The sequence below is a fragment of the bacterium genome, from assembly GCA_026708015.1.
GTDB lineage: Bacteria > Actinomycetota > Acidimicrobiia > Acidimicrobiales > Bin134 > Poriferisocius.
On record JAPOVT010000053.1, the window covers coordinates 1 to 57,671 of the forward strand.

46 protein-coding genes and 3 tRNA genes (1 of these 49 running past the window's edge) are annotated in these 57,671 nt (G+C 64.3%); 34 read left to right on the plus strand and 15 right to left on the minus strand.

The features are described 5' to 3' along the window. Positions 1-174 precede the first annotated feature (174 nt). Positions 175-1,728 carry a putative DNA binding domain-containing protein gene (locus tag OXG30_12320; GenBank protein MCY4135678.1) on the minus strand — a complete coding sequence of 518 codons (1,554 nt, stop codon included), beginning with the start codon at positions 1,726-1,728 and terminating at the stop codon, positions 175-177. 124 nt (positions 1,729-1,852) lie between these two features. Continuing rightward, on the minus strand, positions 1,853-3,823 hold the full coding sequence (locus OXG30_12325) for a 5'-nucleotidase C-terminal domain-containing protein (protein MCY4135679.1): 1,971 nt from the start codon (positions 3,821-3,823) through the stop codon (positions 1,853-1,855). A gap of 509 nt (positions 3,824-4,332) precedes the next feature. Here OXG30_12325 and OXG30_12330 point away from each other — a divergent pair. Next, a complete protein-coding gene (locus tag OXG30_12330) occupies positions 4,333-4,734 on the plus strand; it encodes a type II toxin-antitoxin system VapC family toxin (protein MCY4135680.1) in 402 nt (133 codons plus the stop codon). Positions 4,735-4,774: 40 nt separating this feature from the next. Further along, the gene (locus tag OXG30_12335) at positions 4,775-6,022 is read left to right on the plus strand and encodes an MFS transporter (GenBank protein MCY4135681.1); all 1,248 of its coding nucleotides are present in this window, start codon (positions 4,775-4,777) and stop codon (positions 6,020-6,022) included. Here OXG30_12335 and OXG30_12340 read toward each other — a convergent pair. Continuing rightward, positions 6,019-6,861 carry a class I SAM-dependent methyltransferase gene (locus OXG30_12340; GenBank protein MCY4135682.1) on the minus strand — a complete coding sequence of 281 codons (843 nt, stop codon included), beginning with the start codon at positions 6,859-6,861 and terminating at the stop codon, positions 6,019-6,021. The genes OXG30_12335 and OXG30_12340 overlap by 4 nt on opposite strands. A 130-nt stretch (positions 6,862-6,991) precedes the next feature. Between OXG30_12340 and OXG30_12345 the strand changes: the two genes are divergently transcribed. From OXG30_12345 to OXG30_12370, 6 genes are all read left to right on the plus strand, one after another. Next, positions 6,992-7,876 carry a xanthine dehydrogenase family protein subunit M gene (locus tag OXG30_12345; GenBank protein ID MCY4135683.1) on the plus strand — a complete coding sequence of 295 codons (885 nt, stop codon included), beginning with the start codon at positions 6,992-6,994 and terminating at the stop codon, positions 7,874-7,876. Beyond that, on the plus strand, positions 7,863-8,354 hold the full coding sequence (locus OXG30_12350) for a (2Fe-2S)-binding protein (GenBank protein MCY4135684.1): 492 nt from the start codon (positions 7,863-7,865) through the stop codon (positions 8,352-8,354). The genes OXG30_12345 and OXG30_12350 overlap by 14 nt, the downstream gene beginning before the upstream one ends. Further along, entirely contained in the window at positions 8,354-10,672 is a 2,319-nt protein-coding gene (locus OXG30_12355; GenBank protein ID MCY4135685.1) for a xanthine dehydrogenase family protein molybdopterin-binding subunit, read from the plus strand. Before OXG30_12350 ends, OXG30_12355 begins: the two co-directional genes overlap by 1 nt. A 58-nt stretch (positions 10,673-10,730) precedes the next feature. Continuing rightward, positions 10,731-11,573, plus strand: a complete 843-nt coding sequence (locus OXG30_12360) for a DMT family transporter (protein MCY4135686.1) — start codon at positions 10,731-10,733, stop codon at positions 11,571-11,573. Between the two features lie 76 nt (positions 11,574-11,649). Next, positions 11,650-11,725, plus strand: a tRNA-Asn gene (locus tag OXG30_12365). 43 nt (positions 11,726-11,768) lie between these two features. Beyond that, positions 11,769-11,841, plus strand: a tRNA-Ile gene (locus tag OXG30_12370). Between the two features lie 48 nt (positions 11,842-11,889). Here OXG30_12370 and OXG30_12375 read toward each other — a convergent pair. After that, a complete protein-coding gene (locus tag OXG30_12375) occupies positions 11,890-12,681 on the minus strand; it encodes a phosphatase PAP2 family protein (GenBank protein ID MCY4135687.1) in 792 nt (263 codons plus the stop codon). Positions 12,682-12,779: 98 nt separating this feature from the next. Next, the gene (locus OXG30_12380) at positions 12,780-13,343 is read right to left on the minus strand and encodes a hypothetical protein (GenBank protein MCY4135688.1); all 564 of its coding nucleotides are present in this window, start codon (positions 13,341-13,343) and stop codon (positions 12,780-12,782) included. A gap of 61 nt (positions 13,344-13,404) precedes the next feature. Between OXG30_12380 and OXG30_12385 the strand changes: the two genes are divergently transcribed. The 7 genes from OXG30_12385 to OXG30_12415 all read left to right on the plus strand — a co-directional run bounded on the left by OXG30_12385 (position 13,405) and on the right by OXG30_12415 (position 20,094). Further along, positions 13,405-14,235 carry a hypothetical protein gene (locus OXG30_12385; GenBank protein ID MCY4135689.1) on the plus strand — a complete coding sequence of 277 codons (831 nt, stop codon included), beginning with the start codon at positions 13,405-13,407 and terminating at the stop codon, positions 14,233-14,235. Positions 14,236-14,250: 15 nt separating this feature from the next. Beyond that, positions 14,251-14,324, plus strand: a tRNA-Val gene (locus OXG30_12390). 124 nt (positions 14,325-14,448) lie between these two features. Continuing rightward, entirely contained in the window at positions 14,449-16,026 is a 1,578-nt protein-coding gene (locus OXG30_12395; protein MCY4135690.1) for an ABC transporter substrate-binding protein, read from the plus strand. Between the two features lie 42 nt (positions 16,027-16,068). Then, complete coding sequence (locus tag OXG30_12400) at positions 16,069-18,267, plus strand: ABC transporter permease (protein MCY4135691.1); 2,199 nt, start codon at positions 16,069-16,071, stop codon at positions 18,265-18,267. Further along, the gene (locus OXG30_12405; protein ID MCY4135692.1) at positions 18,248-19,012 is read left to right on the plus strand and encodes an ABC transporter ATP-binding protein; all 765 of its coding nucleotides are present in this window, start codon (positions 18,248-18,250) and stop codon (positions 19,010-19,012) included. Before OXG30_12400 ends, OXG30_12405 begins: the two co-directional genes overlap by 20 nt. Continuing rightward, entirely contained in the window at positions 19,009-19,725 is a 717-nt protein-coding gene (locus OXG30_12410) for an ABC transporter ATP-binding protein (protein MCY4135693.1), read from the plus strand. The genes OXG30_12405 and OXG30_12410 overlap by 4 nt, the downstream gene beginning before the upstream one ends. Before the next feature lie 9 nt (positions 19,726-19,734). Then, a complete protein-coding gene (locus OXG30_12415) occupies positions 19,735-20,094 on the plus strand; it encodes a hypothetical protein (protein MCY4135694.1) in 360 nt (119 codons plus the stop codon). Here OXG30_12415 and OXG30_12420 read toward each other — a convergent pair. Next, positions 20,091-21,284, minus strand: coding sequence for an LLM class flavin-dependent oxidoreductase (locus tag OXG30_12420; GenBank protein ID MCY4135695.1), 1,194 nt, complete (start codon positions 21,282-21,284; stop codon positions 20,091-20,093). The genes OXG30_12415 and OXG30_12420 overlap by 4 nt on opposite strands. Before the next feature lie 56 nt (positions 21,285-21,340). Continuing rightward, a complete protein-coding gene (locus OXG30_12425; protein MCY4135696.1) occupies positions 21,341-22,330 on the minus strand; it encodes an NADPH:quinone oxidoreductase family protein in 990 nt (329 codons plus the stop codon). A gap of 66 nt (positions 22,331-22,396) precedes the next feature. Between OXG30_12425 and OXG30_12430 the strand changes: the two genes are divergently transcribed. Together OXG30_12430 and OXG30_12435 are read left to right on the plus strand one after the other, a co-directional pair. Continuing rightward, entirely contained in the window at positions 22,397-23,209 is an 813-nt protein-coding gene (locus OXG30_12430) for an enoyl-CoA hydratase-related protein (protein ID MCY4135697.1), read from the plus strand. Between the two features lie 2 nt (positions 23,210-23,211). Continuing rightward, positions 23,212-23,952: an NIPSNAP family containing protein gene (locus tag OXG30_12435; protein ID MCY4135698.1), complete on the plus strand. Its 741-nt coding sequence runs from the start codon at positions 23,212-23,214 to the stop codon at positions 23,950-23,952. 44 nt (positions 23,953-23,996) lie between these two features. Here OXG30_12435 and OXG30_12440 read toward each other — a convergent pair whose 3' ends face one another. Beyond that, positions 23,997-25,163 carry an amidohydrolase family protein gene (locus OXG30_12440; protein MCY4135699.1) on the minus strand — a complete coding sequence of 389 codons (1,167 nt, stop codon included), beginning with the start codon at positions 25,161-25,163 and terminating at the stop codon, positions 23,997-23,999. A 104-nt stretch (positions 25,164-25,267) separates the two neighbouring features. On the opposite strand from OXG30_12440, the gene OXG30_12445 reads away from it, so the two are divergent. The 10 genes from OXG30_12445 (at position 25,268) to OXG30_12490 (ending at position 36,371) form a co-directional block, all read left to right on the plus strand. After that, positions 25,268-28,294, plus strand: a complete 3,027-nt coding sequence (locus tag OXG30_12445) for an ATP-binding cassette domain-containing protein (GenBank protein ID MCY4135700.1) — start codon at positions 25,268-25,270, stop codon at positions 28,292-28,294. A gap of 68 nt (positions 28,295-28,362) precedes the next feature. Further along, positions 28,363-29,889, plus strand: a complete 1,527-nt coding sequence (locus tag OXG30_12450) for an ABC transporter substrate-binding protein (protein ID MCY4135701.1) — start codon at positions 28,363-28,365, stop codon at positions 29,887-29,889. Between the two features lie 148 nt (positions 29,890-30,037). Further along, a complete protein-coding gene (locus OXG30_12455; protein ID MCY4135702.1) occupies positions 30,038-31,615 on the plus strand; it encodes a FadD3 family acyl-CoA ligase in 1,578 nt (525 codons plus the stop codon). A 40-nt stretch (positions 31,616-31,655) separates the two neighbouring features. Further along, positions 31,656-32,453, plus strand: coding sequence for a sulfite exporter TauE/SafE family protein (locus OXG30_12460; protein MCY4135703.1), 798 nt, complete (start codon positions 31,656-31,658; stop codon positions 32,451-32,453). An 82-nt stretch (positions 32,454-32,535) separates the two neighbouring features. After that, complete coding sequence (locus OXG30_12465; protein MCY4135704.1) at positions 32,536-32,808, plus strand: helix-turn-helix domain-containing protein; 273 nt, start codon at positions 32,536-32,538, stop codon at positions 32,806-32,808. After that, positions 32,809-33,756, plus strand: a complete 948-nt coding sequence (locus OXG30_12470; protein MCY4135705.1) for a PhoH family protein — start codon at positions 32,809-32,811, stop codon at positions 33,754-33,756. It begins immediately after the preceding gene. Between the two features lie 53 nt (positions 33,757-33,809). Then, entirely contained in the window at positions 33,810-34,319 is a 510-nt protein-coding gene (ybeY, locus tag OXG30_12475) for an rRNA maturation RNase YbeY (GenBank protein MCY4135706.1), read from the plus strand. Further along, positions 34,316-35,161 (plus strand): hemolysin family protein, encoded by an 846-nt coding sequence (locus tag OXG30_12480; protein MCY4135707.1) that lies wholly within the window; start codon positions 34,316-34,318, stop codon positions 35,159-35,161. The genes ybeY and OXG30_12480 overlap by 4 nt, the downstream gene beginning before the upstream one ends. A gap of 50 nt (positions 35,162-35,211) precedes the next feature. Continuing rightward, positions 35,212-35,814, plus strand: a complete 603-nt coding sequence (locus tag OXG30_12485) for a DNA-3-methyladenine glycosylase 2 family protein (GenBank protein ID MCY4135708.1) — start codon at positions 35,212-35,214, stop codon at positions 35,812-35,814. A gap of 107 nt (positions 35,815-35,921) precedes the next feature. After that, complete coding sequence (locus OXG30_12490) at positions 35,922-36,371, plus strand: MarR family winged helix-turn-helix transcriptional regulator (GenBank protein ID MCY4135709.1); 450 nt, start codon at positions 35,922-35,924, stop codon at positions 36,369-36,371. 48 nt (positions 36,372-36,419) lie between these two features. Here OXG30_12490 and OXG30_12495 read toward each other — a convergent pair whose 3' ends face one another. The 3 genes from OXG30_12495 to OXG30_12505 all read right to left on the minus strand — a co-directional run bounded on the left by OXG30_12495 (position 36,420) and on the right by OXG30_12505 (position 42,409). Continuing rightward, entirely contained in the window at positions 36,420-36,917 is a 498-nt protein-coding gene (locus OXG30_12495; GenBank protein MCY4135710.1) for a MarR family winged helix-turn-helix transcriptional regulator, read from the minus strand. Positions 36,918-37,253: 336 nt separating this feature from the next. After that, on the minus strand, positions 37,254-41,408 hold the full coding sequence (locus OXG30_12500; GenBank protein MCY4135711.1) for a hypothetical protein: 4,155 nt from the start codon (positions 41,406-41,408) through the stop codon (positions 37,254-37,256). After that, a complete protein-coding gene (locus OXG30_12505; protein MCY4135712.1) occupies positions 41,405-42,409 on the minus strand; it encodes a DUF4143 domain-containing protein in 1,005 nt (334 codons plus the stop codon). The genes OXG30_12500 and OXG30_12505 overlap by 4 nt, the downstream gene beginning before the upstream one ends. A 476-nt stretch (positions 42,410-42,885) precedes the next feature. On the opposite strand from OXG30_12505, the gene OXG30_12510 reads away from it, so the two are divergent. The 4 genes from OXG30_12510 (at position 42,886) to OXG30_12525 (ending at position 51,401) form a co-directional block, all read left to right on the plus strand. Beyond that, on the plus strand, positions 42,886-46,113 hold the full coding sequence (locus tag OXG30_12510; GenBank protein ID MCY4135713.1) for a hypothetical protein: 3,228 nt from the start codon (positions 42,886-42,888) through the stop codon (positions 46,111-46,113). 463 nt (positions 46,114-46,576) lie between these two features. Further along, on the plus strand, positions 46,577-47,164 hold the full coding sequence (locus tag OXG30_12515; protein ID MCY4135714.1) for a hypothetical protein: 588 nt from the start codon (positions 46,577-46,579) through the stop codon (positions 47,162-47,164). Positions 47,165-47,380: 216 nt separating this feature from the next. Beyond that, a complete protein-coding gene (locus OXG30_12520) occupies positions 47,381-48,079 on the plus strand; it encodes a hypothetical protein (GenBank protein ID MCY4135715.1) in 699 nt (232 codons plus the stop codon). Continuing rightward, positions 48,066-51,401 carry a helicase-related protein gene (locus tag OXG30_12525; protein ID MCY4135716.1) on the plus strand — a complete coding sequence of 1,112 codons (3,336 nt, stop codon included), beginning with the start codon at positions 48,066-48,068 and terminating at the stop codon, positions 51,399-51,401. The genes OXG30_12520 and OXG30_12525 overlap by 14 nt, the downstream gene beginning before the upstream one ends. Here the strand turns inward: OXG30_12525 and OXG30_12530 are convergent, their stop codons facing one another. Further along, positions 51,402-51,596 (minus strand): nucleotidyltransferase, encoded by a 195-nt coding sequence (locus OXG30_12530; protein ID MCY4135717.1) that lies wholly within the window; start codon positions 51,594-51,596, stop codon positions 51,402-51,404. A 14-nt stretch (positions 51,597-51,610) separates the two neighbouring features. Further along, a complete protein-coding gene (locus tag OXG30_12535; GenBank protein MCY4135718.1) occupies positions 51,611-52,384 on the minus strand; it encodes a helix-turn-helix domain-containing protein in 774 nt (257 codons plus the stop codon). A gap of 478 nt (positions 52,385-52,862) precedes the next feature. Between OXG30_12535 and OXG30_12540 the strand changes: the two genes are divergently transcribed. Next, positions 52,863-53,243 carry a hypothetical protein gene (locus OXG30_12540; GenBank protein MCY4135719.1) on the plus strand — a complete coding sequence of 127 codons (381 nt, stop codon included), beginning with the start codon at positions 52,863-52,865 and terminating at the stop codon, positions 53,241-53,243. A gap of 108 nt (positions 53,244-53,351) precedes the next feature. Here the strand turns inward: OXG30_12540 and OXG30_12545 are convergent, their stop codons facing one another. Next, complete coding sequence (locus tag OXG30_12545; GenBank protein MCY4135720.1) at positions 53,352-54,695, minus strand: hypothetical protein; 1,344 nt, start codon at positions 54,693-54,695, stop codon at positions 53,352-53,354. Positions 54,696-54,877: 182 nt separating this feature from the next. Further along, complete coding sequence (locus tag OXG30_12550) at positions 54,878-56,182, minus strand: hypothetical protein (protein ID MCY4135721.1); 1,305 nt, start codon at positions 56,180-56,182, stop codon at positions 54,878-54,880. A gap of 315 nt (positions 56,183-56,497) precedes the next feature. Between OXG30_12550 and OXG30_12555 the strand changes: the two genes are divergently transcribed. Both OXG30_12555 and OXG30_12560 read left to right on the plus strand, forming a co-directional pair. Next, positions 56,498-57,286 carry a helix-turn-helix transcriptional regulator gene (locus OXG30_12555; GenBank protein ID MCY4135722.1) on the plus strand — a complete coding sequence of 263 codons (789 nt, stop codon included), beginning with the start codon at positions 56,498-56,500 and terminating at the stop codon, positions 57,284-57,286. Positions 57,287-57,288: 2 nt separating this feature from the next. Continuing rightward, positions 57,289-57,671, plus strand: part of the annotated coding region (locus OXG30_12560; GenBank protein ID MCY4135723.1) for a hypothetical protein (this coding region is incomplete at its 3' end). Its footprint extends 74 nt past the window's final position; 383 of its 457 annotated nt are in view.

Genomic DNA, 57,671 nt, shown 5'->3' on the forward strand with positions numbered 1-57,671 from the left:
ATCAATGACATGGTTACCTCCTAATCGAGGTGACCGGCCAAAAGGGGGATGCTCACTCATAGCTGAAGCGAGAGATTGGGTTGCTGGAAGTATGGATCTTCCGCTGCCGAGTGAAGACATCTGCGATGCGACCGAAAGTGGGCTGGCAGATGTTTGGCGATCCCTTGGCGATGACTAGCGGGACTTCGATTCGGGGGCCGCGAGCCGCCAGCGGTTTCGCGGGCTTTGCGGGGTAGCCTCTGTTGGTTCCACTTGCCCGTCTTTCTCCATGATCTTCAGCCACCGCAAGACAGATTGCCGGGAGATGCCGAGTTCCTCTGCCAGCCTCCCGGTTGAAAGGGCATCGTTGATCAATAGTCTTGCGATTTGGTTGCGGGTCGACGTGGTGTGACTGAGTTGGCGCCCCTGGGGTGACTGGGGTTGGTCGGGCAAAGTCCCGTCATCGATGTTGGCCAGGTAGGAGCGACCGCGGATGGTTACCGAACAGTCGCCAATGCGGTCTTCGAGGAGTGGAATGTCGAGTCCCGCATCTTGGAGGGAAGCGGCGACGGCGAGTAACCCCGACCCGCGGTTCTCGCACACTGCTCGGTTGGTGTGGGGAATCTCTATGTCCTCAAGAAGCTTGGCGAGCCGAGAGTTACGAGATGAGGTGACTGGCCTGGCGAAAAGGTGGTCGCGGTTCAGCTGACCGTGGAGCCCCCCAGGATTGACTACCTCCAGTCGATCGGGATATAGCTCAATTCTCACCTGGGATCCATGAGCAGAGGGGTGATAGTCGCGGTGCAGGAGTGCGTTAACCACGGTTTCTCTCACGGCCTCATCGGGGTATTCCCACAAATCGAGCCGCCCATCGCCGGAGATCTCAGCTCGGCGGGTGGTGTTGCGCCGCACAGCGGCCTGGGCTTCGGCGATCATTGAGGGGATAGGCCCATCGATGGGGACGTTGTCCAAAAAGCGGGTGCCGTCTCGCATCGGTCTGCCGGTTGCGGTCGGAAATGCCACGAAGGTCACATTGAGCTGCGGAAAAAACTGCTGAGGATAGCGGCCCAATGCCAGGAGCCCGGCGAGTGTGAGATACGGCTCGGACTCCTCCCCGGAGGTCACGCTCAGGATGCGGAGGATGTCGTCGTCGTTGCGGTCAGCGAGCGCTGATCCTCGACGGCTTCGAATGCGGTTGAGCAAGGCGCTGACAAGGTTTTCGTCGAGGTCGCTTCGCTTTGCTCCATCCACGACAGCGATGTCGTCAAGAGGCTGCCCCCGACCGGACATGAGGATGTGGATTTCGTAGAAGCTGAGCCGCCGGTCGCCGTCGTGAGTTCGTATGTAGGATCCGCCTTCGAGCCGCTTCGACTTCAAGTAGCAGGGTTTTCGTCCCGCGGGAAGCTCATCTATTGCCGCCGCTACCACCGGTTGCCCGTCCACTTTGGCGATGTCGATTTCTGCTCGTATTGGGGGCTCCAGTTCGTTGGCGCATACTGAAGCAAGGTCGTCAGCGAGCTTTTTCGCGTTGATGGCCGCCGGCAGAAAATCCCCGTCGCTGAGTCCGAGGAGCACAAGCCCACCCCGGGCGTTGGCAAAAGCTGATACCGATTCGGCTATCGACTTCGGCATCCCACCCGCGGCTGACTTGACTTCGATGGCCTGGAGATCGGTGGCAGCTGCTCGAAGGCGCTGCACTGCCTGGTCAACCTGAGGCTGGAGTCCAGCGCCGACATGTTCTCGAGACATGACGAGATGCTAACTGCCGATAGTCAGTCTGACAACCGTGATTGTCAAACTGACAGAGATATGGCTGTCAGATCGACATATAAGCAGTGCCCATGATAGTTGGGGCTGGGTTGGGTTGTGGGGGTCAGATAGTGAGGCGCTTGCTGCGGCGGGACAGGCTGGCCAGGAGGAGGCCGGCTAGGAGGAGGGTGGCGGCGATGATGAAGAGCAGGCGGCTTTCCACGCCGGTGGCGGGGAGTTCTTCGCCGGTCATGGCGTCCATTCCGTCAGCCATTCCATCGTCCATGTCATCCATCTCGGCGGTGGCCACAGCGATGATGCGGCCTTCGCCGCCTTCGGGGTAATCGGCAGCAGTGATGGTGCCGCCGAGGCCGTCGGCGATGTAGGCGGCCAGGGACTGCTGGTCGGTGAGGCCCAGGTGGGTGCGGGTGCCGTCGCCGAACAGGTACTGGTCGCCGCCGTTGGCCAGGAAGTTGAGGGTGACCAGGGCGATGGATGGGGCACCGTCCACCACGGCCCCGTCGCTCACGATGGCGGTGCCGCCGTCCAGGGTGATCGACTGCACCCGGGAGCCCTCGGTGGTGACGGTGTCGTCTTCGCCGATCTCCTGGGGAGTGCCGGCGGGGTCGTACACCAGGGTCATGCCCGCGATCTGGGCGAAGCGGCCGCTGGAGCTCTCCACCCTTGACACCGCGTTCTCGAAGATCACCTTCATCTGGGCGGGCGACACGTCTTCGATCACGGTCACGAAGTTGCCGAACGGTGAGATGTTGAAAGTCTCCAGCTCGCTGATCGGGCCCACCGGGATCACCGAGTCGTTGCGGATGCCGCCACCATTTTGGAGGGCGACCGCCGGCTGGGGCACGCCGAAGTCGTCGGCCAGCCGTTGGCCATTCCACAGCAGGGCGTCGGCCAGCAGGTTGCCTTGATTGGTTTCGTGCGTGCGGATGCCCGGCGAGCGTCGTCCGTCTAGGGGCACCTCGGTGGTGCCCACCGGGGAGGCGGCCAACTCTTCGAGGGCCGCGGCCACCGGTTCGGTCACCTGCGTTACCACGTCGGCGTGGGGCTCAACCGCGTCGGGCTCGTCCCCGCCGGCCACCCGGCGCAGGCCGCTGGCCTCGTCGATGGCGGTCACGTTGCCGTCGGCATCGACGGTCAAGATCAGCTGGCCCACGTAGGTGTAGTCGCCCGGTGTGGTCACGATCGGGACGCTGCTGCCGTCGGCCAGGGTGGCGGTGAGCGGATAGGAGCCGTAGGGATCGCCGTCGCCGGGCAGCAGCACGGTGGTGTCGTCGGCCAGCAGCGCCCCGCTGCCGCCGGCCACGATGGCGTCCACGCCGGTGAGCTCGGCGGCCAGATCGGTCTCGCCGCTCAGGGCCTGCAAGTGGGTGGACAGCACGATGATGTCCACCCCGTCGCCAGTGAGCCGGTCGATCTCGGCCTGCACGATCTCGGCCACATTCGACATCACCGCCACGTTGCGGGGGCTGGAGATGTAGGAGAGCTCCGGGGTGGTGGCGCCGATGATGCCGATGCTCCGACCCTGCTTCTCCACCACTGCCGACGGGGCGATACGGCCCTCATCGACCAGCGCAGCCAGCGCCGGCTCGCCGGAGAAGTCCAGGTTGGCGCTGATGAACGGCGCAGTGGTGGTCTCGGTGATGAACCGGGCCAACAGGTCGGGGCCCAAGTCGAACTCGTGGTTGCCGATGGTCAAGGCGTCGTAGCCGATGAGGTTGAGGGCCAGGGCGTCGTAGAACGGGCTGTCGTCGCCGAGACTCACCGACAGCTCGGGGCCACTCAAGAAGTTGTCGCCCGAGGAGATGGTGATCACCGCCGCGCCGTCATCGGCAGCCTGGGACCGCAGCTGGTGTACCAGGGAGGCGAAGCGGGCCACGCCGCCGTAATCGGGCAGGTCCGACGACGCCTGCACCAACTGCGACTCGCCGTCGTTGTGGTGCAGGATCACCAGTTGCAGCTCTCCGCTGTCGCCGGCTGCGTCACCGTCGTCTTGCGCATTGGCCGCCACCGCGCCCAGCAGCGCGGTGACCAGGCCCAGCGCGATAAATGCCCACACGATCCGTCGAATGCTCACTGGCTGTCTCCTTCGTGCTTGTACTGGAGTTGTGTTTAGGGGTTGATGACCTCGGGTGCCCAGTTGGACTCGAATCCGATTCCCGACAGCCATGGCCTGAACCTACGGCAGCGCTAGTGGCGGTGCCGCTTCGGAGTCTGGAAAGGTACTTGACCAAGTACTTGGTCAAGTTGGTAACCTCCTATTGCGGGAGCGATGTCCCAGTGATTTCAAGGGACCTGCGGGAAGTCTGATTCGGCACATGAAGAGACTAAAAACAGGAAGAAAATGACACGATTGGTGAAAATCGGCGAGGCGAAAACACACCTCTCAGCGCTGTTGGCGGAGGTGGAAGCCGGGGAGGACTTGGTCATCTGCCGCGGCTCTAAGCCGATCGCCCACGTCACTCGCATCGATCGGGCGCAGGAGGTCGCAGATCTGCGCGAGACAATGCGTCGGGAAAGGGCGAGGCAGCAGACTGTGACTACGCCGGAGATCTTGTCCTGGCGCCATGAAGGGCACCAACGCTGATGTCGTTCGTGCCCGATGCCTCTGTTGCGGCCGCTTGGGTGTTGCCCGATGAGGCGGCGTCAGCGGCAGACCAGGCTCTCGACCGGCTAGGGCAAGAAGTGGCAATGGTTCCGGGGATGTTCTGGGATGAAATGCGCAATCTATTGTTGTCAGCAGAGCGGCGGGGGCGAATCGACGGCGACTACGCCGACGCCTCCATGGCCCGCCTTCGCCGTCTTCCCATTCGTTGCCCAGGTGAGCCGGACGACCGGGACGTCATGGCCTTGGCCCGGAGTCACAGACTGACTGCCTACGACGCCAGCTATTTGGCGCTGGCGATTCGGGAGGGCTGCGAGCTAGCAAGCCTGGACCAGCACTTGAACGAGGCGGCTGTGGTCGAGGGCGTCCCGCTGTTCGAGTGAGCTAACGCAAGGTGGTACCGATAACTGAGCTGGTTCCAGCGTGAGCGACGCTGGCCCTTCTACGGCCTCGGGGATCTTCGCGTCGCTGTCCAACCGGGATTACACCCTGTTGTGGTGGTCGGGGCTGGTGGCGTTTCTGGCTGTCGGCATGCAGATCTTGGCTCGGGGCTGGCTGGCCATCCAGCTTACCGACAGCAACTCCAGCTTCGCTTTGGTGCTGCTGGCCTTTGGCATCGGCATGGTCACCGTCACCCCATTCGGAGGGGTGGCCGCCGACCGCTTCCCCCGGCGGGCGCTCATTTTGGGGTCGCATGTCTCGCTCACCCTGAGCGCGCTCTGGCTTGGCATCATGATGGTGCTGGGCTTGGAGCAGTTCTGGATGCTCCTACTGGCAGCGGTGATCCAGGGCTCGTCGTTCGCTTTCATGGGACCGGCTCGGATTGCCATGACCGGCGAGGTGGTGGAGCGAGAGCTGCTGTCCAACGCCATCTCGCTCACTCAGTTGACCGTGGCCAGCACCCAGTCGGTGGGACCCTTTGTGGCGGGACTTCTGGCCGACACGCCCGGTTTCGGGTTGGCCGGGGTGTACCTGCTGAGCGCCGGGCTCACCGCAGTAGGGACCGTCCCGGTGCTGATGCTGCCGACGTCGCGCCCGGAGCAGCGGGAGACTCACAGTCCCATTGAAGAGATAGCCGAGGGGGTGGCGTACGTCGCCCGGCAGCCCTATCTGCGGGTAGTGGTGATCTCCACCGCGCTCATGCTGTTGGTGGCTATGCCGTATCTGGCGTTTCTGCCCAAGTACACCGAGAGCGTGTTCGGGGTGGGAGTGCTGTGGCTGGGGGTGCTCCAGGGGGCCAACGCCTTGGGCGGCACCGTGACCGCGCTGCAAGTGGCCCGGATGCGGGACAACGCCCTGCTGTGGCGGTTGCGGATCTTCAGCTTGGGGGCGGTGGCCGCCGGAGTGGCCGTGTTGGCCATCACCCCCAATCACCTGTTGGCGCTGCCGGTGCTCTTCATGCTGGGCGGTGCAGCTACCACCTTCCAAACCGCCAACATGTCGATGTCGCTGCTTCTGGCCGAGCCCGTTTACCACGGCCGGGTGCAGAGCCTGGTGATGGTCGCGTTCAGCGCCCAGAGCCTGGTGGCATTCCCGCTCGGTGCCCTGGCTGATCAGATCGGGCTGCGGGAGATGCACGGCTACATGGCCGCGGCCACGGTATTGGTGGTTGTTTGGTCGGTTTTCGCTGGCCGCAGCGCTCGCCGCCAGACAGAGGCAGCTCGCGGCTAGGCGCGGGCGCTGACCAGCCAGGCGGCGGCACCCATGGTGATGCCGTCGGTGGTGCGGCGGCGTTCGACCATGGCCCCGATGGCGGCTTTGACCCGGTCGATCACATGCACTTCGGCGTTCTCGGGGATGGCCGTTCCGGGCAGCAGGTCCATGTAGTAGCGGACCAGCTCATCAGTGGTGCCGCCACCGATGTTCACCGGCAGGTCGTGGGGAGTGATGTCGATGTCCACCAGCCCGGCTCCGGTGAGGATTGAGCTGATCCGATCGACCGAGGCCAGCGAGAACGGTCCAGGGGCATCGGGAGCCATTGGATCGGGCGGTCCCAGCACCTCGGCCACCGCCCGGCCCGGTTCGGTAACCCAGGAGTTCTCCTCGGGCGCCCGCCAGCAGACGAAGGTCAACCGCCCGCCAGGCCGCAGCGCCCGCCGGAGGTTGGTAAAACCGGCCACCGGCTCGGCGAAGAACATGATCCCCATGCGAGAGAAGGCGGCGTCGCAGTGCCGGGGTTCGAATTGGTGGGCACCGGCGTCGGCCACCACGAATGTGGTGTTGTCCAAACCGGCGTCGGCGACCCGGCGGCGGGCCTCATCCAGCATGGGTGCCGAAACATCCACTCCGGTCACGTGTCCGCCGTTGCCCACCAAGCGGGCCAGCTCCAGAGTGGTAGTGCCGGTGCCGCAGCCGATATCCAGCACGAGCTCGCCAGGGTCGGGATGAAGTCGGGCGATGGCCGCCTCTCCGAGAGGGGCCAGCATGCCGTCCAGCCTCTCCCGATGCTCTATCCACACCGGTCCTCGGTCGTTCCAGTAGGTGCGGAGCGCATCGGCAACGTCGGCCATTGCCCCAGTCTGCCAGAACGCCCCGTCCCTGGGGCAGGCCAAGCACCCCTCCTAGAACGCTGCGGCGTGTGGGCACTCAATCCAGCTACTCCTGCGACACTGTCAGCGAGGCGGGCTACAGTCCCCGGCGGTGAAACCTGCTCCTTTTGAATACCACGCTCCGGAGACGGTGGCCGACGTGGTCAGCCTCCTCGCCGAGCACGGTGACGACGCCAAGCCCCTGGCTGGGGGCCAGAGTCTGGTGCCCATGCTGGCCATGCGACTCACCCGCTTCGAGCACATCGTTGACTTGAACCGGGTGGACGAACTGTTCGGCGTGGAGTCCGACAACGGCGGCGTCCGCATCGGGGCCATGACCCGCCAAGCAGCCGTGGAGACCGATGCAATCGTGGCCGAACGGGTGCCGCTGCTGCACTTGGCCACTCCCCACATCGGCCACTTCCAGATCCGCAACCGGGGCACAATCGGCGGCTCGGTGGCCCACGCCGACCCGGCGTCGGAGTACCCCGCGGTGATTCTGGCTCTGGACGGCACCGCCGAGATCGCCTCGGCGTCGGGCACCCGTGAGGTGCCAGCCGCCGAGTTCTTCGAGTCCACTTTCATGACTGCGGTGGCCTCCGACGAGTTGTTGACCGCTCTGCGATTCCCAGCCTGGGACCAGCCGGCCGGATTCGCTTTCGACGAGATCGCCCGGCGCAGCGGCGACTTTGCGCTGGCCGGCGCCGCGGTGGGCATCGGCACCGATTCCGGGGGGCGCATCAACCGGGCTGCGGTGGGCATGCTGGGCGTGGGTCCCACTCCGCTGCGGGCATCGTCGGTGGAGACGGCGCTGATGGGGTTGGCCGTTGCCGACGCCGACCCCGCAGAGATCGGGCGTCTGGCCGCCGACGACATGGACCCGATCGGCGATGTCCACGCCAGCGCCGAATACCGCCGCCGGGCTGGCTCCACCTTGGTAGGCCGAGTCCTGGCCGATGCTCTGGCGCAGGTTACCACGGAGGATGGCAATGGCTGATCAGATCCCCCTCTCCATGACCGTCAACGGTCGAACCCGGCAAGGAATGGGCGAGCCCCGGCTGACGCTGGCCGACTTCCTGAGGGAGCAGGCCCAGTGTACCGGCGTGCATTTGGGCTGCGAGCACGGGGTGTGCGGTTCGTGTACCGTGCTGATGGACGGCGAGGCGGTGCGGTCCTGTCTGCTGTTCGCGGTGCAGGCCGAAGGCGCCGATATCACCACCGTGGAGGGGCTTGCCCCCGACGACGAGACACTGCACCCGGTGCAAGAGGCGTTCCGCGACTGCCACGGCCTCCAGTGCGGGTTCTGCACCCCCGGATTTGTGGTGTCGGTGGCCGCTTTCTTGGAGGCCAACCCCGATCCGTCCGACGCTGAGATTCGCCACGGGATTGCCGGCAACCTCTGCCGCTGTACGGGCTACCAGGGTATCGTGGCCGCCACCCGCCAAGCCGCCGCCGTCATGAGGGGAGGGGAGTAATGGCCAGCACAGCAGCCGCCGCCCGTTACGTCGGCCAGTCGGTAAAGCGGCTGGAGGACCCCCGCCTGGTCACCGGCCATGGTCGGTATGTAGACGACATCATGCTGCCCGGCATGCTCCACGTGGCCTTCGGGCGCAGCGACCTGGCCCGGGCCGCCATCACCCGTCTCGACACCTCGGCGGCTGAGGCCCTCGACGGCGTCCACGCCGTGTTCACGGGCGCCGACCTGAACTCCCACAACGACTCGCTGCGGGCGTCGCTGCACCCGCCCGAGTCGCCCGCCCCCCCGGCCAACATGCTGGCCGACGGCGATGTGCGCTTCGTGGGCGATCCCTATGTGATGGTGGTGGCCGAGAGCCGCTACATCGCAGAGGACGCCCTCGACCTGATCGACGTGGAGTTCGAGCAGCTCGATCCGGTGGTCAACTACGAGACCGCGGCCGACTCCGACAACCACGTCCATCCCGAACTCGGCGGCAACCTGGCCCACGACCTGCCCGTGCCCAACCCGGCTCAGCAGGACGCCTTCGAGAACGCTGCCCACATCATCACCGAGACCTGGCACCAGCACCGCCAGACCAACGTTCCCATGGAGACCCGGGGCATCGTGGCTTCCTGGCAGCCCCACGCCGGGGTTATGGAAGTGTGGGCCTCCACTCAGAGTCCCCATGAGATGCAACTTGTCGGGGCCCGGGTGCTGGGCATCGGCGAGCACAAGATGGTGGTGCACTTCGGCGACGTGGGCGGCGGCTTCGGCCAGAAGATGTTCCTGGGCCGAGAGGACATGGCGGTGCTGGTGGCAGCCAAGCTCCTGGCCGCCCCGCTGAAGTGGATTGAAGACCGCCGGGAGAACCTGCTGGCCTCCAACCACGCCCGCATCGAGCAGATGACCGTGGCCATGGCGGTGGACGAGAACGGCAATTTCTTGGCCGCCGACTTAGACCAACTGGAAGACGACGGCGCCTATCCCTTGGGCGGCCCGGCCACTCCCGGCGCCATGGCCACCATGCTCTATCCCGGCCCGTACCGGATGGGACCGGTGAGCTGGCGGGCCCGCACGGTCTACACCAACACCTGCGGCCGGGGGGCCTACCGGGGCCCATGGCAGATGGAGAGCGTGGCCCGAGAGCAGATGATCGACCGGGTGGCCCGGGAGATCGGCATGGACCCCCTTGAGCTGCGCCGCCAAAACGTGCTGAAGCCCGAAGACCTGCCCTATCAGGTGTCCACCGGGCTCTTTTTCGAGACCACCATCTCGCCGGATCAGACCCTGGAGCAGGCTGCCGAGATGATCGGCTACGACGACTTCCGGGCCGAGCAGGCCAAGGCCCGCACCGAAGGCCTCTATCTGGGCCTGGGCATGGCCTTGTACATCGAGCCGACTTCGATGGGCATGGGTCCGCTGGGCACCGAGTCGGCCATGTTGCGGGTGGAGGTGGACGGCCACGTCAACGTGTTCATGGGCACCGGCTCGCACGGCCAGAGCCTGGAGACCACCATCGCCCAGCTTGTGGCCGACGAGCTCGGGGTGCGCCCTGAAGACGTCACCTTGCACCAGGGCCACGGCTCCGGCTACGGGTTCGGCACCGGCGGCAGCCGCTCGGCGGTCATCGCCGGCAGCGCGGCCCGGGCCGCGGCCTCGGGCGTGCGAGACAAGGTGGTGGCCATCGCCGCCCACCTGATGGAGGCCTCGGCCGACGACCTAGAGGTGGCCGACGGGGTGATCTCGGTCAAGGGCACACCGGCGGCCTCGATGACGATGGCCCAGGTTGCGGCCACCGCCTACCAGAACTCCGACGCACTGCCGCCGGGGGTCGAGGCTGGCCTTGAGCACACTGCCCGCTACAAGGCCCCGCCCTCCACCCACTCCAACGCCTGCCACATCTGCACCTGCGAGCTGGATCCCGACACCGGCAAGGTCACGCTTTTGCGCTATGTGGTGAGCGAGGACTGCGGGGTCCTGATCAACCCCATGGTGGTCGATGGCCAGATCGCCGGTGGGGTGGTGCAGGGTATCGGCGGCGTGCTCTATGAGCACTGCGTCTACGACGAGAGCGGCAATCCGCTGGCGTCCACCTTTCTCGACTACCTGGTGCCCACTGCTGCCGAAGTGCCCGATCTGGAGACCGGCCATGTGGTGGTGCCCTCCGACACTCCCGGCGGGCACAAGGGCACCGGGGAGGGCGGTGCCATCGGGGCGCCCCCGGCGGTGTTCAACGCGGTGGCCGACGCACTGGCCCCATTCGGGGTCTATCCCAACCGCCAGCCGCTCGACCCCAATGCGGTGCTCGGCCTGATCGCCTCGGCATCCGATTAGCTCCCCACCCCCAGTCTCGGGATCCGGCGCAGCTGGCGCGGCGCCGGCCAGAGCCGGAATGGGCGCGGGCATGTGGGCCGCGGCGGTCGGCATCTTCTTGTTCAGCTGGGGACCGGTATTCGTCCGCGACAACGAGTTCGGTGCGCTCCCGTTCGCCTTCTGGCGGCTGCTCGGAGCAGCGGCGTGGGCAGTGGCCGCGCTGTACCTGCGGGGTGGCCGGCTGGACCGCCGGGTGCTGCGCCACTCTCTGGCCGGCGGGATGGTGTTCACCGTCAACGCCATCACGTTCTTCTCCGCCATCAAGACCACTTCGGTGGCCAATGCCATGGTCATCGGCGCCACCGCCCCGATCTTCCTGCTGTGGGCGGCCGGTCGAGTCTTCAAGGAGCGGATCAGCTACCGGGTGATCGTGGCCACGCCGGTGGCCATCGCCGGGATGGCGATGATGCTGCTGGGTCGCTCGGGGGGCTCCGGTGATGGGTCGCTGTCGGGCGACGTGCTGGCGGTGGTGGCCGTGCTGGCCTTTGCCGGATACCTGATCGCCTCCCGCATTGCCCGCAACCACCTGAGCGCCCTGGAGTACCAGGCCGGATGGTCCACCATCTCCGCCGTCTTGATGCTGCCCATATCGCTGCTGTCGTTCGACCCCCTGTTTATCGGCGATGCTTGGAGCTGGGGAGTTGCCGGAACCATGGCGGTGACGGCTGGGATGGCCCATTTGTTGGTCAACTACAGCCACCGGTATGTGTCGTTGCGGGCCATATCGCTTCTGAACATGACCGCCCCGGGCCTCGCCATCATGTGGGCCTGGTTCTTGTTTGACGAGCAGATCGGCGGATTGCAGTGGCTGGGAGTTCCCCTCGTGGTGATTTCGGTGCTGGCCGTCATATTGGATGAGTGAGAAGGGCGAATTTCGACCTTGTCCAGTGAATTGGATGAGTGAGCCAGCCTGCTAACAGGGTAAAATCTCAGGTTGATCCGGGGTAGCTCAACCGGCAGAGCAAGCGGCTGTTAACCGCTAGGTTGTGAGTTCGAGTCTCACCCCCGGAGCCAAACCGGCATCAAACCAACGGGCTCGTCGTTCTAGGCTGTCAGCGGGCCCGTAGCTCAGTGGTCAGAGCAGGCGACTCATAATCGCTCGGTCGCGGGTTCGATCCCCGCCGGGCCCACTTAGACCAGAACCTGTTCAGACGCCTGTGCCGCGACCCGCTCAGGTTCTAGAGGGTGCCCGCTTCGGTCGGGTCAGCGCCCTCCTCGGTGGCTGGCTCCTGCCAGCGGCGGGTGAGCCAGCCCAGGCGGTGGGCGACGTACAGGCCGATCATGGCCAGGGCAATTCCCACGAAGCCGTCGATCACCCAGTGGTTGCCGGTGAGCACCACGGCGACCGACATCAGCAGGGGGGAGGCCACCGCGAAGATGCGAACCGGGATCGACTTCACAGTGCGGAACAGGATCACGCAGGCCAGCACGTTCCATCCCACGTGGAAGCTGGGCAGCGCGGCGTACTTGTTCACCACTGACGGGGGCTGGAGGTACTTGTAGGAGGTGGACAGCTCGGTGACCGTGTCGGTGAAGCCGTCGAAGAACCGGGGAGGGGCCACCGGGAAGAAGGCGAAGAACACCAGGCCCAGAGCGCCGGAGACGATCATGGCGTTGCGCATCAGCGTGTAGCGGCTCCGGTTGTAGTGGTACAGCAGCAGCAAAGCGCCGATGATCACCGGCCAGTGCAGCCAGATGTACACCCAGTTGAAGAAGGTGACCAGCCAGTGGTAGTCGAGCACGGCGGACTGAGACCAAGCTTCCAAGTCCAACCCCAGAGTGGACTCGAATGTCAGCAGGTCGTAGGCGTTCTTGAATGCGGCAACCTCAGCCCCTTTGGTGGCCATTCGCACACCGAAGTAGATGAGCGCGGCCACCGTCACTATCAGCACTTGTCCGGGGAAATTGCGCCAGCTGCGCGCGTTGCCGTCGATTTCCGGCGCAACGATGAGCTTGAGCTGACGAACCATGGGTAATCAATGCTACCGATTCGTTACCGAAAATTTCCACTGGTTCAATATGCGGCCCTGATCGGCCCTAGTGGTGTTTTGAATGCATCCAGATGTGCTCAGATATCGCCCAGCCAGGCCGGTGCCCGGTCCAACAGGAATTCGCTGATCTCAGCCACCTTGGGTATCACGCCGCCGAGGCATTCGTTGCCGGTGAACATGCCGCTGATCGACACCTCCACCCGAGCCGAGATGGTGATGCTCCTCTCCGGAGCGTCGGTGACCGCGGCGTAGGCGTCAATAGCCGAAACGTCCAGGGGCAGCTCCATGCCGCCGATCCCGGCCAGTTCGGTGGCCAACAGCAGCAGATCGGGTCCATCGGATAGCGGCGGAAGGCTCCAAGACACCACCAGGGGCAGTTTGAAGTCGTCTGAGGGATCCACCCCTTCGGGCAGCTCCATCAGATGGTCCTCGAAGCTCAGCATCACTCTGGGATCCACCTCTAGGGTGATGTGCACATCCAGTGGGCCGCCACAGGCAACTGCGGGGTGCAGGTCCACTTCCCACGCCTGGCGCATGGAGTAGGTCTCCACGAAATGGCGATCATCGTGGACATGGAAGCCGTGGTCAGCGGCATGGTCCTTGAGATCGGCGACGAAGGTTGCGATATCGACGACAGCCAAGAACCTCACACTGCCACGAAATCAACCGTCCTGGCTACCCGTTAGCGGTTAGCTTCATCTGGTGGACAGCGACCGGATACTGGCGGTTTTCGACCAGGCTGCGACCCGAGTAGCCGAGGTGGTCGACCGCATCGACGGGTGGCATCTGACTGGTGACCGGGAAGGCCAGTACAGCTTCGACGTGGCCGCCGATGAAGCAGCCCGAGAGGTGTTGGCCGAGGCTGGCTTCGGGGTCTACAGCGAGGAATCGGGATCCCACGACCCCAACCGGGAGATCCAGGTGGTGCTCGATCCGGTGGATGGCTCGACCAACGCGGCTCGAGGCCTGCCGTGGTACTCCACCAGCTTTTGCGCGTTGGACTCCGATGGGATGGCAGCCGCGCTCGTGCTCAATCTGGTGAACAAAAAGGCCTACCGCGCCGTCCGAGGCCGAGGAGCCACTGTGGACGGATGTCCGCTGGTCCCGCCGACCGAAAGTGACTCCCGTCGAGGGTCAGGGCCATCGGGAGAGCAATCTCTGGCCGCGGCGACGGTGGGCCTGACCTACATTCCCCCCCGGCATTTGGGCTGGAGGCAATACCGGGTGCTGGGGTCGATTGCCCTGGACATGTGCGCGGTGGCCGAGGGGGTCCTCGACGCCTACATCGACTGCACCAATGAGGGCCATTCCACCTGGGATTACCTGGGCGCGGCGTTGGTGTGCGCCGAAGCCGGGGTGGCCATGGGCGAGGCTTGGGAACGGCCCCTCCTGCCCGACGATCTGGCCGATCGGCGCTACCCGGTAGTGGCCGCCACCTCGCCCCTGCTGGCCGAGGCTCTAGCCCAGCGCCGCACCTTCGGTGCCGACGATCCGTCCGCTATCGGTGCGGGAGGGGCCGCAGGGCACCGCTAATCTGACCATCGCACCGGGCGCGTAGCTCAGATGGCAAGAGCGCTTCCCTTACAAGGAAGAGGCCGGGGGTTCAAGTCCCTCCGCGCCCACCCAAGCCTACGTGTGCGGATTCTCACTTGTGGATGGCGAGCAAGTGGCGCGATGGGTAAGACTGGCACCCGTTATACCGTCGGCCGCCAAATCAGAGCGCGACGGTCCTTTGAAGGGGGAAACGTGAAGCACTTCCGCTGGCTCATCTTTCTGTTGGCTGTTTTCGCTCTTGTCGCCGCGGCGTGCGGTGGCAACGACGACGATGATTCGGGCGCTGCCGCCCCGGTCGAAGCCCCTGATGATGAGATGGATGAGTCCATGGACGATGACATGGACGATGAGATGGATGAGTCCATGGACGATGACATGGACGATGAGATGGATGAGTCCATGGACGAAGACATGGACGATGAGATGGATGAGTCCATGGACGATGACATGGACGACGACATGGATGACGATGAGGCCGAGCCGGTAGCCACTGAGGAGCCGGAAGTTGATCCCTGTGCCAACGTGGCCCTCGAGGCTACCGATATCGGACTCACATCCGACACCATCACCGTGCTGGTCATGGCCGATGTCGGCTCCCCGCTGGCACCCGGCTTGTTCCAGGGCTCCATCGACGGGGTCAAGGCTTGGGCCGACCATGTGAACTCTGAGGGGGGCTTGGCCTGCCGCCAGGTCGAGGTCATAGAGCATGACTCGGCCATCAATCCCACCGAGACCACCAACGGATTCCTAGTGGCTTGCGAAGAGGCTTTCGCTTTGGTGGGCACCACGGCGTTGTTTGCCCTCGACACCACCGATCTCCAGTCCTGCCCCGATGCGGCGGGCAACGACATCGGGGTGCCCGATTTCGCCTACATCACCACTGAGCCGCCTCACCAGTGTTCGGTAGTGACCTTTGCCACCAGCAGGCCCAACAGCGAGTGCCCCTACGCTGGCACGGGTCCCCGAGCCGTGCAGAGCCAGGTGGGCCACGTCCAGTGGCTGCTGGAAAATGTGGAGTCCAACCTAAACGGGGTTTACTTGGTGCCATCCGACCTGCCTTCCACCATCGCCTCGACCATGCCCCAACTCAGATCCTTCCAGGAGCTGGGCATCGTGATTGATGGCGAGCCCGGAGTGAGCGGCTTCACCACCCAGTCGGAGTACGGCGCCTACATCCAGGTCATGCGGGATGCCAACTCCAACTTCGCCTACACCGGATCTGACGACCAGTCCATGATCAAGTGGCGCAGTGAGGCCGAGGCACAAGGCCTGGATGTGGATTCCATTACCTGGATGTGCCAGTTGGCCTGCTACACCCCCAGCTTCCTTGAGGCTGGCGATGTTATTGAGAACACCTACATCTGGCTCTGGTTCTTGCCCTTTGACGAGGTCGAGCACAACCAAGAGCTGGCCGACTTCATGGTGGCTATCGACAACCCCTTCCCGCCAGCATGGGCCGCGGGCTCGTGGGCCGACGGCGTGCTGTTCGAGCAGGTGGTCAACAACATCGTGGCCGAGGGCGGCCCCAACGCCGTCACTCGCCAGGCGGTGTTGGACGGTGCCCGCAGCCTGACATCCTTCGACGTGAACGGCTGGTGGAGCCCGGCGGACTACTCCACCACCGAGAACATCATGCCTTGCTTCATGCTGATGCAGGTGCAGAACAACGAATTCGTCCGGGTACATCCCGCAGCGCCAGGCGAGCTGGACTGCGACGCGGACAATGTGATCGGCCTGACCAAGGATTGGGGAGCGGAGTTCGGCGGCTGACCTGACGCAAAGCGAGCTCTGGCCGGCTCAGGCTGAACTCCCATGATTTTTGGGCTCCGCCGCTCCGTAGTGGCTGCCACGCTGTTGGCGACCCTCGGAGCGGTGGTGCTCGCCGTGCTCACCTGGAAAGGCTCCCAGGTGACCAGCGAATCCTTCCTGGTTACCACCTACATCGGGCTCTTCCTCGGTGCGCTGTGGGCGATGTACGCCACCGGGCTGGTGGTGGTCTACACCACTACCGGGGTGTTCAACTTCGCCCAAGGCGCCATCGGGGTGTTCTCGGCGTTCCTGTACTGGGAGCTCCACGTGAACCGGGGCTGGCATTCCATCCTCGCCCTGTTCGTGGTGGTCTGCTTGTTCGCCCCAGCGCTGGGAGTGACGCTTGATGCGGTGATCATGCGGCGACTCCGCACCGCGTCGCTGGTGGTACAGCTCATGGTCACGGTGGCGATCATGGTGCTGTTGCTGTCGGTGGTTGGCGACATCTGGGAAGCCGATACACCACGACGAGTGCCTTATCTGTTCGGCATCAACAACGGCATCGACTTGGGTCCTTCGCAGCTTCCCTGGCACCGGCTCATCGTGTTCGCGGTGGCGATCGCCATTGCCGTGTCCATGCGTTTCCTGCTGCGCCGCACCCGTATCGGCACGGCCATGCGGGCGGTGGTGGACAACCGGGAACTGGCCGCCCTCAACGGCGCCCGCCCCAACGTGGTGTCGTCCACGTCGTGGGCGCTGGGTTCCATGATGGGGGCGCTGGGAGGCATCCTCATCGCCCCCGAGCTGGGACTCGATCCCGCCACCCTCAACAACGTGGTGATCATCGCATTCGCGGCCGCCGCCTTCGGTGCCCTGCGGAACCTGCCCATGGCCGTGATTGGGGCCATGTTGATCGGGCTGTTGCGGGCCCACACCGGGGCATGGCTCGACTTCGGGCCCGACTTCCGCTTCGCTCACTTGGCTGTCGCTCCGCTGATCTTGCTGTTTGTGGTCGTCGCCTTGCCCCAGGCCCGCCTGGAGGTGGGTCGGTTGGCCCACCATCTCCGGCGTCACGAGCGCTACACCAAATGGTGGGAGGGGCTCTTCGGCTGCGGAGTGGTCATTCTGCTGGCGGTGGTGTTTTCCGGCGGGTGGCTGGACTTCGGCATTTGGGATCCAGGGGCGTGGGGGAGCAGAGAGCTGAACTCGGCCAACGAGGCCATGGCACTGGCCTTGATCGGCCTGTCCCTGGTTCCATTGATCGGCTGGGCCGGGCAGATCAACTTCGCGCCCTTGGCCTTTGCCGGATTCGGCGCGTTCGTCTACCTCAAGCTGGCCGGTGACACTGGCAACGGCTACTGGATTCTGCTGGTGGGCTTGCTGTGCGCCCCCCTGGGAGCGCTTGTCGCCCTGCCGGCTGCTCGATTACGGGGCTTGTACCTGGCCCTCATGACCATGGCTTTCGCCCAGGCCATGTCGCTGATCTTCTTCCCCCACCCGTGGGTCATGCCCATCATCGGTACCGGACGGCAGTTCCCCCATATTGAGCTGTTCGGGGTCACGTTCGACGATCGCCGGGGCTTCTTCTTGCTGATGGTGTGCGTTTTCGCCATCTTTGTGTACGGATTGGTGCTGTTGCGAAGATCCCGATACGGCCGAAGATGGATGGCCATCAACGACTCTCAGGCTGCCTCCGCCACCCTAGGCGTGCCAGTGGTGTGGACCAAGGTGGTGGTATATGCCGTATCCGCCTCCATGGCAGGAATCGCCGGAGTGTTCTGGGCCACGGTGTCGGGCAACGTCGACAGCGTGCAGGGGTTCGACCTGCTCATCGGATTCAACATCGTGCTGTTGGTCGCCGCTGCGGGGGTTTCCATCCCCATGGCCGGCATCTTTCTAATTTTCATCCCGCTGTTCAAAGGGTTCGGGCTGCGACTGGAAGATGCTGGGAACGTCGACTTCCTGGTAACGCTGCTCGACATAATGACCACCTACGGTCCTGGCCTGATGGTGCTGGGCATGGTGTTCAACCCGCGGGGGGCCATCTTCGAGATGGGGCGAGGATTCTCGCCCATTCTGCCGTGGCGCAGCGACGCCCGTGCCGAGATCGCGGCCGAGAATGCCCAAAAGCGGGAGCCGGAGATCGGCGAGTTGGGCCTCGAGCGGCCCTTCACTCCCGAAGAGGTGATCGCCATCGACCGCCGACTGGGGATCTTGGACGAAGTGGTACCGAAGGAGGGCTATGGCACTGCTCGAAGCTGAGCATGTGGTAATGCGCTTTGGCGGCGTGGTGGCCCTTGACGACGCCTCAGTGGACATCGACCCCGGCGAGGTTACCGGCCTCATCGGCCCCAACGGCGCGGGCAAGACCACGCTGTTCAACGTGGTCACCGGTTTGCTGCCCCCCACCGGCGGCAGCGTGAAATTCGACGGCATCGACATCACTCGGGCCACCGTGGCCAAGCGATCGCAGATGGGCATCGCCCGCACCTTCCAGAAGCTGGAGGCGTTCAACACGCTTAGCGCGTTCGACAACGTGCGGGTTGCGGTGGAGCAGAACCACCGCGCCAAGTGGAAGCATCGGCGGGTCAACGACGTGGCCCATGAGATGCTGGGCAAGGTGGGCCTTGACGAAGTAGCCGATGTGACCGTGGGCACCCTTCCCACCGGCAGCGCCCGACTGGTCGAGTTGGCCCGGGCTCTGGCTTGTCGGCCCCGGGTGCTCTTGCTGGACGAACCGTCGTCGGGTTTGAACGAAGAGGAGACATCTTCCATTGGTCAGCTTCTGCTGGAACTGGTGGCCGACAAGGACAACGATCTTGCGGTGTTGCTGGTGGAGCACGACATGAGCTTCGTGATGGGGGTGTGCGCCCGCATCCATGTTCTGGACTTCGGCAAGATCATCGCGGTGGGCACGCCCATTGAGGTGCAGGCCGACTCCGCGGTTCGGGCTGCCTATTTGGGGAGCGACGAATTCCGGGGGGCCTATGTGGGGGTCGACGAATGAGCAACGAGTCGGCAACCCCGCTGTTGGAATTGGTCGGCATCCGGGCCGGCTACGGCACCATCGACGTGCTTCATGGGGTGGACCTGCGGGTCATGCCCGGCCAGGTGTATGCCCTCTTGGGGCCCAACGGCGCTGGCAAGACCACCACTCTGGGGGTGGCCAGCGGCCAGATCCAGCCCCATGCCGGTTCAGTGCTGCTCGACGGCCACGAGGTGAACGGGGTCTCCCCCGATCGATTGGCCCGAGCCGGGGTGTGCCTTATCCCGGAAGGTCGAGGCATTTTTCCCAATCTCACCGTGGCAGAGAACCTGCGGATGAGCACTTACGCTGGTGTGTCCTACAAGGAGGTACAGGAACGGGCATTCGCCCAATTCCCCCGCTTGCAGGAGCGCCGCAACCAGATGGCAGGCACCCTGTCGGGAGGCGAGCAGCAGATGCTGGCCATGTCCCGGGCGCTGTCCACCGATCCGGCCATCTTGATGTTGGACGAACTATCCATGGGGTTGGCGCCCATCATCGTGGAGGAGCTCTACGAGCAGGTGGCCACCCTGGCTGAAGCCGGGCTGTCCATCCTGATCGTGGAGCAGTTTGCCCAAGCGGTTCTTGGTGTGGCCAATGAGGCCGCCATAATGCTCCATGGCAAAATCCTGCGCACGGGCCCGCCCGAAGAGATCGCAGAAGAATTGACCGCCGCCTACCTAGGCATGTCCTGAGGAGACACCATGAGTGATGCAACCGACGCTGCGGGCGACAGCAGCCGCCTCGAAGAGTTCCACCAAGAGGTGACCAAGCTCCGGGCTTCCGGTGGCCGGGCCAACCCCGACCGCTGGGTATTCCGCATCGGGTTGATCTTTACCATTGTCGGGCTGGCCTTCACCTTGGTCTCGTTCGTCATGACCGGCGGGGCTTCGAACGCTGTCAACCACCTCGATCTGATCGTGTCGGCCATATTCGGGCTCAGCCTCACGTTCATCGGCTTGGTGATGATCGCAGTCAGCTCCTTCAAGCGCTTCATGCGCTACTGGCTGGTTCGCCTCGTCTACGAATACCGAGAGCAGACCGACCGGGTGGTGGGCCGCTAGCGGTATTCCTCAGGTCGGGGAACGTCGTAGAGCGGGTCGGGGGTCATCTCCAGCGGGCCGCCGTATTCGATTCGCTGGCGAGTGCTGCGGTGCAGCGGGTCTTTGTCCAGCTTGGGAATAACGTGGGCGCCGAACAGGCGGATGGTCTCGAGGCAGACCTCATGGCTGAGCTGAATGGGGAGGCCGAACGACACCTGGTCGCAGCCGATCTCGTCGTAGCGCTTCACCTGTTCCAACACCTCGTCGGGGTCGCCGCACAACAGGAACCCCGCGGCGATGCGCTCCTCCACGTCTTCGATGGTCGGCTCGGGCACCAACTCGGGGTACACCGGCAGGCCTTCGGGCTTGGGGAAGGTGTCGTGGTATTTGAACACCAGTGACTGGAGGTAGCTGAGCTGCATCTGCTCGCACACCACCCGGCGGGCCTCCTGGCCGTCTTCCAGGCACACCAGGCCGTTGGCGATCATCACATTGTCGTTCACGTATTCGCCGGCGGGCTCGGCATGGGGGATGGCGTTCTTGTAGGCCTCCACATGGGGGGCCATGTCGTAGATGGCCGACACGTTGAACCCCAGTACACCGAGTCCGTGGCGAGCGGCCTTCTCATAGGTGGGGGTGTTGCCCGCCGCCACCCACATGGGCGGGTGGGAGTGGCAGTAGGGCTTGGGGAGCACGTTGAACGCGCCCCAGGTGCCGGTCTCGGGGGTCTGGAAGGCGGTGCCGTCGGGGTGCGAGTAAGCGGTGCTGCCCCATATCTTCTTGAACTCCCAGATCACCTCGTCCCAGTTGGTTTTGGTCTCCAACGGGTCGATGCCGAAGCCGCCGATCTCGTGGCTGCCCGCCCCTCGGCCGGTGCCGAACTCGAACCGGCCCTTGCTCATGTGGTCGAGCATGGCCACCCGTTCGGCCAGCTTGATGGGGTGGTTCACGATGGGGTTCAGGTTGAAGATGCCCGACCCCATGTGGATCTGTGAGGTCTGGGCGAAGGAGTAGGCCATGAACACCTCGCTGGCTGAGGTGTGGGAGTAGTCCTCCAGGAAGTGGTGCTCGCTCACCCAGATGTACTTCCAATTGTGCTGGTCGGCGACCCGCACCATCTCCAGTTCGTTCTCAAAGGCCTGGTGCTCCCAGTAGGGGCTCCGGGCCCCACCCCGACGAGGTGATCCCTGCAAGAAAATGGCGAACTCCACGACGCTCCTCCCTCTGTCGCTGCGCCCGCAGACTACTCGCCGGTTTCTTGGCAGGCTCAGCCCGACGAGAGGTCGAGAACTACCCGGCCGATCACCTCTCTGGACTCCAGGGCGGCCATGGCCTCGGGAAGTTCTTCGAACCGATAGGAGGCCGTGACCACCGAGTTGATACTGCCCGCATCCCACAACGCGCTGAGCTCGCGGTGGTCGGCCTGCCTCTCCTCCCGGCTATAGCGGGCCGGGATGGCTCCCACCACCGAGTAGTTGCGCTGCACGACGTGGCGGACGTTCACCGGCGCCCACTCGCCGCTGGCGAAACCAATGAGCACGATGCGGGCGTCGCGGGCCACGCACCGGGTAGCGGCGGTGTAGGCGTCGCCCCCCACCGGGTCATACACCATGTCTACCCCTCGTCCATCGGTCAGTTCCATGACCGCGGCGGCGATATCGCCTTCCCGATGGTCCACCGTCTGGTGGGCGCCGAAACCCGCCGCCGCCTCGCAGCGCTCCGGACCACCGGCCACGGCTATCACCCTCGCGCCCAGTGCGGCCCCCAGCGAACAGGCTGCGGCTCCGGTGCCGCCGGCCGCGCCGAGCACCAGCAGGGTCTCCGCCGCCGCTAGTCCGCCCCGTCGGACTAGGCCTATCCAGGCCGTGTGGTAGGGGATCAGGAATCCGGCCGCGGCGGCGTCGTCCATGGAGTCGGGCACGGTGAACCACGAGTGGCCCAGGCCCAGGCACTGTTCGGCAAAACCACCGTCGCCGGTTTGGAAGGAGGTGACGGTCATCACCTGTTGACCGGGCTCCAGTTCCACCCCGTCGCCCGCCTGGACCACCGTCCCACACACCTCTTGGCCTGAAGTGAACGAACCCTCCTTCGGTGCCAGCGGGTACGTCCCCTTGCACATGAAGACGTCGGGCAGGCCGACACCCACCGCGCCCACCTCCATCAGAAACGTCCCCTCCCGAAGATCGGGCACGGGCTTGTCGATCAGCCGAAGCACCTCACCCGGCACCCCCGTACCTTCAACCACCCAAGCTTTCATGGCCCCAAGCATTCCCCACCTGGCCTGAAGTCCACCAGCCGACCACCGAAGTGCCAAGCTACCCCTATGGCTGACCGCTATGGGCTGGAAACCATCGCCACCGGGCTAGACAGCGGGGTGCTCACCGCCACGTTGAATCGTCCCGATCGGGGCAACGGCCTCAACAAGCAAATGCACTTGGACCTGCGGGACCTGTATCGCCGCATCGCCGAGGACTCCGATGTGCGGACGGTGGTACTCACCGGGGCGGGGCGTTCGTTCTGCGTGGGGGCCGATTTCGCGGTGATGGAAGAGAATCTGGAAACTGGCTATCCCGAGGGCCGTCCCGACCTGCTCGACGACGGCATCGACATCGCCCGGGGGGCGCTGCGGGTCCGCCAGCCCATGGTGGCCGCGGTAAACGGCCACGCAATCGGGCTGGGCGCGTCGCTGGCCCTGTTCTGCGACGTCGTCTACATGAGCGATGCGGCCCGAATCGGAGACCCCCATGTGAACGCCGGGTTGGTGGCCGGGGACGGGGGAGCGGTGCTGTGGCCGCTATTGGTGGGACTCAACCGGGCCAAGGAACTGCTCATGACCGGCGACCTGTTGGTAGCCGACCAGGCCGAGCGATTCGGGCTGGTCAACCACGTGGTCCCGGCCGACGAAGTGCTGGCGTCGGCTGTCGCAATGGCCCAACGGCTGGCCGCCGGACCCCGCCACGCCATCGAGTTCAACAAGCGGCTGTGCAACAAGGAGCTGGAAGACCGGGTCAACCGCCTCTACGACCTGGCCTTCGCGCTGGAGGCCATCACCTTCGACACCGACGACCACCGGGAGGCGGTGGACGCCTTCTTGAACAAGCGTACTCCGAACTTCGACCGCGGCGACAAGGGCTGACTGTGGCCAACCACAAGCTCTACATCCACGAGTTCATCGACATCATCGGCCATAACCGGGCCAACTACATGCACCACATGACGGCCAACTGGTCGCCCATCGCCCAAGACGAGCGCGACCAGCTCTGCTACGGGGTGTGGGCCATCGTCGGCACCACCAGGGGTTGGCCGCAGGTGCTGAATCTGTGGGAGGAGGACGGCTGGGACGGCATGGCAACCTCGTTCCGCCTCGAGTGCCAGGGCGCTGGGGCCCAAGACCCCAAGTTGGCCAAGTGGTGGGCGCAGGCGGCCAACTACCGGCGCTCGGGCACCGACCGCTTGCTGGTGCCCGCGCCGTGGACCCGGACTATTGAGGAACTGTGCGCCGACGGGGTGACCGGCGAGTGCTACGCCCACGAGCAGGTGAGCCTCAAGCGAGGAGCATCAGCCGAATTCTTGGAGCGGGTGCGAACCGACGCCGTCGCCGCCTATGAGCCTTTCGGCTGGGAGCTGGCCGGAGCATGGGAGACGGCCATGGTGGCCGACGACGAGGCCTTTTTGCTGTGGGCCATCCCCACCTGGGGGGCGTGGGCCGAATTCGAAAAGGCCCAGCGCACCGATCAGGGACTGGCCCAGTGGAGGGCCGCGGTGGACGACCTGGTGGAGGGCTGGCACCGGTTCCTTCTAGTGGACGCCCCGCTGTCTCCGTTCCGCACCGGCCGCCAACCAGCCCGCGGCGACCGGATCGACTACGAGGACCTCTGAACGCGATCTCCTGCGGGCAATCGACTACGAGGATCTCTAGCGGCTTAGACCGCGATCTTGTAAAGCTTGGCGGCGTTGTCCTGGAGCACCTTGCGGGCCACGTCGTCGTCCACGTCGGCCAAGGCGTTGGACGCCTGCTCGAGGCCGAAGGGGTAGAGGCAGGTGGGGTGGGGGAAGTCGGTCTCGAACAGCACGTTGTCGGGGCCGATCTGGTTGATGAGTTTGTCTGGGGACAGGTCCTCGAACCAGTAACAGCCGTACATCTGGCGGCGGAAGTACTCGCTGGGGCTCAGGCTGAACTGGGCCTGCACGTCGGTAGTGAGCTGGTCCATCTGGTAGTCCAGCGACTCCAGCACAAACGGGATCCAGCCGACTCCCGACTCCACCGACACGATCTTGAGCGTGGGGTGGCGTTCCAGCACGCCGGAGAAGATCAGGTTGGCCAGCACCCGGGCGTTGGTCAGATACATCATGGCTGAGCCGATGGCCAGCTTCTGGTCGTCGCCCTGCGATGGCCACGGCGAGGTGCCGAACCAGCCCATCGAGCTCTCGCTAGCCCCGATGTGGAAGTTCACCGGCAACTCGTGGTCGCAGCAGAACTCCCACAGCGGCCGCCACGCCTCCTCGCCCAGATCGGGCAGTCCCCGGAGTTGGGGGTCGCTGCACATCACCAGGCCCCGCAAGCCCAAGCCGACGATGCGCTCGGCCTCGGCCAGCGATCCCTCTATGTCCCACCACGGGATCAGCCCCATGGGGAACAGCCGCTCGCCGGAGTTCTCCTGGATCTCGGCCATGGCGTCGTTGTACACCGACACACACAGGCGCTTGAGTTCCACGTCCTCGATCTGGCCGAACTTCTGGCTGCCGAAACCGGCCAGGTTGGGGTAGATGATCTGAGCGTGGATGCCGATCTGGTCCATGACCTCCACCCGGGCGTCCATGTCGTAGGCACCGGGATGGACTTCGTCGATGGTCCAGCCCATGAATTCGGTGCCTAGGGCCTTACTGCCGTCAGGACGCACCACCCCGCTGGCGGTGGCGAAGCCCAGGGTCTCACCGTCGAGGACCCAATGGGGCCGTCCGTCCACATCGGCCACCTTCGGGAGGCGGTCGACGTAGTCCGCCGGCGCCCGGCTGCTCCACAGGTCGTGGGGCTCGGTCAAGTGGGTGTCGACGTCGATAACTCGGATCTGATCTCGCGTTGCGGCCATGCCCAAGTCTGGCACGATCTTGCCCTTGATTGCCCAGCGAATGTACTGATCAGAGCAGGCCACTAGAGTGGCGCAGGTCGAATAGTCCAGGGGGAAATAATCGGGTGGGCGAGTTCATCCAATTGCTTGTGAGCGGGGCCATTGCCGGTTCCATCTACTCGCTGATCGCCGCCGGGCTCACGCTGAGCTACACCTCCACCGGCATCTTCAACCTGGCCTATGGGGGTATCGCCTACACCTCCGCGATGCTCTACTTCCAGCTCATCAATGCCCTGGGCATCGAGAGCTTGGGCATGAGGCTGCTGTCGTTCTTCCTCGTGGTGCTGGTGTTCTGCCCGCTGCTCGGGCAGCTCCTGAACGTGGCGGTGTTCCGACCCCTGGCCCGGGCCAACGACGCGGCCAAAGTCATGGCCACCATCGGAATTTTGGTGGCGTTGCCTGCGCTCACCGATTTGCTGGTCGACCTGGGCACCAAGACGTGGGACTGGGGACTGCAATCCACCGACTACGTGTTCCTCACCCCCGGGGTGTGGAAGGTGCCCAGCGAGACTTGGCCCTACGACCTGGATGTTGTCGGCCTTGACGGCATCCGACTGCTCATTAGCAGCAACCAGTGGACGGTGCTGGTGGTAGCGGCAGTTGTCGCGGTGGCGCTGTGGGCCCTAATGCGCCACACCCGCATCGGGCTCCAGATGCGGGCAGTGGTGGACCGTCCCGATTTGGCCGGTTTGCGAGGGGTCAGCGAATCGTTCACCTCGTCGGCCGCCTGGATCATCGGCACCATGCTGGCCGGGCTGGCTGGGGTGATCGGCGCACCGGTGTTCAACTCTCTCGAGTCCAATCAGTACAACGTGTTCATGTTCATCGCTACCGCCGCCGCGGTAGTAGGCGGTTTGCGCTCCATTCCGCTGGCTTTCGCTGGGGGAGTGGCCCTGGGCGTGGTCACCAGCTTGGTGGGCCGGTACGCCACGTTCGCCCAGGACATCCGGGGTTTCGAGAGCTCGGTGCCTTTCGTGGTGCTGCTGGTGGGGCTGCTGTTCATGGCCCGGGAGCGGACTCGTCGCAGCGGCGTAGTGGCCGACGCGCCTCCGGCCACCGTTTACACCGACGACCTGCCGGCATGGAGGGTGCAATTGCCCTGGGTTCTGGGGGCGGCGTTCATCGTGCTCCAGGTATTTGTCTTCGCCGATAAGTTCTGGTTGGGGCTGTGGGTCACCGGCTTGGCCTTTGGCCTGGTGTTCATGTCCTGGGTACTGCTCACCGGCCTGGGCGGTATGGTCAGCCTGGCCCAAGCGGCCTTCGTGACCATGGCCGCCATGACCGCCGGTCTGATCTTGGACAAGACCGGGCTGCCGTTCATTCCCGCGCTGATAGTGGCCGTGATAATCGCGGGGGTGCTCGGCGTGATCGTGGCCCTGCCCGCCCTGAGGTTGGGTGGTTTGCCCTTGGCCCTGGCCACCCTCGCGCTGGCCTTCATGAGCGAGCGGGTGCTGTTCGAGTGGAGCTGGTTCAAAAACGGGCAGGGCACCAAGGGGTGGGACATCCCCCGCCCCCAACTGGGGCCGTTCGACTTCCAAGACACGAAGTCCCTGGCGGTGCTGCTGGTGATTCTGGTGTTGGCCGCGGCCTGGTTGGTGAGAAACCTCCAGCGCTCCGTGACCGGCCGGGCCATCATCGCGGTGCGCAACTCCGAACCTGCCGCAGCCACCTCGGGACATTCGATCGTTCGCACCAAGCTGGCGGTGTTCGCCCTGTCGGCGCTTTTGGCCGGGTTCGGCGGGGTGTTCTTTGCCACGTTCATCGGCAACGTGACCCCGTTCACCGCCACCACCCAAGCCGGGCTTTTCTGGCTGGCGGTAGTGATCTTGGTCGGCATCCGCCGTCCCGGCGCCGCGGTGATGGCCGGCATCATGGTGGCGGCCAGCGGCCACACGTTCGGTAAGGGCTGGCATTGGGATTGGATGGAGTCGTGGCATGTGGTGCTGGTGGCCTCGGTGTTCGGGGCGGCAGCGCTGGCCACCGCCGTCCGGGATCGTCAGGTGGGACTGCCGTTCTCGCCGCCCATCCTCGGTGTGCTGGCGGTTTTGGCCTTCATCTGCCTGGCCCGGGTCTACTCCTGGTATCCCATCGACTGGGACGGGTTCGACCAATACGACGAGGCCCGCAACATCACTGCCTTCATGTTCGGCCTCGGCGCCATGCAACTCGCTCGCGAGCCCGATGGAATCCTTGCGTTCACCGCCGCCCAGAACCGGGTCCGCCGCGACGCGTGGCGCCGGCGGCTGGCGGTGTGGCGGGGGGAGGTCTGGGTTGACGATGCGAGTCCGGTTCCCGAGCGCGTTCCGGCTACCCCTGCGGTTGACTCGGTGAAGTCCGACGCGCCGGAACCAGCCGAGGAGATGGGCGACCAGTACGTCGGCGATCACCCGCCAGCGCTGGAGTTGGTCAACGTGCGGGCCAGCTATGGGCTGGTGGAGGCCCTTCACGGCATCGACCTGTCGGTGCCCCGGGGCGAGATCACCGCACTGCTGGGACCCAACGGCGCGGGCAAGTCCACCACCTGCGCGGTGGCTTCGGGCCTTCTGCCCGCCACTCACGGCACCGTCCGGCTTGACGGGGAGGACATCACGGCGCTGCGCAGCCACCGCCGGGCCCGCCGGGGCGTGGTGCTGGCCCCCGAGGCTCGGGGAATCTTCAGCGGCCTCACCGTCCGAGAGAACATGCAGCTCTGGCTGTCCAACCCTGAAGACCGCGAACTGTGCTGTGATCGGTTCCCCATCCTGGGAGAGCGCCAGAACCAATTGGCCGGCAACCTCTCCGGGGGCGAGCAGCAGATCCTCACCCTGGCGCCGCTGCTAGCCCATCCCCCCGAAGTGCTGATCGCTGACGAACCGTCGCTGGGTCTGGCTCCGCTCATCGTGAACCAGATCTTGGAGTTGTTCATCGAGTTCAAAGAGCGGGGGGTGGCCCTGCTGCTGGTGGAGGAGAAGGCCCGCGACGTGCTGGAGATCGCCGACTCGGTGGCGTTCATCAGTCTGGGCCATATCACCTGGCACGGCCCCCGGTCCGAGGTGGACCACGACCAGCTAGACGCCGCCTACCTCGGGGAAGCCACTTCTACATCGGACTGACCATCTCGAGGATGACAGTCGAAGGTCGCTGTCCTACTATGTCGGCAGCCCAAATCTCGGAGGGGGACATGAAGAAATCATTGCTTTACAAGCTTCTCGCGCTCTTGGCTGCGTTGACGCTGGTGGTCGCTGCGTGCGGCAACGACGACGATGACGACGGAGCAGCCTCGCCTGCGCCTGAGGCCACCGAGGCTCCTATGGAAGATGACGACGATCACGAGCACGAAGATGACGGCGATCACGAGCACGAAGATGACGGCGATCACGAGCACGAAGATGACGGCGATCACGAGCACGAAGATGACGGCGATCACGAGCACGAAGATGACGGCGATCACGAGCACGAAGATGACGGCGATCACGAGCACGAAGAAGACGAGGAGCCCATGGACGATGGGGAGATGGCGACCTCCCGCACGTGGGGCGCCTTCACCTATGAGATTGACTTCGAGCCCTCCACCCGGGGTGTGAGCGACGACACCGTGCGCTTGGGTGCGATGACCCAGGATGCTCTGTACGGAGGTTTCACCGACGGCATTGACGCCCGACTCGGACGGGCCAACCGCGACGGCGAACTGCCCGGCGGTCGGCAGGTCGAACTCGTGCAATACGTGGACGATGGCAGCGATCCGCAGGCCAACTTCGAGGGTGCCCGCAGCATGGTGGAGAACGACGAGGTGTTCGGCATCATGGTCACCTCTGCGGTTTCGCTTCCCCAGACCACCGACTACCTGGCCGAGAACCAGGTGCCATTCACCGGCTGGGGATTCATGCCTGGGTTCTGCGCTCCCAACGACTGGGGATTCGGCTTCAACGGCTGCCTGAGTGGCTATGCCTTCGGAGTCGAGGGTGCCGATCCCCTCGTGTCGGTCCAGAACATCTGGTATGACTTCTTCGGCACCGAGGACATCCAGGTGGGCATCTTCAACAGCGACGATGACGCCGGCCGCGCCGGCCATGCGCTGTACGAAACGCTGTGGGCCGGCAAACTGGCCTTCAACGATTTCGTTCCCACTCAAACTGCGGGAGGCATCACCGATTCCACCCGGTTCGTGAACACGGTGTTGGAGCACAATCCCGACTTGGTGATCCTGTCCACCGACTTCGCCGGAGCCATCACTCTCAAGGCGTCCATCGCCGCTTCGGGATATGAGGGCCCGGTGGCCGACTATCTGACCTACGTACCCGGCCTCCCCGGCTCCAGCCCCGACTTGGGCCAGGCCCTAGAAGGCGGCTACGCCGTGACCCAGGTGCCTCCAGTTGAGGATTCGTCGCAGCCGGCCATCCAGCAGCTCTTGGCCGACTATGAGGCAGTCGGGGCCTTCCCCGGCTTCGGCAGCTTGGTGGGCTATTGGTCGGCCGATTTGATGATCCAGATGATTGCCGCTGCCGGCGAGGATCTGAACACCGCCAGCTTCTATCAGGCGGTCAACATCGACGGCTTTGAGACCACCCAGCAGTCCGGCGGTCTCGGCTCGGTGAAGTGGCCGGCCGACCACGTCATCGCCCCCGACTGCACTGGAATGGTGCAGGTAGTGGACGCCGAGTACGCGGTGGCCTACGACTTCGTCTGCTACGGCGACCCTGACCGGTAAGCCAACTGAACCAATAGCGACTGTGCCGGGCCCGATCGGCTGCCCCAACGGCGGCGGATCGGGCCCGGCCGCGTCCTAGGAGCAGTCCAAGCCGCTGACTGAGTGGCCAACTCCGAAGTGGCCAAAGCAGTGAATTAGGGTCGCAGCCATGTCAGATGCTCCGTGGACAACCATCTGCGAGTTGGTTGGCGACGCGGCCCGCCGGTTCCCCGACTTGGAGGCCCTGGTAGACGGCGATGTGCGCTGGACCTTCCCGGAGTTGCGCGATCGCGTCCGGGGCTCGGCCCGGGCTCTGATGGCCTCGGGCATCGAGCCGGGCGATCGGGTGGCGGTTTGGTCCCCCAATATCTGGGAATGGGTGGTGGCCGGGCTGGGGATTCATCTGGCCGGGGGCGTGTTGGTGCCGGTCAATACCCGGTTCAAGGGCCGCGAGGCCGATTTCATCCTCCAGAAGTCCGGCGCCCGCATCTTGTTCACCGTCACCGATTTCTTGGATACCGACTACGTCGCCCTGCTTCGTGACGCCGACGGCGGAAACACCCTCGACGAGATTGTGGTGCTGCGGGGGTCCGTCCCCGAAGGCACCACCGGCTTTGCCGATTTCCTCCATCGGGCCGAGCAGGTGTCCGAGGACGACGGCGACGCCCGGGCCGCCTCGGTGAGCGGCGACGATCTGTGCCACATCATGTTCACCTCGGGCACCACCGGCCTGCCCAAGGGTGCCATGCTGGTCCATGCCGCCATCTGCCGGGGGTTCAAGTCGTGGTGCGATGTGATCGGCCTGCGGGCGGGCGACCGCTACCTGATCATCAACCCCTACTTCCACGCATTCGGCCTCAACTCGGGCATCTTGGCCTGTCTCATGACCGGGGCTGCCAACATCCCCCACGCGGTGTTCGACGTCCCTGCGGTGATGGCCCGGGTCCCCGAAGAGCGCATTTCCATGCTGCCCGGACCGCCGGCCATCTACCAGACCATTTTGAACCATCCCGATCTGGACAGCTTCGACATGTCCACCCTGCGCCTGGCGGTGACCGGGGCGGCCGCCATCCCGGTGGAGATGATCCTCCAGATGCGGGCCCGCCTGGGGTTCGAGGCCATCGTCACCGGCTACGGCCTCACCGAGGCATCGGGCATCGCCACCATGTGCCGCCACGACGACGACCCCGAGACCATCGCCAACACCTCGGGCCGGGCCATCCCCGACGTAGAGGTGCAGATCACAGACGACGACGGCAACGAGATGCCCCGGGGCGAGCCCGGCGAAATCGTGGTGCGGGGCTACAACGTGATGCTCGGCTACCTGGACGACCCCGAGCAGACCGCCGAGACCATCGATGCCGACGGCTGGCTGCACACCGGTGACATCGGGGTTATGGACGAACAGGGCAACATCGACATCACCGACCGCAAGAAAGACATGTTCATCGTGGGCGGATTCAACGCCTATCCGGCCGAGATCGAGAACATCATGCTGGCCCACCCCCAAATCGGGCAGGTGGCGGTGGTCGGGATGCCCGACGACCGACTAGGCGAGGTGGCGGTGGCCACGGTGGTTCCGGCTCCCGGTGCGGAGCTCACCGAGCCGGATGTCATTGCCTGGTGCCGAGACCAGATGGCCAACTACAAGGTGCCCCGCCAGGTGCGGTTCACCGTCTCCCTGCCGCTCAATGCCTCCGGCAAGGTTCTGAAATATGTGCTCCGCGAGCAGGCCGCCGCCGAGTGACTGCGGTTAGAGCCCCTGACACTGCAATCATCGCCACGTCATGAACAACTCGAAAAGGGGAATCAGCTCGAAGTGGGGGCCGGTCGGAGTCGGGGTGGCTACCGGTTTCTTGTCCGGCCTGTTCGGTGTTGGCGGCGGGATTCTCATGGTTCCCTGTCTGGTGCTGCTCTTGGGTATGGAGCAGCGCCGAGCCCACGGCACCTCGCTGGGGGCCATGGTGCTCATTTCCGCCTCGGCGCTCGGTGGATTTCTGCTGGAGGGCTCAGTGGCGTGGGCACCCGGACTGCTGATATTTGCCGGGTCCTCCGTAGGGGTGACCGTGGGCACCTCGCTGCTCAATCATCTTCCCATCCGATCGCTTCGCATCGGATTCGCCCTGCTGCTTCTGGTCACCGCAGCCCGGTTCTTGGCCGCGGCTCCCGACTCCGACGGCCACAGTAACATCACGGTGGCTTTGGCCCTGGCCTATGTGGCCTGCGGTCTGGCCACTGGGCTGCTGTCCGGGACAATGGGAGTGGGAGGGGGAGTGATCATGATCCCGGTCATGATCCTGCTGTTCGGCTTTGTTGACCCCACTGCCAAGGGCACCTCTCTATTGGTGATTCTCCCCACTTCCATCATCGGCACCCTGCGGAATCGCCGTTCCGGCAACATCGATCCCAAGACGGCGCTGGCCGTCGGGGCATCCGGGGTGGCCTCGGCCTTTGTGGGGGCCCTGGGTGCCAGCGCGCTCAGCCCCCGGCTGTCGAGCATCCTGTTCGCCATCTTGCTTATCGCCAGCGCGGCGCAAATGCTGCGCCACGCCAACGACCCCCCGCCGCCGAGTGAAGCGGTATGACCACCCATCCAATACGCAGGCGGGCCACAAACTCCAAGTTTTTTGGAATACAGGGCGAGGGAACAGGATAGAGTGTGGGTAGATGAACGACACCCAGATTGTGTGGCTGAACACCGAGACCGCGGCGAAGCGGCTGGGAATCACCACGAGAACGCTGTACCGGTTCATCAACGAGGGGGGACTGCCCGCCTATCGAATGGGCCGGGTGATCCGAGTCAAGCAAGCCGACGTGGACGAATTCATCGAGCACAGCCGCATCGAGCCCGGCACACTCGGCCATCTGTATCCCGATCCTGTTCCCGCCGGCAGCGCCGGTGAGGAGGGCGATGACGGCGATGCAGACGCTGATTCCTGAATGACCACCGCAGCGCCGGTAACCATAGACATCTCGCGCAATGGGCTCATGGCCGCCCTATTGGGCGAGCGCGATCAGCACCTCCGCCAAATAGAGCAGTCGTTCCCCGATGCCGACATCTTCGTACGGGGCAACCGGATCACGGTCTCGGGCCAAGGCGCCGACCGCGTAGCCGGATTATTCGACGAGATGATCCTGCTCGTCCAAGGCGGCCACCAGCTCGATTCCCGTACTCTGGGCCGGGCGATCAAGATGGTGGAGGCAAACGAGAGTCCCTCGGGGGTGATGGACACCGACGTGCTGCGGTCGGGCCGGGGCCGGGTCATTCGTCCCCAGTCAGCCGGCCAGCGCAGCTATGTCGACGCCATGCGGAGCAACATCATCACCTTCAGCATCGGCCCGGCTGGCACTGGAAAGAGCTGGCTGGCGGTGGCTACCGCGGTGCGGGAGCTGAAGGCCCACACTGTGGAGCGGATCATTCTGACTCGGCCTGCGGTGGAGGCGGGGGAGCGCCTGGGATTTTTGCCCGGAGACATGATCGCCAAGGTCGACCCCTATCTGCGCCCGCTCTATGACGCCCTGTACGACATGCTCGACACCGAAGAAGTGCAGTCTCTGATCGACCGGGGGGTCATCGAGATCGCTCCGCTGGCCTATATGCGAGGCCGCACCCTCAACGACAGCTTCATCATCCTTGACGAAGCCCAGAACACCACCCCCGAGCAGATGAAGATGTTCTTGACCCGCATAGGATTCGGCTCAAGAGCAGTGGTGACTGGCGACGTAACCCAGGTGGACGTCGAAGGAGGCCGCAGCGGGCTGGTGTCCTTGGAGAAGATCCTGTCCGGGATTGACGGCCTGTCGTTCGTCCACCTGAGTTCTCGCGATGTGGTCCGCCACCCCATCGTGGCCGACATTGTGAACGCCTACGAGCGGGCCCAGCAGTGATGGCCGGCGGAGACGGAGTTCCTAGACCCAGCGGCTCTGACATTGATCAAACGGTGGTCGTGGTTTTGGATGGCCAGCGGGACCTGACGGTGGAGAAGGACCGTTGGGCCGGGCTGCTGCGTCGAGTCCTCTCCGAAGAGCAGGTGCCGGTTCCCTGGGAGGCAGGGCTCTCATTCGTAGACGCTGGCGAAATGGCCGCCCTCAACGCCACCCATCGGGGCATAGACCGCCCCACCGATGTGCTTGCCTTCGGCGCAGACGATGGCAGCGCCCCACGGGGTCCCGATGAGCCCCGGCTGGTGGGCGACGTGGTGATCTGTCCGTCGATGGCGGCGGCCAACGCCGCGGCCCGTGGTGCGTCCATCGACGAAGAGCTGGCCCTGCTGGTGGTGCACGGCGCATTGCACCTGCTGGGCTACGACCACGTCGACGACATCGATGCCGCCGCCATGGAGGGCCGGGAGCGGGAGCTGCTCGCCCCGGCAACGGCGACTGCGGCATCCACAAGCACCCCGGCAACGGCGACTACGGCATCCACGAGCACCCCGGCAGGGCTGCGATGAGCGTTCTCGGCCGGTTCGGGCTGGTAGGACGCCTTTTGCGGGCCAGCTGGCGCCGGGAAGCGCCGCAGGTGTCAGAGGAAGAGCTGCTGGCCATGGCTGAGGCGGCCGAGGCTTCTGACGCCATCGAACCCGAGGAGCGGGAGCTGATCGGCCAGATCATCGAGTTCGGCGACACCGTGGCCCGTGAGGTGATGGTGCCCCGCACCGACATGGTGGCGATGAGCGACCAGCACACGGTGGGTGAGGCCATCGGCATCGTCATCGACCACGGCTACAGCCGGGTTCCGGTGTATGGCGGGGGAATCGACGATGTTGTGGGCGTGGTCCACGCTAAGGACCTGATGCGGGCCGAGCGGGAGGAGGGCCCCGATTCCCGGGCCGCAGCCGTGGCCCGAGCCCCCCACTTCGTGCCCGAGACCAAGCGCATCTCCCTGTTGCTGCGGGAGATGCAGGCAGAGAAGTTCCACATCGCCATCGTGGTGGACGAGTACGGGGGAACTGCGGGAGTGGTCACGCTGGAAGACCTCATCGAGGAGTTGGTGGGCGAGATCGTCGATGAGTTCGATGTGGAGGAGCCCATGATTGAGCGGCTGGCGCCCGGAACGGTGCGGGTCAATGGTCGGGTGCCCATCGACGAGTTGAGCGAGGTACTGGGGGCGCCGCTTCCCAATGGCGACTGGGACACGGTGGGCGGCTTGATCTTCAACACCTTGGGCCATGTGCCCGACGAGGGGGAGACGCTGGTGATGGAAGGCTGGGAGCTGCTGGTGGAGAGGGTCACCGGCCGCCGTATCGCCCGGGTGATCGTGAAGCCGGTATCGCACGCGGCAGCTGACGGATAACCCGCTTCTCAGGTTCATTCGTTCGTTCTTGGAGCATTGGCGTGGGCAAAGTGAGCTTGACCGAGGCCAGCCATGCCCTGAGTGAAGCCTCCGAGGTGATGGCCGGGCTGGTAAGCCGGTTTGGACCGCCCCGGTTGGGTCCGAAGCCTGCCGTGGGGGAGCGGTTCGAGGTGTTGAGCCGCGAGATCGCCTACCAGCAGCTGGCCGGCAAGGCAGCCGGGGCCATTTGGGGTCGGGTGCGGGAGCAGACGCCGGAGTGGGCCCCCGGTGCAGTGCTGGCGTTGGGCGAGCATCCGCTGCGGGGCGCCGGGCTATCGGGGGCCAAGACTCGGGCGATGCTCGACTTGGCCGCCCACTGCGAGCAGGGCTCGCTCGACTTGTCCTGCTTGGGTCGACTGTCCGACCAGGAGGTGATCGATCAACTCTGCCAGGTCTGGGGCATCGGAACATGGACCGCCCAGATGTTCTTGATCTTCTCGCTGCGGCGCCTCGACATCTGGCCGGTGGGCGACTTCGGGGTCCGCAGAGGCTACGGACTGGCTCACGGTTGGACTGAAGCGCCCTCTGCTGACGAGTTGGGACCGCTCGGCGACCAGTTCCGCCCCTACCGCAGCGTCGCCGCCTGGTACTGCTGGCGAGCCACCGAGCTCTGATCTTCCCAACTCGGTCAACTGAGGGCTGCCAATACACAGGGGAATACGCTTGCAAACGGTGACGGCGGGCTAAAATTCAGAAAGTGTCGGAGCAATCCTCTCAATCTGTGCACAACGACCAGCCCATGACACTGCAAGAGAATGTGGCGTGCCTGGATGCCGCGGTCGAATCGGGCGTGCTGCGAGAAGCAAGACGCCACAGCCTGCATGAGAACGAGCTTGCCGTATTGCAGCTCTTCGCAAAGCAAGACGAATGGAGCGCGACCCAGCTCTTGAATCACGTTGATGTCGACCCGTCGCGAATGAGCCGGCTCGTGGCCAAGATGGTTGACAATCGCCTTCTGCGCCGACGGCGCAGCCGCTCAGACCGCCGCGTGGTTTTCTTGACCCTCTCTTACCGGGGATCGAAGCTAGCAGAAGAGATCTCCAATCAGATGGAGGCCCACGAAGCGGCGCTCTTGAAGGGAGTGGACAGCAGGGAACTGGCCAGCTTTCGTTCGACCACAGAAAAAATCAGGAATAACTTCCAGAAGCTCCAGCAGTCCTCCGACCAATAGAGCTTGCTCACCGGTTTCCGCGCAAATTCCCCACTGGCGACGGGGACCCTACTTGAGGTCTGCGCTATCGAATTCGGCGTAGGACTGGATGACCTTGCGGGCAGTGGCGAAGAAGCCGCTGAGCTCCTGTTCGCTCACGTCCTTCAGGAGAGCGGCTTGGTAGGAGATGATCCTGGAGTGCGCTGCGGCAATCATCTCGCCTCCGTTGTCGGTCAACACCAGATTGACGACCCTCCGGTCGGTACTCGAGCGCCGTCGCCGCAAGAGGCGCCGATTGACCAACTGCTCGACGAGACGGCTAATGCGCGAAGGGCCAAGATCCGTCCTTTCGGTGAGTTGGGTGGCGGTCCACTCGGATCGGTGGCAGAACAACTGCATCACGGCGAACTCGTCTGGACGGAGACCGAATCGCTCTATCTCGATGTTGACCGCCATTGAGATCACTTTCGTCAATGACGATACGCAGTCGCCAAAAGCAGCCGATGGATCGCCCAACATGGGCAGCTCAACCGGGTCCACCTTCTCGTCCTTCGTTTCCAGAATCATGCCACTTATCGAACAATGTCATCTGACAACAAGAGTTATAGGACAGGGTGGTAAACGTATACAAGTAGTGCCGCGATCGCGTCGACTCAAGACCAGCGCATATGCCCAGACTGAACCTCCCCGGGTATAGCGCAGGCTCTGGGTGTCCCTGGATTTCGCGCGGGCGTGATAGCGCCTGTTTGGCCAGGATGCTGTCTTGTGACCCAAGCAACCCTATCCACCCGCCGATCCGGTCAGAGGTGCCAATCTCGAGGGTCACAAGTCCACTTTCGCTCAGAGGGGCGTATTGGCGTCCCAGGGCCTTGATGACCGTCGTCCTCTCTGGACTGGGCCTACTCAGGGCTTGGTGACGTCGAGGACTTTGACGGAGACCTTGCTGGCTTGATCCGGGGTCAGATCGTCTTCCAGCAGCTCTCTCAGTTCATCGGGAGTGGCCGGGTGATTGCCGTCTGGCCTTCGACTGATCTTGTCGCCGCCCGTCCACAGGACGAGGTAGATACCGTGCCCGGAGGTTGCTGGGTCAGTGGTGTATTGCTCTATCAGCTGCTCTTGGAGAGCGCTCCAGAGGTCGCGGGGGGAGTCCTTCTTGATCTCGACAGGCACGTTGAATCCGCCGTAGCTCACTCGGATATCGGCGCGCTTGTCCGATACGTAGTGGCCTTCGCGGGCCACGTCGACTTCAGGAGGAAGGCGGGCTTGCAACATGGCAAGGAGCGCGTCTCGGCAGGCATCTTCGTGCTTCGCCGTGAGCTCCGGTTCCTCGTTCCAGAATTGGCGCCAGAGGTTGCTGTTGTTGCCCCGGATGTCATCGGCGATGCCGTCGAGGTGGTCATTCAGTAGTGCGGCCAAGTCGGATGCATTGGCGGGCAGGCCGTTTTCGAGCGTGCACTGGACTTGTTTGATGCTGGGGTGGCTGTAGGTGGTGTCGCGAAGGGCAACGTTTTGGTGTTCCCAAGCCCTCGTGAGCTGGCCTCTCCATGTCACGAGCTCGGGATCATCTACCAGGGCGGATAGCGCTTGTTTGGCCAGGATGCTGTCTTGTGACCCAAGCAGCCCTATCCAACCGCCGATCCGGTCAGAGGTGCCAATCTCGAATGTCACAAGTCCATCTTCTCTCAGGGGGGCATATAGGCGTCCCAGGATCTTGATGAAGGCCTTGAGGGTGGCCGGGTCCGGCGATGGACCCAAAAATGAGGTGTCAAAGTAGCTTTCCCCAGTGCAATCGCGGAAGAACTCAGCCAGGTACTTTGTGCGCCTCTCGCTGTCGCCGATGAACTTGAGTAGCGGTTCGAGGAGCCGATTGGGAGCGGTGATCGCGCCGACTGCCAGCCACCTGGTTCGCTGGGCGACAGTCATGCTCGCCGAAGCCAGCTTCTGGGTGGCCAGGGTCTCAAGCGTCGCCGTTTCTTGGCATCGCAAGATCTGGCCCAATAGGCGGTCCAGCACTTCATGTTGACCGCTAGGGGCCCGCACCGGAAATGCTTCGAGCAGTCTCAGTCGTACGTCAAGGACCGAGTCGAGGTGCAGGTCATTTCGGGACATGTTGTCAAGGTCATTGAGGCCAGGGATGTAGGTCTCGCCTGCACGCAGCGCAGCAGCCGCGCACTGGAAAAGGACGTCGAAAACCAAATCGGGGTCTTGCCGGAGCCATCGGTCATGAATTTGGGAAGCAGCACTGTGCCCTAGCGGGCTTGGAATGCAGTAGCGAATGGCGAGGGCCTTGCGCTTGCGGGATTCGTCGCACTCGTCGACGAGACCGGGGTGTTGAGCGCCAAGCAGTTCAAGGCTGGCCAGCACTGGAAAGGCCAAAAATGAGTGCTTCGACTCAAAAGACCATGTGATCGTCTCGTGGGGCTCGGGAAGGTCGTCACGCCAGATGGCGTCTCGCAGTGCTGCCATTACAGCGTCGACGAGGTCGGGGTCTCCTCCTACGAACTCGCTGATGCGGCGACGGGGGAGTGCGTCTTGACTCACCTCAATGAATAGGGCGAAGTAGGCCTTGGCCAATACATTCAGAATGTGAGCCGGTAGCCGGTTATCTCGCAGTTCGTCTTCATGCGAACGCAGTAAGTCTGCCCAATCTGATTGTCGTTGACGCTTCTCCTGCTCGTACTCGGCTTTCCGATCCTGCATCTCCCGCTCAAATATGCTCAGCTCGTCGCTTGACGGTGGCGGGTTGCACAGTTCATCCAGTCGGTTGGCTAGCGCGTCGTGCCCGGTTACCCGCTCCTTCATGACATCAAGAGTCAGACCATGAGAGCTACTCTGCTGATGCAACGACAGATACGCCTGGTGCAAAAGTGCCAGCGAAATCGGCGGCTCAGAGCGTCCAAGCCGTACTGCCTCATCTAAGCACCACAGCCCAAAATCAGCGGGAGGGGCGCTCTCGCTTAGTGCGGTGCAATTCCAATACGACCTGAGGCTTTGCTCACCCTGCGAGTGTTGATGCCTGAGCCAGGTCAAATAGACGTCCTTTTGGGTGTCTGGTCGGGCTTGAAGCCACGCCTGGATGTTCTGCAGCGGTTCTGTAGACCGAAGGTGGTGCCTTAGCGAACGCGAATTGGTGGATAGCCAGCTGTATAGGCGGGCCGGCTCGATGTCGTCGCCCTGCTTCTCTAGGCCTCTAGAGAGAACTTGGATCGGTAAGGCGCCTACTACAGAGACGGTCTGACCGACTAGTGGGGGAGGGCCGGTCTCGTGCAGCGCGTCGAGCAATTCGCCCACCTGTTGATCTGAGCTCTCCTCAAGGAGGGTTTCTCTATGGAATTTCCAGAAGCGGCCACCGATGAAGTCCTTTTCGTTCGGAGAAGCCAGGAATTGCCAAATGCGGCTAGGTGCGAGATGTGCAGGATAGAGGTGTGAAAGCAGGGCTCCTCGGAGCTCGTCCAGAGGGTCAAGGTGAATACCGTCATGAGTCTCTTCCAGGAGACGCAGGAGTATCTGTGTCTGGGCTTTGACGGGAGAACTGAGGTGGAGGTAGGCGCCTAGGGCTGCGACCTTTAGGTCTGCTGGTCGTGAGGGGTCGACTAGGACGCCTTCTATGTCGGCGGTCAATTCACCTAGCGACTCCGATTCTGATTCGTCGGCCTCGCCAAGCACTTCAAGGACGAATCCAACGATCCGGTGATCGCTGGCGTCTGTGACCGGTTGGGCCAGCAGGTCCTTGATGACGGGAACCATGTCAGTCGAAGCGAGGGATCGGAATGCCTGAGCGGTGGATCCCTTGTACGAGCTGCCGCGATCGTCGGCCCTGTCGTGGCCGAAGAGTTGGCCCTGTTTGGCGAACTCGACCAGCGATTCCAGCAGATGCACCTTTTCGTCGGGGAGAAGGCCCTCGATGTCGCCATAGAGGCCCACGCCGACCGGGTCGGCCTTCGTCAGCAGCGGGCGCGCCTCACGGCTGTGAACCGCCAGCCAGGCCGACAGCCCGCGGAGCACAGTGACGACTCGCTTATCGCTGGGGCTGGTCATCAGCGACATCGCTCTGCTCGCCGGAAGGCCATCTCTGGTCAGCTTGGCCAGGTAGCGACCCCCCAAGAACTCTGCGACGTGTCTATGAACCGGTCTGACTCTCCGTTCGTCTGCACCGCTGAACAACCTTGTGCCAAGGGCTCGCTTCAGGCTGCTGCGGGACAGTTGGTCTGGCGGTTCCTGTAGGTCGTCGACGGAGGGGAACATGGCGTCGTCGAGAAGGGGGGTTAAGGAGTACCCCTCGGTGCCGGCAAGCAACTGCAATGCACACAGGTAGCCAGCAGCATCCATAGCGACATCCGACGGCATGTGATCAGCTCTCTCCAGGTGATCCTCGTTTTGCCCAGCCGCCATCTTGTGGCAGGCCAACTCGAAGGTCTCCTGTCTGCTATTGGGCCACACACCACCCTGACCCACCGCTTGGGCGAGCAATGTCAGCGTCTGCGGGTTGCGCAACACCGCACCCAGACCCCGCTCTCTGGCCTTGTTGATGAACTCTCGGGCGTCTCGGGAGCCGTCAAGTGAGTTCAACAGGGCGATGATCGCGTCGTCATCGAGGGGGTCGAGCCGCAGCACCATGATCTGCGAATCAGGTGAAACGGTGGCTAGGTTCTGGCGGTCGTTGGTGCCCAGCCAGTCGGCCTCTCGACAGGAAAGACGGAAGTTGGGCCTTCCTAGCATTTCGAGCTTGGTGATGATTTGGTCCATCGGGGTCAGGGAGTCGGTTGTTCCAGCCCGCATCTCGTCTAAGCCGTCGATGAACAGGACCATGTTTCGCCAGTCGGGATGGGAGCCCACATCGGATCGGGCGAATTGGCGAGCACTCAAGTAAACGGCAGCACTGCCGAGCGCCACCGATTCCTGGTGAAGCTCAGTGGTTTTTCCCGACCCGGCATCGCCCAGAAGGACCAACGCCTGAGACTGCTTGAAAGCACTGAGCGGCTTGGGCTCGCTGAGAATGATGCTTGGGTCCCGGTCTGTGGCCAACTCGGTGCAGGTGCGGGCAACCGGGCTGCTCATGTCGCCTCGAACCAGTGGTCGGCGGGTTCGGACAGGAATTCGTGGAGGGGAACGCCGGTGTCGCCGACAACGACGGTTGCCCGGGGCTGGAACCGTCGCTCGAACTCCATGAGACCCTGGTGGCTAGTCGGAGTCTGGCCGCTCTTGACCTCGATTCCCACCGTGTGCGGGCCCTTTTGGAGGACGAAGTCGACTTCGTGGTTGCCGTCTCTCCAGTACTTGACCATGGTGTTCGGTGAGGCCGTATTGACCAGGTGCGCCCCAACTGCGCTCTCTACCAGGCGGCCCCAAAACGTGCGGTCGGTTCGGGCCTGTTCGAGGGAGTAGCCGGAGGCGGCCGACATCAGCGCGGTGTTGAGCACATTCAGCTTCGGTATCGATGCCCTCGCTGATATCGGACGCTCGGTGTGCTTGGAAAGACCGGTGAGCAAACCCGCCTGGGAGAGCAAGTCCAGATACCTCGTCAAGGTGGTGGTGTTGCCGGCATCTTGCAAGTGCCCGAGCATCTTGTTGAACGACAAGATCTGGCCGGAATACTGCGCTCCGACCTCGAAGAGCCGCTTGAGCAAGGCAGGCTTATCGACCCTGGTCATCGAAAGCACATCACGCTCGATGTTCGGGTCGACTAGGGCGCCGCGGATGTAGGCGCTCCACCGCTCCTGATCTGGGGATAGGGGAGCAGCCCCCGGATAACCGCCGAAGTAGACGTACTCGTCGAGGCTGAATCCAAAGGCTTCGGCCATCTCAAGGTATGACCAGTGAGTGACGTGGATTGGCTCGAACCGGCCAGCCAGGCTCTCATTCAATCCGGACTGCATCAGCAGCGGGGCCGAACCGAGAACGACTACATGCAGGGGGCAGCCGCTGGCCCGGTCGTCATCCCAGAGCCCCTTGACCACTTCCGACCACTGTTCAATCTTCTGGATCTCGTCGAGGACCAAGACGAATCCCTGCGGCGAGGTCCAGGCTTGGTGCTGACTGCGTTCCCAGACCTCTACCAGCCATCGAGCATCTCGCCGAACAGGGGCGAATTCTGCGAAGTCGACCTCGGGGGAGTTTGGCGATGGCTCTACACCGGGCCCAGCGGCGTCTATAGCCTCGTAGCGGTGCTCCAATTCAGTGTGAGAGAGCTTGGCGCGTTGCCGTGGTCTTTCCGGTCTGACGGGGGCCGAAGATCGCGATGAGCCGCTGTGGAGACTCCGACAAACGGCTGACAATCGTGTCGACCTGCGAACGCCTAAATTCGACCATATCCGCAGTATACCAAGTCAATTACGCTATTGAGTAAAATTACTCAATAGTGTAATCACAGTGGATCTGGGGGGAATCGAAGAATACACAAACCCGCAGGTCCAAGGGGCAAGGTGGGTGGGACTGTTGGTCTGCCCCACATTCCGCCCCACATGGATGTGCCAGCTAAGCCGTCTTGGTTCGCGGCGAGTCGCTGTTTCCGTCAATTGAGTAGGATTTCGGATTCGTGGATGACTTTCTCTTGGACCGAGACCCCACTACGTGGTCAGCGCCAGCAGGGTTTCCGTCGTCGCTGATTCCGGCGGGGGTGTTCGTCCAGGATGCTCCGAACGGGTTGGAAGTGGCGTTGGTTCGGGCGGCAGCCAAGCCGCGGGCTGCTGATCTGCGCGAGGGGTGGTCGAGGCGTCGGGCGGGGCGGGCCAGCCCGGTGCTGCTGGTGGCGTCCTATCCCACTGCCGAGGGCCAGCGAGTATCGTTGTGCGGGCCGGTGGGGGAGCCGCCAGTGGTTCACCACGACATTGAGGTGTCGCAAGCCGAGCGTCTGGCGGAGGTTGCGCTGAGCGAGCCCAGCCACCATGCCGCTTCCCGTTTCCTTTTGGCGGCCATGCCCGAGTTGGAGTCCCCGTTCCCGGGGCTGCGCAATGTGGGGCTGTTGGCAACCCAGGAGCTCAAGGACGGTGTGCCCGAGCGAAGGGATTGGCCCGAGGCAACCCAGAGGGCTCTGCCGCTGTTGGGCCGTCGGGGCCGCCGCTTGGTGGAGGGGCTGGGTTTTCACATCCAGACGCTGGCCACCAACGCCTCCATGCTCACCATCGGGGGCCTTAACCACGCCGTGGCCGTATTCTGTGATGAGGACGAGCCCTTCGAGGCGCCGTCGAGCCGGTTCGATAACACCTCTCCGGTGTCGCGGGCGCTGGCTCTGGCCGACCAGCATCGGGTGGACTGGGTGATCCTCACCCGGTCTTCGGAGATCCGCCTTTACGCGGCCCGAGCCGACACCGGCGTGGGCCGAAAGGGCCGGACCGAGACCTTCGTTGAGTTGAACCTGTCGCTGGTTCCCACTGAGTTGGCCGGCTACCTCCACCTTCTGTTCTCGGCTGAGGCTCTGGCCGACCACGGGACGCTTGATCAGATCCTCGTCCGGTCGGCGGATTTCGTGGCCGAATTGGCCGTGCGGCTGCGGGAACGGGTGTATCACCAGACGGTGCCAGCTTTGGCCCGGGCGGTGGCCACCCGGCTGTCCCATGATCGCCACGGCGAAGACCTGGGGGAGGGCGAACTGGCCGACGCCTATGAGCAGGTCATGGTGATCTTGTTCCGGCTGCTGTTTGTGGCCTATGCCGAGGACAAAGACCTGCTGCCCTATCGCACCAACGGCCGCTATGCCGACCATTCCCTGTCGCGCATCGCCCGACAGCTCGCCGAAGACCGGCGCCGGGGCCGCGCCGACTACGACGAGCGGGCCACCGACCTGTGGGACGACGTGTACCAGCTTTGGGATGCGGTGAACCACGGCAACCGCGACTGGGGCGTGCCCGCCTACAACGGCGGGCTGTTCTCTGCCGATCCCGCGGTGAGTCCGTCGGGGGCGGCCATCGCCGACATCAAGCTCACCAACGCCGAATTCGGCCCCGCCCTGGCCGCGGTGCTGGTGGACGAGGGCCCCGAGGGGCTGGGGCCGGTGGACTTCCGGTCGCTGTCGGTGAGGGAGTTCGGCACCATCTACGAGGGCCTGTTGGAGTCGAAACTGTCGGTGGCCCAAGACGACTTGGCGGTCAAGGCCATCAAGGGCAAAGAGCAGTACGTTCCCGCCACCGACTGCGACGAGGTGGAGGTGGTGGCCGGTGCGGTGTATTTCCACAACCGCTCCGGGGTGCGCAAGGCCACCGGCTCCTATTTCACCAAGCCCTTCGCCGTCGAGCATCTCTTGGACAACGCCCTGGAGCCGGCCCTCGACGACCACATCGCCCGGCTCGACGACCTTCGGGAGCAAGGTAACGACACCGCGCTGGCCGAGGCGTTCTTCGACTTCCGCTGCGCCGACATCGCCATGGGCTCAGCCCACTTCCTGGTGGCCGCCGTGGACCGCATCGAGCCGCGCCTGTCGGCCTGGCTCACCCTCCACCCCGTTCCCGCAGTCACCAAGGAGCTGAACCGACTGCGCGCCGCGGCCATAGAGGCCCTCGGTGATCTGGCCAACGGCATCGAGATCGAATTCGGCGCCCTGCTGCGCCGCCAAGTGGCCCGCCACTGCGTGTACGGGGTGGACAAGAACCGAGTGGCCGTCGAGCTGGCCCGCCTCGCCATCTGGGTCCACACCTTCGTTCCCGGCCTGCCCCTGTCGTTCCTCGACCACAACCTGGTCCAAGGCGACAGCCTGACTGGGGTGGCGTCGGTCGACGATGCGGCTGCCGCGGTAGCGCCGAAGGGCAGCCAGGCCGGGGCGTCGCTGTTCGTCCACCAGCTGGAGAGCTTGCTGGAGGGCTGTCAGGAGCCGTTGGCCCGGCTCGGGCGCCTCAACGACGCCGACAAGGCCGAGATCGAAGCGGCTCGCGCCGCCCATGCCCAAACCCTCGAAGCAGTCGCACCGGCCGTGGCGGTGTTCGATGTCGCCACCGCAGTGCGAGCCGGGGCCATAGAAGTTCACCGCGACTTCGACTTCAGCCCCGAGAAGATCGCCGCCTTGGCCGACGACCCCGCGGTGCGAGGCGCGGTGGAGCGCCTTGATCCCGTCCACTACCCCACGGTGTGGCCAGAGGTGTTTGCCCGGAGGGAGAGGAGCGGCTTCGACTGCCTGCTGGGCAATCCGCCCTGGGAGAAGGTGGTGGTGGACCGAGAGGTCTGGTGGGGGATGCACCTACCCGGAGTCCGGTCGCAACCGGTCGCCAAGCGGAGAGCCCGCATAGACGCCCTGGAGGCTAAGCGACCAGACTTGGCTGCAGAGTTCGACGTGGAAAAGGAGCGAGCCGAGGCCCTCAAACTGGTGCTGCGAGCCACGTTTCCAAGACTCGGACTCGGCCAAACCGACCTCTACAAGGCATTCTCTTGGGCTAACTACACCCTCTGCCGAGACGGGGGGAAGATCGGAATGGTATTGCCTCGCTCCGCGGTGTCGGACGCTGGCATGGCCAACTGGCGGACTGAGATCGTGGGAACTCGCAGTGGCGCTGAAATGCCGCGGGGGGGGGGGGGTCGGCCAGCCGACTGCGGATGTCGGTGGCCACGGTCATCAACCACAAGGGCTGGGTGTTCGAGGGAGTCCACAACTCCTACACGGTGGCGCTGGTGGTGGTCACCCGCTGCTCTCCGTCGTCACCTGCCTCAACACCAAGCAGTGGGCTTTCGACGGGGTCGACGGCCGCTACACCGTCGCCCTCATCGCCGCCTGCAAACTCAGTCCCCGGGCCGATCCCAGGGGGTGGCTTTGAGGGCGACCCCGACGAGCCCCATGTAGCCATCTATCCCGGCCCGGCCAACTCGCTTGCCCACTTCCACGAGCTAGTAGACGGCAAGCCCGAACCGATCCCGGTGTCTGAATTCACCCGGTGGTCGAACACCGCGGCCTTCCCACAAATCCCGAACCGCCCCGCCTTCCGAGTCTGGCGCAAGATCAAACAGCACCCCCGCTTCGACGGAACCGACTTGGCCGACTCCCCAGACGATCTCTCTCTCTCTCTCGGAGATCACGAAGTTGGAGGTTCCGACCAGTCCAGGGCGACTTCAACGCCACCACCGACCGACACCGATTCGTCAACGACGATGGCGCTTCCGCCCGGTCGCCGAACTCCACGCCACCCACGACCGGAGCGAGTTCGTGAACGACGATGGCGCTTCCGCCCGGTCCGAGAGCTCGATGCCACCGGAGATCGGAGCAAGTTCGTGAACGACGACGGCGTCTCCGCCCAGGAGCAGCGGCCATGAGCAAGGTTTGGCCTGTATATAAGGGCACATCGTTCGACTTGTGGTCTCCCGACACCGGTGTCTACTACGACAGCGCCGATGCCGAGAGCGTAGTTGCCCACCTGCAAGAGAAGCGGCTGTCGCAGCGACGTTCCCAGTCTTCGGCCTTTGCGGAATTGGAGGAAGAGGTTGTTGGCGACCCGGCGACGCTGCCATGTTGCCATCCCCGGATTGCCTTCAGGGACGTAACCAACCCGACCAATACGCGCGCCATTGTCACTGCCCTTGTCCCTGGTGAGAGGGTCATTGTGCATCAAGCGCCTTATCTGTTGCGTACCGCAGGCACGGCGGTTGACGAGGCTTATGTGCTTGGAGTGCTGTCCTCGATGCCGTGTGATTGGCAGGCTCGTCGAACGGTTGAGCTCCATATGACATTCGAGCAGATCGGTCAATTGTCCATTCCCGATCCCGGAATGGGGCATCCCGTTCGCGACCGCGTAGCTGAGATCGCTGCCCTGCTTGCCGCCCAAGATGACCGATTCACCGATTGGGCCGCCGAAGTAGGCGTGCCAGTCGGCACTGGGGGGGGGGGTCTTGGCTGCTAGCCGAATTGGACGCCTGTGTCGCCTACCTTTACGGCTTGGACGAAGACGACATTGCAGTCGTTTACGAGACATTCGGTCGACCGGGACAGTGGGATGAACGACGCGAGGCCGTCCTCGTCCATTTCCGGAGAATCGAGGAATTATGGAAGTGATGAACGAGTATCTGGATCTGGCTATGTGTGGCCGGTCTACAAGGGCACTTCGTTCAACATTTGGGTGCCTGACACCGGTGTCTACTACGACAGTGCAGATGCCGAGAGCATGATTGCCCATCTCCAAGAGAAGCGGCTGTCGCAGTGCCGTACCCAGTCTTCGGCCTTTGCAGAACTGGATGAAGAGGTTGTCGACAACGCGGCGACGCTTCCCTGCCGCCATCCCCGGATTACTTTCAGGGACGTAACAAGATCTACCGATTCACGCACGCTGATCGCCTCCCTCGTTCCTGGTGAGAGGGTGATTGTGCATCAGGCCCCCTATCTGTTGCGTACATCTGGCGGAGCAGTGGATGAGGCGTACCTGCTCGGAGTCTTGAGTTCTATGCCCTGTGACTGGCAATCCCGTCGAACCGTTGAGCTTCACATGACATTCGAGCAATTTGGCCTGCTGTCTGTTCCCGACCCCGGTGAGGGGGATCCGGTTCGGGATCGGGTGGTAGAGATTGCGGGGCGGCTGGCGGCGGTGGATGAGCGGTTTAGGGATTGGGCGGCTGAGGTGGGGGTATCGGTGGGGTCGGCCAACGACGATGCGGTCAAGCAAAACCTCATCTGCGAGCTCGACGCCTGCGTCGCCCACCTTTACGGCCTCGACGAGGACGACCTGGCCGTGGTCTATGACACCTTCAGCGAAACCGTTGACTATTCCGAACGACACGCGGCTGTCCTCGCCCATTTCAGGAAGCTGCATGACCGTGTCTGAGAAGCCGGAGCTGGCGGTCAATCGGGGTGAGCAGTCGGTGGCTGCGGCGTTGAACGGGTTCATCTCCCATGCTGCTACTGGGTTCGTGGGCGGGGCTTGTTTGGACATTGCCACTGCCTACTTCAACGTGGGTGGCTACTCGCTGTTGGCGGATTCGCTGGATCGCGCCGCCGGTGTGCGGTTGTTGTTGGGGGCGGAGCCGACCCCGCCGGAGAGCCGCCGGCGGGCGTTGCGCTCGGAGTCGGCCAATCCCCAGCGGGCGGCCCGCGCCCGGCTGCGCCAGGCTCTGGAAGGCCACGAGCAGAACCTGCTTGTCGAGCGCGACCATCTGGGTTTCACCTTCGAGGTCGATGCTGCTACCCGGCGCTTGGTGGAGTGGCTGCGCTCTGACACGGTTCAGGTCCGCCGCCTAGAGGGCCGATTCTTGCACGGCAAGGCCTTTCTGGTGGGCGATCGGTCGCATGGGGTGGTGGCCGGGTCGTCCAACTTCACGTATGCGGGGCTGGCCACCAACTTGGAGCTGAACCTGGGCAACTACTCGCCCCATGTGGTGGGCCAAGTGCGGGACTGGTTCGAGGAGCTGTGGGACGAGGCCACCGACTACGACTTGGCCGCTCTATTCGAGGCCCGCTTCGAGCCCCATTTGCCCCAGCTTGTGTACCTGCGGATGCTGTGGGAGTTCTACGGCGAGGAACTGGAGGTCGAGGCTGCCGCCGAGGGCGCTCCGCAGATCCACCTCACGTCGTTCCAGTCCGACGGCCTGTGGCGCGCTCGGCGCATTCTGGAGGAGCGCGATGGGGTGCTGATTGCCGATGAGGTTGGTTTGGGCAAGACCTTCTTGGCCGGGGAGTTGATCCGAGAGGCGGCGCTGGACCGCCGCCAGCGGGTGCTGGTGATCACCCCGGCCACGCTGCGCGACGGGCCGTGGCGGGCGTTCATTTCTGAGCATTTGCTGGCGGTGGAGTTGGTGTCGTACGAGGAGTTGATGGGCGACCGGCGGCTGAACCACGAGCACACCGACGCGATCAAGTTGAAGGCTGAGATCAACGACTACGCCATGGTGGTGATCGACGAGGCCCACAACCTGCGCAACCCCGGCACTCAGCGGGCCCAGGCGCTGCGGCGTCTGCTGGCCGGTTCGCCGCCCAAGAAGCTGGTGATGCTCAGCGCTACGCCGGTGAACAACAGCCTGTGGGATCTGTATCACCTGTTGGGCTATTTCCTGCGCAACGATGCCGCCTTTGCCGATGCGGGTATCCGCTCGCTGCGGGATCACTTCGCCAACGCCATGGCCCTCAATCCGGATGATCTCACCCCCGAGCACCTGTTCGACGTGTTGGACGCGGTGGCGGTGCGGCGCACCCGGGCCTTCGTCAAACGCTTCTACCCCAACGACACCATCAAGGTGGGCGGCCAGGACCAGCCCATCGTGTTCCCTACGCCGCGGGTACACAGGGTGGACTACAACCTCGACGAGGTGATGCCCGGTTTCTTCGACCGGTTCGCCCGGGCTCTCGACCCCGACGCCAGCACCGAGGATGCCGGTGTGCTGAGCCTGGCCCGCTATTCCCCGTCGCAGTATCGCCTTGATCGCGAGGTTGACGCGTATGAGATCCAGCTCGCCGGCCTGATGCGCTCGGGCCTGCTGAAGCGTTTCGAGTCGTCGCCGTATGCCTTCGCCGAGACCTGCAAGCGGATGGCCAACAGCCACGATGCCTTCTTGTCGCTGCTCGGCAACGGCCGAGTAGCCACCGGAGAAGCTCTGGCCGACTGGATTGCTACCGACTCCGATGAGATGGACGACGAACAGGTCGACACCTTTCTGGACGGCATCGTGGGGGTGTCAGACGACGCCGCCCAATACAACGTCGGGCTTCTGCGGGAGTATGTGGAGCGAGACCGGGGCCTGCTGAGGTCGTTCGCCGCCGAGGCCCGCACTGTGACCCGCCGAGACGATCCCAACCTGGCCGCTTTGGTGGAGGAGCTGGCCGCCATCGCCGCCGAGGCCGCCGCTGGGGGGATCGGCGACGACGATGTGCGCAACCGGCGCAAGGTGCTGGTCTTCAGCTACTACGCCGACACCGTCGACTGGGTACACGAACACCTGGTGGAGCAAGCCGAATCCGACGAGCGGCTGGCGCCCTACCGCGGTCGCATCGCCTCGCTGGCCGGCGCCACCGGTTCCGACAGCAAAGAGCGGGTGCTGTGGGGGTTCGCCCCCCTCACCACCGACGCCCCCGCCGATGCCGCCGACGACCGCTTCGACATCGTGGTCACAACCGACGTTTTGGCCGAGGGGGTGAACCTCCAACAGGCCCGCCACATCATCAACTACGACCTGCCCTGGAATCCGATGCGACTCGTGCAGCGCCACGGGCGCATCGACCGCATCGGCTCGCACCACACCGAGGTGTTCCTGCGCTGCGTGTTCCCCGACGACCGCCTCGACGACCTGTTGGGCCTCGAAGAGCGCCTGCACGTCAAGATCGCCCAAGCCGCTGCCAGCATCGGGGTGGGCGAGGTGCTGCCCGACCAGGCGGCGCAGGTCGAGATCAACTACGCCGAGACCCGAGAAGAGATCGAGCGTCTCCGCCGCGAGAACCCCGAAATCTTCCAGCGGGGCGGAACCGCCCGAGGAGTGCTGTCGGGAGAGCAGTTCCGACAGGAGCTGCGCCAAGCCCTGGAAGACGCCGACCTCGCCCGCCAGATCAAGTCTCTGCCCTGGGGTGCTGGCTCAGGCATGGCCGTAGCCACCCCCGACGGCAAGCCGGGCTATGTGTTCTGTGCCCGAATAGGCGACCACCCCAAACCGGTATTCCGTTTCGTAGAGACCGGCGGCGCGGGTGATGCACCTATTGTCGACGAAACGCTGGCCTGCCTCGACAAGGCCCGCCCCCCTGTGGCCTTCAACACCCCTCGCCAACTCGACGACGCCGCCATCGGTGGTGCCTTCGCCGCCTGGGAGACCGCTCGAACCCACATTGTGGACCGGTGGAACCATATGGTCGACCCGGCCAACCTCCAACCCAAGGTCGCCCCCCGCCTCCACCGCGCCGCCGAGATTCTCCGGCAATACCCGCCCCCCGATCTTTCTCAAGACGACATCGACCGCGCCATCGACACCATCAATGCCCCCTATCCCGAACGCACCATCCGCACCTTCCAAGCCGCCATCAGGGAGACCGACAACCTCGCCGAGCAAGCCGAGAGGATCCTAGAAGTCATCCGCACCCTCGGGCTAGAGCCCTACGTACCTCCCGGTCCACTCCCCGAAATCCGCCCCGAAGACGTCCACCTCGTCACCTGGCTCGCCCTCAGCTAGTCAGAGGCCGAGGTCGAGGTCTGCATCCTGATCGAGGTTGTCCGGTCCCAGGTCGGGGGTGAAGTCGATGTCTTCTGTCTTGTAGCCCAGTTCGTAGCCCTGGGCCTCGACGGCCCATCCGCCGATCACCACGAAGTTCACGCCGCGGTCGGCGAGCGTGGCCGCGATGCGCTCTAGGCGGTCGGCGGTGTCCATGGCCACTGCTGGGGTCAGTCCAAGACCACTGCGGTTGCGAAGGCGCTCTCGCCGTTTCGCATCCGCCTGGCGTAGCGCCCAGGGTCGCCTAGCGCTCGCAGGTGGAGCCCGTCGTCGTGATCGTCGTAGGGCTCAAGGCGGGACCGCAAACCGAATCCCATCGTCGACAGCACCCTCTCAAGCTCTTTGACTGGCGGTCGGAGAGCGCCGATTTCGATGGCGGCGACCTCGGCCTGGTCCAGCCCGGCCACAGCGGCAAGGCCAGCTTGTCCCATCCTGCGACGCTGTCGCGCTGAGCGCACCAAAATGGCCGCCCAGCCGCCGCCGTCGCGGCGAGTCGGCCCCGCCCCGAACAACCGAGGCGGTGCCGGATCGGTCCCGTCCCAGTCCGGCTGCGCCCCCACAGGCGGGCCGGGAGGACGAAGCCCGTGCGAACGCCGGAACTCGACAAGCTCCGAGAATGCTCCCCTCACCCGCGCCACCTCAGACTCGCACACCACCGAATGAGCTGCGCCTGGCTCCCCGTTGGTGCCCGCCCGCACCTCCAGACCCACCGAGTTGACCAGCCGCTCCACCGTGTCCAGCGCCGGATCGAACCGGCCCGCCTCGATTGCCCGCACCAATTCCGCGTCGCAGCCGGCAGCCTCCGCCAACTCCACAGGCCGCAGCCCCAAAGCGGCCCGAGCGACCAGAACCAATCCAGCAGCTATCCCAACGGGCGCATCGCCACAGCGCCCATTCCCAAGCGCTCCCCGAGCCGACACAGCGTCGCTAGCCGCCACAGCCATACTCTACCCGCAGCCTCAGATTGCGGCCTCCTGCATGCCTCGATCCGCTGCCGTCACCAATTGCCGAAATCATGCTGGCCATCATGCCAAACGCCAATGGTCGCAACCGGTCGAAACCCCCCTGAGGCACCGGTCGAAACCCCAAAACCGCTTACGACCGCCAAATGCCGGTCAGGGCGGAGCCGAGATGATCAGAGCCCCGAGAGCGTCTAGAACCACATCAAATACCACCACAACCCGAATCACACCGACCACAAGCGACCGAAGGCAACAGCCAGCCAGAACCGCACCCAAGCAAGAGACGAGTCCGAACCAGGCTGGGCATCCCACCGTCAGCCAGTGAATGCCCAGCCAGCAGTTACCAGCGAGCAAAAGTCGGGTGTACACGCTTGCACTAGAAGTGCCGCTCCCGACCATTATTTTCGTTTGGTTATCGAACAGTCTTGTGTTCGTATATCGAACGACTATCGTGTGCGCCGTGAAGAACGATGCGCCGCTGGCCGACCTGACCGACAAGGAGCTCAGAGCGCTCCTGAACGACGACAGCCTCCCACTGGCACAGCAGATAGAGGTTCTCGACGAGCGCCGCCGCAGGGCCGCTGTTCGGCGCAAGGCTGAGGAAATGGCCGAGCTGGTGGCAACGGTCCCGGCCATGGCCGCTTTGGACGACAGCGCCGAGTTGGTGCGCAAAACCCAAACCCGGCTCGACCGGGCCAAATGGGCGCGGACCAAGGCCGTCCAAGCAGCTCTCGCCGCTGGCTACAGCGTTCGTACCGTCGCCGAGGTCGCCCATGTAGCGCCCTCTACTGCGCTCAGGCTCGGTGCTGCGGAACTAGGAGCCGAGCCGCCGCCCGCCTAGCCGGGTTCTCGGCTGAGGCGGCCGTGCCGCTAGCCAAGGCGGGCTTTTCGGCGGCAGCGACCTCGGCGTTGGTGGGCCGGCGGGTCGGTTAGGCAGGTGCCTCGTGGGTTACTGGTAATGGCGCTGGCCTCCGGGGGGTGTGAGGTGGTTTTGGATCTGGGTGTCCAGGCTCATGGCTTGTTCGCATTGGGTGTGGTGCCTGGTTGGCGGGTCGTGGGTGCAGTAGTGCTCCACGGGTTGTATGTCCAGCACGGCGGCGCTGGCGCCGGCTTTGTCGCAGGGGTGTATCTGGGGTTCGTGGGGTTGTTTTGCGCGGGTGTTGTAGCCGTCGGTGTGGAAGTCTGGCGGGGCTATGGGGTGGGCGATGATCCGGTCGCCGGTGGTCATGGGTCCGATGTCGCCGTTCCACAGCGCCCAGGATTCCTCGTCGAAGCGGGCCTGGGGGTAGGGCAACTGTAGCCATATGGCGAGCGGCTGGCCGTCGGGGCCAGTGTGCTTCCATAGACCTCCCCACAGCACCGACTGCGGCGCCGAGGCCGCGGTAGGATACAGATACACGCACTTGGGTGCCGGGATGTAGCTCGGCGACACTGATTCTATCGACAGAATCCCGACCAGTTTGGACAGCTCGATTTCCATGTCGGGATGGTATGGATGCATGTCGTAAAACGGAGGCGTTATTAGTTCTGCAACGGGGGGCGGCTCGCCGGGGCCCAGGCCCGGAGCGGGTGGCTCGACACCGGGGGCGGAGCCTTGTTGTTCCAGCAGATCGCGCTGGTTCCAAGGTCTCGCATCCTCCACGCAAATGCGCTCCAGTTCTTCACCTTCGTGCCATACCCACTCTGACGGTCTGTTTGTGCAAAGCCACTCCACGGATGTCCAAAGGCCCTCAGGAGTGGCGTACCCGTGGGCGGGGCAGAGGTCCCAGAAGAGATGCAGATCGTGGGGCTCCTTGTCCCCAATGTCTTCAAATAGCGGGTCTGAGGCCACGATGACTCGGTCGCCGTGGGAGACCGGGATGTCATATTCCCACAGCGGGTTCCACAGCGTGCGGGTGTTTTCATCGAAGCGAGCGTCGGGATAGATCAGCGACAACGCCAGGCGCCGCCCCTCCCATTCCGCCCCTGGGTCAACCAAAAGCCCCTCCGTGTCGACATACGAGACATTGGTGAGATACGCGCAAGACGGTTCAATGGACACGATCCCGTGCAAAAAGAAGCTCGACCCGCTCTCCCGTAGGGGGTAGTCCACCCACATACCCGCCAGTGGAGGCCTCGGCCAATCTGCGCCATTTCCCAGGTCGCCGTCTAGATCCACCGTCTTGGGCTCTTCGGCCGGTGGGTTTGCTGTGGCTTGTTCGTGCTTGACCGTCGCGGACACGATGGCTTCTGGCTCTTCCAAAGCCGTCTTGTGTCCCGACGAGCACCCGGCAGCGGCCAATGTAAAGCACACCGCCGTAACCCCACATCGCACAGCCCACCAACATGGTGCCGCACGGCGCGGCGCAGGGCGCCTTCTGTCGCGGCAGCTACTGTGTTGGTCGTGCCCTCTCATGTGATAATTCCCGTAGTTGTCAGGGGGCCGTGAGCGTGACCGGTTCGGTGAGCAAGCTTACGCCCAGGAAGGACTGAACCTCATCGATCGCTGAGAACGGTCACCGTCCTGCCTTCCAATGTGCAATTGTTCACATCGTCGCCTATAAGGCCCGACATTATTCCGTAGGCTGTTCCGCCTCTGTAGAACGGTCCTCCGCTGTCCCCTCGGCAGCCCTTTAGGTATGCGCCCTCAACTTTCACGAACACGGAATCGCATGCCACTAAGCCGCCGGTGGAGTCGCGGCATGGATTGCTCGCCGACATCCGTTGGTGGTTGATGTTGGTGACCCGGCCGCAGGATGTCTTGCTGTTCTTGCCGGTGTGGCAGACGAAGTCGTCTTGCATGTTGGCGCGACTCTCTGTCCTGAGGACGTCGTAGGAAGGCGTGGGGTAGCTGGCAGGGTCGCGGCACAGAAAGTCGTCGAGTACATAGTGGGACCCGCTGTCAGGCGCGGGAATGCGATGGAACTGGGCGTCGGCGGTGGCGCTCAGCCAGCCGTAAACGAATGGCAATTCCACATCGCTTATGCTGAACGGCACGGTTTCGGTTGGGAGATCGTTGCCGCAGTGGCCGGCGGTGATGATGCCGTAGTCGCTGCTGCTGGCTCGATGGGCTGTGAACCCCGAGGTGCAATTGACTATCCCAGATATCTCTTCACCGCCCTGGAAGCTCTCAGCCAGGGCGATGCCGCGGCCGTCGGCGATTGTGAAGGCCACCTGGATGTGGCCTTGGAGCATTCCTGCGATTATGGCTGCGCTCTGCTCGAAGGCCAGCTCGGATACCGTGCCTAGCGGGCCGATCTCCGAAGCCAGGCCGGGGTCTATGCCGACGCGGACGGTGTTGCCTGCCATGTCGGTCTCCAAGAACGTGACGACCTCGGCCACGCCCGCTCCTATCCCGGCGCCCTCGAGATCGCCCGGCGCGCCTGGTGTGGCCTGTCCCTCTTCGCCGGTGTTGCCTAGCGCGCCGCCGCTGGCAGGGTTTTGGGCTGTGAAGAGTTGGGCGGCGAGGGCGTTCTGCGCGGCTTGGAGATCGGTGTAGCTGTGTTGGGCACCGGTACGGATCTCCACGTCGTTGTGGGCGTCGGCTGCGGCTGCCGCCTCAGCGCTGGCGGGTTCGTCGCCGGTGAGCAGCACCCAGCCCACAAAGCTGCCGCGGTGGTCGATACCCCAGCCCGCTGTCCGCATCGTCTCAATGCTGCGGATCGTCGCCAGAGTTTCCTGGATAGCGTCGATTCGTCCGAGGCGGCGGTGGGCTTCAGTTTGCGTCACCGAGTATTCCAGCGCGTACGACGCCACAGCCACGTCCACCGGCTCCGCAGTTGGGCTTGGTCCTATCGGCATCGACTGCTTGTCATCAGCCGCATGCACAGTGCTTGCGGTTGTCGCCCCAAAAACGAACAGTCCGATTGCGTTGGGCTGTCTACTCCCTTGGTCGCTGCTGGGGGCCAGCTGCTGGTTGTGGCGGGTGTGCGGTCTACGCCGCAGGGTTTCGTCCCCGCACAGGTCAGCCGATGGCGCTGTTGTGGACGGGAATGTAGGGGCGGGTTGTTAAGATTGGGTTGTGAGTTGGGCGAGTCCAACAGAAGGTGGCTTCAGCCGCTACCTGGCGGTGCCGGTGGGCATCGGATTGCGTTTCGACGGCTATGTGGACGCGGGTTGCGGAAGTTGGATGGCGAGCAGCCGGGAGTGTTGGCGGTGACTGGCCAGCGGTTCAGCGGCGCGGCCGAGCCTGTGGGTGTCGCGGCAGGTCTGGCGTCGGCGCTAGTACGCACCGCGCGCGCCGCTTTGGGAATCACGGCGGCGGAGATGGCAGCTGCTGCGGGATGCGATGTTGAGCTGGTGGTCGACATCGAGTCGGGCCGGCTGGATCCGACGTTGGACACGGTGGGCAGGCTAGTGAGCTCGGTGGGTCTGGAGGTCCGGGCGGGCCCTGGCCGCGAGCCTGACGGCCGGTATGTCGGCGTGGATAGCGACGAGGCGCAGCGGTTGGGCGCGGCTTTCCACGAGGCCTGCGAGTTCGCCGCCCAATTCGGGGCCGGCCCGCCGGGGCCGGTGGAGGGTACCCAGCCAGAATGGGACGGCGCCGACCCAGCGCCGGCTCATCTGTTCGGGGCCGGTCTGACCCGCCGCGACGGCGGCGGGTGGGCGGCGCTTTTGGTGCGAGACGAGCGGTCCCGCCTGGACATGACCCGAGGGGAGCTGGCCGCCGCCGTCGGCCTTGATACCTCAGATGTGGCTTCGATCGAGTCCGGTGCCGTCAAGCTGGCTGTGGGCCAGTTGCAGGCCGTACTCGCTGCCATGGGAGCCAGCCTGGTGGCCCGCCTAGAGGTCTATGACGCCCACGATGACACCCTGCACCTCAAAGCGTTGTCCGCCCCGCAAGGCTACCGAAACAGGATCAGGGCCGCCCGAGAGGCGTTCTCCGACGCCGTTGTGCTGGGCTAACCGTGGCTGACAGCGCTGAGGGCCTGGCCCGCATCGCAGCGGCGTTCGTTCGCCGGGGGGTGAACTTCGTGGCCATAGGCGGGTGGGCTGTGCAGGCCCAGGGCTTCGATCTCGGCTACGAAACCGAGGACATCGACTTCACACCCGACCTGGGCCAAGACAACCTAGAGCGGATCGTGAAGGCCCTCGAAGACCTCGAGGCGCAGACCATGTATCGGGGCCTTGTGTTAGACATCCTGCCCGACGCTCAGGGCCTGGCTCGCACGACGGTTTGGACCATGACGTGTCCTCACGGCAATTTCGACTTGGTGTTCGACCCCGCCGGTCTTGACGGCTACCAGCAGCTGCTCCGCACAGCTCACCCCGTCAGCATCAACGCCGGCGG

What these genes read in the sequence shown, in the direction of transcription:
- OXG30_12320 (MCY4135678.1), bottom strand. Translation starts at nt 1,728, where the DNA reads ATGTCTCGAGAACATGTCGGCGCTGGACTCCAGCCTCAGGTTGACCAG.
- OXG30_12330 (MCY4135680.1), top strand. Translation starts at nt 4,333, where the DNA reads ATGTCGTTCGTGCCCGATGCCTCTGTTGCGGCCGCTTGGGTGTTGCCC.
- OXG30_12340 (MCY4135682.1), bottom strand. Translation starts at nt 6,861, where the DNA reads ATGGCCGACGTTGCCGATGCGCTCCGCACCTACTGGAACGACCGAGGA.
- OXG30_12350 (MCY4135684.1), top strand. Translation starts at nt 7,863, where the DNA reads ATGGCAATGGCTGATCAGATCCCCCTCTCCATGACCGTCAACGGTCGA.
- OXG30_12355 (MCY4135685.1), top strand. Translation starts at nt 8,354, where the DNA reads ATGGCCAGCACAGCAGCCGCCGCCCGTTACGTCGGCCAGTCGGTAAAG.
- OXG30_12360 (MCY4135686.1), top strand. Translation starts at nt 10,731, where the DNA reads ATGGGCGCGGGCATGTGGGCCGCGGCGGTCGGCATCTTCTTGTTCAGC.
- OXG30_12375 (MCY4135687.1), bottom strand. Translation starts at nt 12,681, where the DNA reads ATGGTTCGTCAGCTCAAGCTCATCGTTGCGCCGGAAATCGACGGCAAC.
- OXG30_12400 (MCY4135691.1), top strand. Translation starts at nt 16,069, where the DNA reads ATGATTTTTGGGCTCCGCCGCTCCGTAGTGGCTGCCACGCTGTTGGCG.
- OXG30_12405 (MCY4135692.1), top strand. Translation starts at nt 18,248, where the DNA reads ATGGCACTGCTCGAAGCTGAGCATGTGGTAATGCGCTTTGGCGGCGTG.
- OXG30_12410 (MCY4135693.1), top strand. Translation starts at nt 19,009, where the DNA reads ATGAGCAACGAGTCGGCAACCCCGCTGTTGGAATTGGTCGGCATCCGG.
- OXG30_12415 (MCY4135694.1), top strand. Translation starts at nt 19,735, where the DNA reads ATGAGTGATGCAACCGACGCTGCGGGCGACAGCAGCCGCCTCGAAGAG.
- OXG30_12425 (MCY4135696.1), bottom strand. Translation starts at nt 22,330, where the DNA reads ATGAAAGCTTGGGTGGTTGAAGGTACGGGGGTGCCGGGTGAGGTGCTT.
- OXG30_12430 (MCY4135697.1), top strand. Translation starts at nt 22,397, where the DNA reads ATGGCTGACCGCTATGGGCTGGAAACCATCGCCACCGGGCTAGACAGC.
- OXG30_12440 (MCY4135699.1), bottom strand. Translation starts at nt 25,163, where the DNA reads ATGGCCGCAACGCGAGATCAGATCCGAGTTATCGACGTCGACACCCAC.
- OXG30_12450 (MCY4135701.1), top strand. Translation starts at nt 28,363, where the DNA reads ATGAAGAAATCATTGCTTTACAAGCTTCTCGCGCTCTTGGCTGCGTTG.
- OXG30_12455 (MCY4135702.1), top strand. Translation starts at nt 30,038, where the DNA reads ATGTCAGATGCTCCGTGGACAACCATCTGCGAGTTGGTTGGCGACGCG.
- OXG30_12460 (MCY4135703.1), top strand. Translation starts at nt 31,656, where the DNA reads ATGAACAACTCGAAAAGGGGAATCAGCTCGAAGTGGGGGCCGGTCGGA.
- OXG30_12465 (MCY4135704.1), top strand. Translation starts at nt 32,536, where the DNA reads ATGAACGACACCCAGATTGTGTGGCTGAACACCGAGACCGCGGCGAAG.
- OXG30_12470 (MCY4135705.1), top strand. Translation starts at nt 32,809, where the DNA reads ATGACCACCGCAGCGCCGGTAACCATAGACATCTCGCGCAATGGGCTC.
- OXG30_12480 (MCY4135707.1), top strand. Translation starts at nt 34,316, where the DNA reads ATGAGCGTTCTCGGCCGGTTCGGGCTGGTAGGACGCCTTTTGCGGGCC.
- OXG30_12495 (MCY4135710.1), bottom strand. Translation starts at nt 36,917, where the DNA reads ATGATTCTGGAAACGAAGGACGAGAAGGTGGACCCGGTTGAGCTGCCC.
- OXG30_12500 (MCY4135711.1), bottom strand. Translation starts at nt 41,408, where the DNA reads ATGAGCAGCCCGGTTGCCCGCACCTGCACCGAGTTGGCCACAGACCGG.
- OXG30_12515 (MCY4135714.1), top strand. Translation starts at nt 46,577, where the DNA reads ATGAGCAAGGTTTGGCCTGTATATAAGGGCACATCGTTCGACTTGTGG.
- OXG30_12525 (MCY4135716.1), top strand. Translation starts at nt 48,066, where the DNA reads ATGACCGTGTCTGAGAAGCCGGAGCTGGCGGTCAATCGGGGTGAGCAG.
- OXG30_12530 (MCY4135717.1), bottom strand. Translation starts at nt 51,596, where the DNA reads ATGGACACCGCCGACCGCCTAGAGCGCATCGCGGCCACGCTCGCCGAC.
- OXG30_12535 (MCY4135718.1), bottom strand. Translation starts at nt 52,384, where the DNA reads ATGGCTGTGGCGGCTAGCGACGCTGTGTCGGCTCGGGGAGCGCTTGGG.
- OXG30_12550 (MCY4135721.1), bottom strand. Translation starts at nt 56,182, where the DNA reads ATGCCGATAGGACCAAGCCCAACTGCGGAGCCGGTGGACGTGGCTGTG.